The organism is Bradyrhizobium ingae (genome assembly GCF_055791185.1).
Genome location: NZ_JBVUBB010000045.1, coordinates 1 through 57,059 on the forward strand (window position 1 = coordinate 1; position 57,059 = coordinate 57,059).

The 57,059-nt window shown below is 58.8% G+C and carries 42 protein-coding genes and 23 pseudogenes (1 of these 65 running past the window's edge); 31 read left to right on the top strand and 34 right to left on the bottom strand.

Annotation, left to right across the window (positions count from 1 at the left end; genetic code table 11):
- Positions 1-71: 71 nt before the first annotated feature.
- Together ACV1FX_RS36670 and ACV1FX_RS36675 are read right to left on the bottom strand one after the other, a co-directional pair.
- Complete coding sequence (locus ACV1FX_RS36670; RefSeq protein WP_473122407.1) at positions 72-296, bottom strand: transposase; 225 nt, start codon at positions 294-296, stop codon at positions 72-74.
- 231 nt (positions 297-527) lie between these two features.
- A complete protein-coding gene (locus ACV1FX_RS36675) occupies positions 528-1,019 on the bottom strand; it encodes a GNAT family N-acetyltransferase (RefSeq protein WP_473122408.1) in 492 nt (163 codons plus the stop codon).
- Positions 1,020-1,358: 339 nt separating this feature from the next.
- On the opposite strand from ACV1FX_RS36675, the gene ACV1FX_RS36680 reads away from it, so the two are divergent.
- From ACV1FX_RS36680 to ACV1FX_RS36710, 7 genes and pseudogenes are all read left to right on the top strand, one after another.
- Positions 1,359-1,859, top strand: a complete 501-nt coding sequence (locus ACV1FX_RS36680) for a GNAT family N-acetyltransferase (protein ID WP_473122409.1) — start codon at positions 1,359-1,361, stop codon at positions 1,857-1,859.
- A gap of 564 nt (positions 1,860-2,423) precedes the next feature.
- Entirely contained in the window at positions 2,424-3,602 is a 1,179-nt protein-coding gene (locus ACV1FX_RS36685; RefSeq protein ID WP_473122410.1) for a CaiB/BaiF CoA transferase family protein, read from the top strand.
- Between the two features lie 285 nt (positions 3,603-3,887).
- A complete protein-coding gene (gene tnpA / locus ACV1FX_RS36690; protein WP_473122411.1) occupies positions 3,888-4,283 on the top strand; it encodes an IS66-like element accessory protein TnpA in 396 nt (131 codons plus the stop codon).
- Positions 4,280-4,627: an IS66 family insertion sequence element accessory protein TnpB gene (tnpB, locus tag ACV1FX_RS36695; RefSeq protein WP_473122412.1), complete on the top strand. Its 348-nt coding sequence runs from the start codon at positions 4,280-4,282 to the stop codon at positions 4,625-4,627. The genes tnpA (ACV1FX_RS36690) and tnpB (ACV1FX_RS36695) overlap by 4 nt, the downstream gene beginning before the upstream one ends.
- A gap of 47 nt (positions 4,628-4,674) precedes the next feature.
- Positions 4,675-5,688: pseudogene (gene tnpC / locus ACV1FX_RS36700) on the top strand (IS66 family transposase); the annotation flags it as partial.
- Positions 5,689-6,515: 827 nt separating this feature from the next.
- A pseudogene (locus ACV1FX_RS36705) lies at positions 6,516-7,675 on the top strand (IS3 family transposase); the annotation flags it as partial.
- A gap of 487 nt (positions 7,676-8,162) precedes the next feature.
- A pseudogene (locus tag ACV1FX_RS36710) lies at positions 8,163-9,341 on the top strand (2-isopropylmalate synthase); the annotation flags it as partial.
- Positions 9,342-9,390: 49 nt separating this feature from the next.
- On the opposite strand, the gene ACV1FX_RS36715 reads toward ACV1FX_RS36710, so the two are convergent.
- Both ACV1FX_RS36715 and ACV1FX_RS36720 read right to left on the bottom strand, forming a co-directional pair.
- A complete protein-coding gene (locus tag ACV1FX_RS36715; protein ID WP_473122445.1) occupies positions 9,391-9,534 on the bottom strand; it encodes a transposase domain-containing protein in 144 nt (47 codons plus the stop codon).
- Positions 9,514-9,970, bottom strand: a pseudogene (locus tag ACV1FX_RS36720) (transposase domain-containing protein); the annotation flags it as partial. The pseudogene ACV1FX_RS36720 and the gene ACV1FX_RS36715, both read right to left, overlap by 21 nt.
- Positions 9,971-10,020: 50 nt before the next feature.
- Here ACV1FX_RS36720 and ACV1FX_RS36725 point away from each other — a divergent pair.
- Positions 10,021-11,057: pseudogene (locus tag ACV1FX_RS36725) on the top strand (IS3 family transposase); the annotation flags it as partial.
- Positions 11,058-11,068: 11 nt separating this feature from the next.
- Here the strand turns inward: ACV1FX_RS36725 and ACV1FX_RS36730 are convergent.
- A pseudogene (locus tag ACV1FX_RS36730) lies at positions 11,069-11,149 on the bottom strand (transposase); the annotation flags it as partial.
- An 860-nt stretch (positions 11,150-12,009) separates the two neighbouring features.
- On the opposite strand from ACV1FX_RS36730, the gene ectB reads away from it, so the two are divergent.
- Positions 12,010-13,269 (top strand): diaminobutyrate--2-oxoglutarate transaminase, encoded by a 1,260-nt coding sequence (gene ectB, locus ACV1FX_RS36735; RefSeq protein ID WP_473122446.1) that lies wholly within the window; start codon positions 12,010-12,012, stop codon positions 13,267-13,269.
- Positions 13,270-13,514: 245 nt separating this feature from the next.
- Here the strand turns inward: ectB and ACV1FX_RS36740 are convergent, their stop codons facing one another.
- From ACV1FX_RS36740 to ACV1FX_RS36750, 3 genes and pseudogenes are all read right to left on the bottom strand, one after another.
- Positions 13,515-13,937 carry a hypothetical protein gene (locus ACV1FX_RS36740; RefSeq protein ID WP_473122448.1) on the bottom strand — a complete coding sequence of 141 codons (423 nt, stop codon included), beginning with the start codon at positions 13,935-13,937 and terminating at the stop codon, positions 13,515-13,517.
- Positions 13,938-13,996: 59 nt separating this feature from the next.
- Positions 13,997-14,479: pseudogene (locus ACV1FX_RS36745) on the bottom strand (IS5/IS1182 family transposase); the annotation flags it as partial.
- Between the two features lie 583 nt (positions 14,480-15,062).
- Positions 15,063-16,331, bottom strand: a complete 1,269-nt coding sequence (locus tag ACV1FX_RS36750; protein ID WP_473122413.1) for an aminotransferase class I/II-fold pyridoxal phosphate-dependent enzyme — start codon at positions 16,329-16,331, stop codon at positions 15,063-15,065.
- Positions 16,332-17,285: 954 nt separating this feature from the next.
- On the opposite strand from ACV1FX_RS36750, the gene ACV1FX_RS36755 reads away from it, so the two are divergent.
- The gene (locus ACV1FX_RS36755) at positions 17,286-18,773 is read left to right on the top strand and encodes a CoA-binding protein (RefSeq protein WP_473122414.1); all 1,488 of its coding nucleotides are present in this window, start codon (positions 17,286-17,288) and stop codon (positions 18,771-18,773) included.
- Positions 18,774-18,800: 27 nt separating this feature from the next.
- On the opposite strand, the pseudogene ACV1FX_RS36760 reads toward ACV1FX_RS36755, so the two are convergent.
- Both ACV1FX_RS36760 and ACV1FX_RS36765 read right to left on the bottom strand, forming a co-directional pair.
- Positions 18,801-19,101: pseudogene (locus ACV1FX_RS36760) on the bottom strand (transposase); the annotation flags it as partial.
- 195 nt (positions 19,102-19,296) lie between these two features.
- Complete coding sequence (locus ACV1FX_RS36765) at positions 19,297-20,349, bottom strand: KamA family radical SAM protein (protein WP_473122415.1); 1,053 nt, start codon at positions 20,347-20,349, stop codon at positions 19,297-19,299.
- A gap of 199 nt (positions 20,350-20,548) precedes the next feature.
- On the opposite strand from ACV1FX_RS36765, the gene tnpA (ACV1FX_RS36770) reads away from it, so the two are divergent.
- The 5 genes and pseudogenes from tnpA (ACV1FX_RS36770) (at position 20,549) to ACV1FX_RS36790 (ending at position 22,518) form a co-directional block, all read left to right on the top strand.
- Positions 20,549-21,064, top strand: coding sequence for an IS66-like element accessory protein TnpA (gene tnpA, locus ACV1FX_RS36770; protein ID WP_473122416.1), 516 nt, complete (start codon positions 20,549-20,551; stop codon positions 21,062-21,064).
- Complete coding sequence (gene tnpB, locus ACV1FX_RS36775; protein WP_473122417.1) at positions 20,970-21,293, top strand: IS66 family insertion sequence element accessory protein TnpB; 324 nt, start codon at positions 20,970-20,972, stop codon at positions 21,291-21,293. Before tnpA (ACV1FX_RS36770) ends, tnpB (ACV1FX_RS36775) begins: the two co-directional genes overlap by 95 nt.
- A gap of 50 nt (positions 21,294-21,343) precedes the next feature.
- Positions 21,344-21,877, top strand: a complete 534-nt coding sequence (locus tag ACV1FX_RS36780) for a transposase domain-containing protein (RefSeq protein ID WP_473122418.1) — start codon at positions 21,344-21,346, stop codon at positions 21,875-21,877.
- Positions 21,838-22,089: an IS66 family transposase gene (locus tag ACV1FX_RS36785; protein ID WP_473122419.1), complete on the top strand. Its 252-nt coding sequence runs from the start codon at positions 21,838-21,840 to the stop codon at positions 22,087-22,089. Before ACV1FX_RS36780 ends, ACV1FX_RS36785 begins: the two co-directional genes overlap by 40 nt.
- Positions 22,031-22,518 (top strand): annotated as a pseudogene (locus tag ACV1FX_RS36790) (IS66 family transposase). Before ACV1FX_RS36785 ends, ACV1FX_RS36790 begins: the two are co-directional and overlap by 59 nt.
- Here the strand turns inward: ACV1FX_RS36790 and ACV1FX_RS36795 are convergent.
- Positions 22,511-22,834, bottom strand: a pseudogene (locus ACV1FX_RS36795) (recombinase family protein); the annotation flags it as partial. The pseudogenes ACV1FX_RS36790 and ACV1FX_RS36795 overlap by 8 nt on opposite strands.
- Before the next feature lie 2 nt (positions 22,835-22,836).
- Between ACV1FX_RS36795 and ACV1FX_RS36800 the strand changes: the two are divergent.
- A pseudogene (locus tag ACV1FX_RS36800) lies at positions 22,837-23,013 on the top strand (transposase domain-containing protein); the annotation flags it as partial.
- Between the two features lie 20 nt (positions 23,014-23,033).
- On the opposite strand, the gene ACV1FX_RS36805 reads toward ACV1FX_RS36800, so the two are convergent.
- The 4 genes from ACV1FX_RS36805 to ACV1FX_RS36820 form a co-directional block, all read right to left on the bottom strand.
- A complete protein-coding gene (locus ACV1FX_RS36805) occupies positions 23,034-23,234 on the bottom strand; it encodes a hypothetical protein (protein ID WP_473122420.1) in 201 nt (66 codons plus the stop codon).
- Between the two features lie 1,605 nt (positions 23,235-24,839).
- Entirely contained in the window at positions 24,840-25,625 is a 786-nt protein-coding gene (locus ACV1FX_RS36810; protein ID WP_473122421.1) for an SDR family NAD(P)-dependent oxidoreductase, read from the bottom strand.
- Between the two features lie 144 nt (positions 25,626-25,769).
- Complete coding sequence (locus ACV1FX_RS36815; protein WP_473122422.1) at positions 25,770-25,970, bottom strand: 3-keto-5-aminohexanoate cleavage protein; 201 nt, start codon at positions 25,968-25,970, stop codon at positions 25,770-25,772.
- Complete coding sequence (locus ACV1FX_RS36820; protein ID WP_473122423.1) at positions 25,886-26,107, bottom strand: 3-keto-5-aminohexanoate cleavage protein; 222 nt, start codon at positions 26,105-26,107, stop codon at positions 25,886-25,888. Before ACV1FX_RS36820 ends, ACV1FX_RS36815 begins: the two co-directional genes overlap by 85 nt.
- A gap of 618 nt (positions 26,108-26,725) precedes the next feature.
- Here ACV1FX_RS36820 and ACV1FX_RS36825 point away from each other — a divergent pair.
- A complete protein-coding gene (locus ACV1FX_RS36825) occupies positions 26,726-26,911 on the top strand; it encodes a hypothetical protein (protein ID WP_473122424.1) in 186 nt (61 codons plus the stop codon).
- Positions 26,912-27,817: 906 nt separating this feature from the next.
- Positions 27,818-28,262: pseudogene (locus ACV1FX_RS36830) on the top strand (IS66 family transposase); the annotation flags it as partial.
- A 139-nt stretch (positions 28,263-28,401) separates the two neighbouring features.
- Here the strand turns inward: ACV1FX_RS36830 and ACV1FX_RS36835 are convergent.
- The 5 genes and pseudogenes from ACV1FX_RS36835 to ACV1FX_RS36855 all read right to left on the bottom strand — a co-directional run bounded on the left by ACV1FX_RS36835 (position 28,402) and on the right by ACV1FX_RS36855 (position 31,256).
- Entirely contained in the window at positions 28,402-28,662 is a 261-nt protein-coding gene (locus ACV1FX_RS36835; RefSeq protein WP_473122449.1) for a hypothetical protein, read from the bottom strand.
- Positions 28,569-29,065, bottom strand: a pseudogene (locus tag ACV1FX_RS36840) (tyrosine-type recombinase/integrase). Before ACV1FX_RS36840 ends, ACV1FX_RS36835 begins: the two are co-directional and overlap by 94 nt.
- Positions 29,066-29,083: 18 nt before the next feature.
- Complete coding sequence (locus ACV1FX_RS36845; protein WP_473122425.1) at positions 29,084-29,404, bottom strand: site-specific integrase; 321 nt, start codon at positions 29,402-29,404, stop codon at positions 29,084-29,086.
- Positions 29,401-30,288, bottom strand: a complete 888-nt coding sequence (locus tag ACV1FX_RS36850) for a tyrosine-type recombinase/integrase (RefSeq protein ID WP_473122426.1) — start codon at positions 30,286-30,288, stop codon at positions 29,401-29,403. Before ACV1FX_RS36850 ends, ACV1FX_RS36845 begins: the two co-directional genes overlap by 4 nt.
- Positions 30,289-30,290: 2 nt before the next feature.
- Entirely contained in the window at positions 30,291-31,256 is a 966-nt protein-coding gene (locus ACV1FX_RS36855) for a site-specific integrase (RefSeq protein ID WP_473122427.1), read from the bottom strand.
- Positions 31,257-31,696: 440 nt separating this feature from the next.
- On the opposite strand from ACV1FX_RS36855, the gene ACV1FX_RS36860 reads away from it, so the two are divergent.
- On the top strand, positions 31,697-31,864 hold the full coding sequence (locus ACV1FX_RS36860) for a hypothetical protein (RefSeq protein WP_473122428.1): 168 nt from the start codon (positions 31,697-31,699) through the stop codon (positions 31,862-31,864).
- Between the two features lie 304 nt (positions 31,865-32,168).
- Here the strand turns inward: ACV1FX_RS36860 and ACV1FX_RS36865 are convergent, their stop codons facing one another.
- The gene (locus ACV1FX_RS36865; RefSeq protein WP_473122429.1) at positions 32,169-33,200 is read right to left on the bottom strand and encodes a 3-hydroxyacyl-CoA dehydrogenase NAD-binding domain-containing protein; all 1,032 of its coding nucleotides are present in this window, start codon (positions 33,198-33,200) and stop codon (positions 32,169-32,171) included.
- Positions 33,193-34,086 carry a beta-keto acid cleavage family enzyme gene (locus ACV1FX_RS36870; RefSeq protein WP_473122430.1) on the bottom strand — a complete coding sequence of 298 codons (894 nt, stop codon included), beginning with the start codon at positions 34,084-34,086 and terminating at the stop codon, positions 33,193-33,195. Before ACV1FX_RS36870 ends, ACV1FX_RS36865 begins: the two co-directional genes overlap by 8 nt.
- 1,360 nt (positions 34,087-35,446) lie before the next feature.
- Between ACV1FX_RS36870 and ACV1FX_RS36875 the strand changes: the two are divergent.
- The 3 genes and pseudogenes from ACV1FX_RS36875 to ACV1FX_RS36885 form a co-directional block, all read left to right on the top strand.
- Positions 35,447-35,702: pseudogene (locus ACV1FX_RS36875) on the top strand (IS5/IS1182 family transposase); the annotation flags it as partial.
- A gap of 208 nt (positions 35,703-35,910) precedes the next feature.
- Complete coding sequence (locus ACV1FX_RS36880; RefSeq protein WP_473122431.1) at positions 35,911-36,744, top strand: hypothetical protein; 834 nt, start codon at positions 35,911-35,913, stop codon at positions 36,742-36,744.
- Positions 36,744-37,919 (top strand): acyl-CoA dehydrogenase family protein, encoded by a 1,176-nt coding sequence (locus tag ACV1FX_RS36885; RefSeq protein ID WP_473122432.1) that lies wholly within the window; start codon positions 36,744-36,746, stop codon positions 37,917-37,919. The genes ACV1FX_RS36880 and ACV1FX_RS36885 overlap by 1 nt, the downstream gene beginning before the upstream one ends.
- 333 nt (positions 37,920-38,252) lie before the next feature.
- Here the strand turns inward: ACV1FX_RS36885 and ACV1FX_RS36890 are convergent.
- Positions 38,253-38,557 (bottom strand): annotated as a pseudogene (locus tag ACV1FX_RS36890) (IS481 family transposase); the annotation flags it as partial.
- Positions 38,558-38,683: 126 nt separating this feature from the next.
- On the opposite strand from ACV1FX_RS36890, the gene ACV1FX_RS36895 reads away from it, so the two are divergent.
- Positions 38,684-39,019, top strand: a complete 336-nt coding sequence (locus ACV1FX_RS36895) for a hypothetical protein (protein ID WP_473122433.1) — start codon at positions 38,684-38,686, stop codon at positions 39,017-39,019.
- Positions 39,020-39,255: 236 nt separating this feature from the next.
- Positions 39,256-40,161, top strand: a complete 906-nt coding sequence (locus ACV1FX_RS36900) for an NAD(P)H-dependent flavin oxidoreductase (RefSeq protein WP_473122447.1) — start codon at positions 39,256-39,258, stop codon at positions 40,159-40,161.
- 461 nt (positions 40,162-40,622) lie between these two features.
- Here ACV1FX_RS36900 and ACV1FX_RS36905 read toward each other — a convergent pair.
- From ACV1FX_RS36905 to istA, 3 pseudogenes are all read right to left on the bottom strand, one after another.
- A pseudogene (locus tag ACV1FX_RS36905) lies at positions 40,623-41,257 on the bottom strand (transposase family protein); the annotation flags it as partial.
- Between the two features lie 181 nt (positions 41,258-41,438).
- Positions 41,439-42,662 (bottom strand): annotated as a pseudogene (locus ACV1FX_RS36910) (ISL3 family transposase).
- Between the two features lie 201 nt (positions 42,663-42,863).
- Positions 42,864-43,740 (bottom strand): annotated as a pseudogene (gene istA, locus ACV1FX_RS36915) (IS21 family transposase); the annotation flags it as partial.
- Positions 43,741-44,907: 1,167 nt separating this feature from the next.
- Between istA and ACV1FX_RS36920 the strand changes: the two are divergent.
- Both ACV1FX_RS36920 and ACV1FX_RS36925 read left to right on the top strand, forming a co-directional pair.
- On the top strand, positions 44,908-45,849 hold the full coding sequence (locus ACV1FX_RS36920; RefSeq protein WP_473122434.1) for a TauD/TfdA dioxygenase family protein: 942 nt from the start codon (positions 44,908-44,910) through the stop codon (positions 45,847-45,849).
- Between the two features lie 334 nt (positions 45,850-46,183).
- On the top strand, positions 46,184-47,068 hold the full coding sequence (locus ACV1FX_RS36925) for a MaoC/PaaZ C-terminal domain-containing protein (protein WP_473122435.1): 885 nt from the start codon (positions 46,184-46,186) through the stop codon (positions 47,066-47,068).
- Positions 47,069-47,659: 591 nt separating this feature from the next.
- On the opposite strand, the gene ACV1FX_RS36930 is transcribed toward ACV1FX_RS36925, so the two are convergent.
- The 5 genes and pseudogenes from ACV1FX_RS36930 to ACV1FX_RS36950 all read right to left on the bottom strand — a co-directional run.
- The gene (locus ACV1FX_RS36930; RefSeq protein WP_473122436.1) at positions 47,660-48,283 is read right to left on the bottom strand and encodes a gamma-glutamyltransferase; all 624 of its coding nucleotides are present in this window, start codon (positions 48,281-48,283) and stop codon (positions 47,660-47,662) included.
- Positions 48,284-48,313: 30 nt separating this feature from the next.
- The gene (locus ACV1FX_RS36935; RefSeq protein ID WP_473122437.1) at positions 48,314-48,688 is read right to left on the bottom strand and encodes a hypothetical protein; all 375 of its coding nucleotides are present in this window, start codon (positions 48,686-48,688) and stop codon (positions 48,314-48,316) included.
- A gap of 520 nt (positions 48,689-49,208) precedes the next feature.
- Positions 49,209-49,842, bottom strand: a pseudogene (locus ACV1FX_RS36940) (ABC transporter substrate-binding protein).
- 79 nt (positions 49,843-49,921) lie between these two features.
- Positions 49,922-50,131 (bottom strand): annotated as a pseudogene (locus tag ACV1FX_RS36945) (transposase zinc-binding domain-containing protein); the annotation flags it as partial.
- Between the two features lie 10 nt (positions 50,132-50,141).
- Positions 50,142-50,444: pseudogene (locus ACV1FX_RS36950) on the bottom strand (tyrosine-type recombinase/integrase); the annotation flags it as partial.
- A gap of 1,747 nt (positions 50,445-52,191) precedes the next feature.
- Between ACV1FX_RS36950 and ACV1FX_RS36955 the strand changes: the two are divergent.
- Positions 52,192-52,549: pseudogene (locus tag ACV1FX_RS36955) on the top strand (transposase family protein); the annotation flags it as partial.
- Positions 52,550-52,612: 63 nt separating this feature from the next.
- On the opposite strand, the pseudogene ACV1FX_RS36960 reads toward ACV1FX_RS36955, so the two are convergent.
- From ACV1FX_RS36960 to ACV1FX_RS36970, 3 genes and pseudogenes are all read right to left on the bottom strand, one after another.
- Positions 52,613-53,073, bottom strand: a pseudogene (locus tag ACV1FX_RS36960) (pantoate--beta-alanine ligase); the annotation flags it as partial.
- Between the two features lie 278 nt (positions 53,074-53,351).
- A complete protein-coding gene (gene istB / locus ACV1FX_RS36965; RefSeq protein WP_473122438.1) occupies positions 53,352-54,095 on the bottom strand; it encodes an IS21-like element helper ATPase IstB in 744 nt (247 codons plus the stop codon).
- A 13-nt stretch (positions 54,096-54,108) separates the two neighbouring features.
- Positions 54,109-54,867 (bottom strand): Mu transposase domain-containing protein, encoded by a 759-nt coding sequence (locus ACV1FX_RS36970; protein ID WP_473122439.1) that lies wholly within the window; start codon positions 54,865-54,867, stop codon positions 54,109-54,111.
- Positions 54,868-54,890: 23 nt separating this feature from the next.
- On the opposite strand from ACV1FX_RS36970, the gene ACV1FX_RS36975 reads away from it, so the two are divergent.
- The 4 genes from ACV1FX_RS36975 to ACV1FX_RS36990 all read left to right on the top strand — a co-directional run.
- Positions 54,891-55,196, top strand: coding sequence for a DUF5372 family protein (locus ACV1FX_RS36975; RefSeq protein WP_473122440.1), 306 nt, complete (start codon positions 54,891-54,893; stop codon positions 55,194-55,196).
- 164 nt (positions 55,197-55,360) lie between these two features.
- The gene (locus ACV1FX_RS36980; protein WP_473122441.1) at positions 55,361-55,834 is read left to right on the top strand and encodes a helix-turn-helix domain-containing protein; all 474 of its coding nucleotides are present in this window, start codon (positions 55,361-55,363) and stop codon (positions 55,832-55,834) included.
- Positions 55,831-56,112 carry a hypothetical protein gene (locus ACV1FX_RS36985; protein ID WP_473122442.1) on the top strand — a complete coding sequence of 94 codons (282 nt, stop codon included), beginning with the start codon at positions 55,831-55,833 and terminating at the stop codon, positions 56,110-56,112. The genes ACV1FX_RS36980 and ACV1FX_RS36985 overlap by 4 nt, the downstream gene beginning before the upstream one ends.
- Positions 56,105-57,059: the 5' portion of a recombinase family protein gene (locus tag ACV1FX_RS36990; RefSeq protein ID WP_473122443.1), read on the top strand. Its footprint extends 1,112 nt past the window's final position; 955 of the gene's 2,067 nt are visible here — the first part of the coding sequence; its start codon is at positions 56,105-56,107; its stop codon lies beyond the right edge, outside the window. Before ACV1FX_RS36985 ends, ACV1FX_RS36990 begins: the two co-directional genes overlap by 8 nt.

Genomic DNA, 57,059 nt, shown 5'->3' on the forward strand with positions numbered 1-57,059 from the left:
GGCGCCGCCGCTCGACCGATGTGATTACCTCCGCCCTCGAAATCGTCATAGCGCTTCTCCTAGGATTACCCCTAGGACCTGCAGCGATCCCGCTCATCAGGCAAGGCGGCCCTCAATGGAGGGATACCCGCCTTGCGCCAGGTCAACAAATGCTGCGGCGAAAGACCGTTGCGCCGCGCGACGTCCGAGACAATCGAGCCCGGAACAAAGGATTCCGCAACGATGCGTCCCTTAACCTCGTCACTCAAGCGCCGCCGGACCCGCAGCTGCGATGCGTCGACAACACGCTCGATCATCTATGCACACCGTCCTCTTCAAGACGGAGCGCATTTTGCCGATCAGTTCATCAGCAACAAGGTGGAAGTAAATCGCCGCTTACCTCGCACCGAGGGTCGTTTAGGGGAGATCGAGCGAGTCGGTCGTACGCATAGGGCGAAGAACGACGAAGACCGCGTGGTTGAGGCGTGCGCGCAGGCACGGCGAGCTCTATGTTGGCGTTGCGTGAAGGTCAGGCGGCAAGATTTTCATCAGCGAAGTCTCTTCCATAAAAATACATCGTTGTGCCACTCATCGTGAATCCGCGCTGCTTCGTGTAGCACCGCAACGGGTCGAAATCCGAACGGAACGGTACTTTTTATGGTTCGAGTGTTCCGTTCATACGCGCGCGACAACAGTAGTCTCAATCCTAAGCTGGCCGCTGTTTCAATCAAGTACTCAAACATTTGCCTTCCAACGCCCTTCCCTCGATGATTCTCATCAATGTAGCGGGACGTTTCGGCTATATCTGTATATTCTGGACGCACGGAAAACCGGCTCAACGCGCACCAACCAATCACCGTGCCGTTTTCGATCTGGTAAACGAACGCAGGGAAAGGATCTTGATGTTCCTCAAGCCAGGCGATGCGTCTTTCATCAGTGTCTGGGAGGTCTTGGCTCACGGCAAACACACCTGGCTTCAACGACTGGTTATAGATCTTTGCCATTACATTGGCGTCAGCATGAGTTGCGCGTCGAAACATTACTATCACCTGTCACCTGTGTCGGCTTGAGCGCTAGTGACTTACGAGACGCCATACGCTCTAGCTGGAAGGTTATGCGTGTATCGGTAACTCATCGTCCGCTTCTTGCACTGAAGCTCACTTGTTGCCTCCGCGGGAGTGGGTTCCTTCATGGCAGTGAACAAAGCATATCAGATTTGTCCAAACAAGCTATCGGCCTTGGTAGGTTGCAGCAAGCTTCCGAGCCTGACACGCTCGTACCCGTCTAATCGACCTCACCTGCATTGCGTTGCTCTCTTCAACGTACCTCAGCCTAACTGTCCAGATGCCACGCCGGGCAAGAGAATTGGAGCATTTTTGATGTCCTACGAAGTGCGTCCTTTGCGATTAGATGACATACCCAGTGTGATAGACATCTATAACGCAGCGTGCTGTGCAAGGGAATCGACGCAAGGGATGCGCCCTTGGACTATCGAAGAAATGAAGGAATTCTTATTCGAGACGGTACCGTCATTTGAGTCCTACGTCTGCGTAGATAGGACTGTCGTGGTTGGCTGGGCGGCACTCACTCGCTACCGAGTCAAGGAAGACGTTAAGCAAACAGCCGAGATGTCGCTTTACGTTCGGGATACATTTCGTCGTAAGGGCATCGGCACCGCCCTTGGGCAGACGATTCTAGGTCGATCGAGTAAGCTCAATCTACACTGCATTTTTGCGCTGCTTTTCAAGGATGCGCCCGAAGTTGTTTCGTTCGCAGAAAGGAGATGTGGATTTTCGACCGCCGGGTGCCTTCCAGAAGTCTTCTGCCATCGGGGAAAGCACCACGACATCCTGCTTTTTGAAAGGCTTATAATGGCGTGAAGTTAATCACACTACGCGGAAGAACAATTACGACGCATGGCCAATCCAGAGGACGGTAACCGATCGTCCTGCGACAGGTCACAAATCACAAAGTGATCACCTCGACGCGACGATAGGAGTCCCCTTCTTGCCTAGCATCAACTATGGCATTTGCCATCCCTTCAGCTCCACCGATCAGCTCATGGCAGGCATGTATCGCAAGTCAACCGAAGGACGGCAGGAGGGTTACTCCCGATTGCGCACTGTTAAGCGTCGTTCGCCGAAATCATGGGACACTTGCGCAACAAGCACGCGTTAATTCGGCGGCAATTGGACCGGTCTCTCTCGCGGTGGACTGGTTGATAATCGTAGATGAAGGACCGCCAGTACAGCTAGCAAAATTGATAGTAGTCGCCCCAACCCTGACGTTGTAGCTTCATTTGCAGGAGAATGCGCTGTGCACGTCGCGGAGGGGATGGCGCGGATAAACCCCGTTCGGAATCTCGCGAGAGCGCCGTTAATGAACGGGACGTCGTTCCGGTGCTACAACGGTGAACAACGGCCGGTATCTACGCAGAGGACATAATGCATAAACTCCCGCTACGCGGCATTAAGATAGTAGAAATGAGTCACATGATCATGGGGCCTTCCTGTGGCATGATACTTTCTCAACTCGGTGCGGACGTCATTAAAGTTGAACCGCCGGCCGGTGACAAAACGCGTGCGCTGAAGGGCATGGGGACCAGCTTTTTCCCGCTTTTCAATCGCGGAAAGAGAAGCCTCGTTCTGGACGTGGGCACAAAACTGGGAAAAGACGCACTATTCCGTCTTCTCGAACGCTCGGATGTTTTCATCGAGAACTTCAAGGACGAGACGATGGCGAACAATGGATTGGACGCGGCCAGCCTTACGGAGCTCTTTCCAAAGCTGATCGTCGCAGCTCACAAGGGTTTCCTAAGTGGCCCCTATGAACATCGACCTGCGCTCGATGAGGTCGTACAGATGATGGCTGGTCTCGCGTATATGACGGGGTCACGCGACGTTCCGCTTCGAGTCGGCACTTCTGTGAATGATATCATGGGTGGGATGTTCGGAGTAATAGGGATCCTCGCCGCACTTCGAGAGCGTGAAACGAGCGGGAAGGGTTCCGAAATCCGCATCGGTCTTTTCGAAAATTGTCTCTTCAGTGTGGCGCAACATATTGTTCAGTATCAGATGACTGGCGCACCTGTGCCGCCAATGCAGCAGCGAATCCTATGCTGGCCTGTCTACGACATCTTCACCACCCGTGACAATAAGCGACTCTTCATCGCGGTGACTACCGAAAGTCAATGGAAAGCCCTATGTCGCACATTCGGCCTGGAAGCGCTCCTGAGTGATCCGGACCTGATGACGTTTCAGCAACGCATCGACAATCGGCCCCGGCTGTTGCCGCTTATCGCGGAACGACTGCGACAGCACGACCTAGAATACCTTACGACAGAGCTCGACCATGTGAGCATACCCTTCGCTCCCATCAACGCGCCGGAAGAACTGCTCGACGATCCACACGTCCGCCGCCCAGGTCGGCTGGTTGCGATGATCGATGAGGCGGGTCATACAATTGATATTCCTACGCTGCCGCTTGAGTTCGATAGAGAGAGCGTCGGGCGAGTTTCCATTGTCTCTTCGCTCGGCGGCGACACTGCTTCGATTCTCAAGACGCTCGGCTATTCAGAAATCGAGATCCGAGAATTGGCCCGAGTTAGGGAACTTGCGGCCTGATTTCTCAACGACTTGAGCACGATCACGGGACAAACTTTTGACCTGGCTGATCAGAGCTAGTGATGGCGCACAACGCGCCTCTATCAAGACATTTCGTTTTGGAAAAAATCGGGACCGGACCGTCTGGGTCGCCGAACGGCAGGCTAAGCCCCTCAGCGGCAAAGCTCTCCCAGATAATAGTGGGGATGAATGCTGGCCCGTTCAGGATACGTCCTGTCTGGGCGATCGTACGCATCCGAGCAACGCCGCCTTGTGAAAAGTTCGGCTGTGTAGCTGACTGTCGTTATGGACGTGCATAAGGACAGTGCGGTGCTGAGCCGCATAGAGGTGGTTGAGACCGGTCGGCGGCGACGCTGGACGCGTGCGGAGAAGCTCAGGATCGTAGAGGAGAGCTTGGCGGGACCACGACTGGTTTCGGCGACCGCTCGCCGGTACAGGATCTCACGTCAGCTTCTGCTGAATTGGCGCAAGGCTTTGGCGTCCCCTCATCGGGCTGGCGAGGGTTCGATCGGCCCGACATTCGTCCCTGCGATAGTTGTGCCGGGCACGCCGCCAGCGACGGAAGCTGTCGAGGCGGGCCAGATCGAAATCGTGAGCCCGAAAGGGTTGCGCGTGGTCTTCGGTCCCGGCGCGGACGTCGAGGCGGTGGTTCGAATTGCTCGTGGACTGGAACGCCGATGATCCCGATCCCGACGGGCGTGCGAGTGTGGCTGGCGACGGGCCACACGGATATGCGCACAGGATTTCCCTCCTTGGCGTTGCAGGTTCAGGAAGTGCTTGGCAAGGACCCGCTGGGCGGCCATTTATTCTGCTTCCGCGGTCGCAGAGGTGATCTGCTGAAGGTGATCTGGCACGACTCGCAGGGTGCCTGCCTATTTACGAAACGTTTGGAACGGGGGCGATTCATTTGGCCGTCGGCGGCGGATGGCGCGGTATCGATCTCGCCGGCGCAGTTGTCTTACTTGCTGTCTGGCATCGACTGGAGGCACCCACAAGAAACCCACCGTCCGACGCGGGTCGGATAGCCGCTTTTACGGTTTGAATCTGCTGCTTGATCTGATTCAATGGCTCCATGATATCGGAGCCGGACGATCTTCCATCGGACCTCGTGAGTGCCCTGGCGGCGCTGCAAGCCGAGCGTGAGGCGCGGCTGCGAGCCGAGGCGGTGGCTGCCAGTGCGCGGGCGGAGCTGTCGGACAACGAGGCGCTGATCGCGCATCTCGAGCTGCGGATCGAGAAGCTCAAACGCGAACTGTACGGGCAGCGCTCCGAGCGCACGGCACGGTTGCTCGAGCAGCTGGAGTTGGAGCTCGAAGAACTCGTCACCACGGCGAGCGAGGATGAGCTTGCCGCGCAGGCCGCAGCGGCGAAGACGCAGAACGTCCGCCCCTTCATGCGCAAGCGGCCGGTGCGCAAGCCATGGCCGGATGACATCGAACGCGAGCGCGTCATCATTGAGGCTCCAACGACCTGCGCCTGCTGCGGTGGATCGCGGCTGGCGAAGATTGGTGAGGATGTGACCAAGACGCTGGAGGAGATCCCGCGCCGCTTCAAGCTGATCGAGACGGTACGCGAGAAGTTTACCTGCCGCGATTGCGAGAAGATCAGCCAGCCGCCCGCGCCGTTCCATGCCACGCCGCGCGGCTTTATCGGCCCACAATTGCTGGCGACGATCCTGTTCGACAAGTTCGGCATGCATATCCCACTCAACCGCCAGAGTGCGCGCTTCAAATGCGAGGGGATCGACCTGCCGTTGTCGACGCTGGCCGACCAGGTCGGCCACGGGACCTTCGCCGTCATGCCGCTCTTCCACTTGATCGAACGCCATCTGCTCGCGGCCGAGCGCCTTCATGGCGATGACACCACCATCCGTATTCTGGCGAAGGGCAAGTGCACGACCGGGCGGATCTGGACTTATGTGCGGGATGACCGGCCCTTCGCCGGGCCTGCGCCGCCGGCGGCGGTCTATTACGCCTCGAGCGACCGACGAGGCGAGCATCCCCAGAAACATCTGGCCGCCTTCGCCGGTATCCTGCAAGCCGATTGCTACAACGGCTTCGAGCCGCTGTTCGACCCGCAGAAGAAGCTGCATGATGGCGGCACGGTCGGCGCCACGCTGACTGCCGGCGAAGGTCCTGGCTCGCCGACGTCCTCGCCCGTATCGCCGATCTTCCGGCATCGCGTCTGCACGAACTATTGCCCTGGGAATGGAAGCTCCTGCGCGAAGGCGGCGGGCCCGCCGATCACCAGGCCGCCTGACCTCCACGCAACACCATCATAGCGTTCGCCGTCCCCGCGCGCATGCGTCAATCAGGCGGTCTTCGTCGTATGCGTACGGGCGATCCTCTCGATCGCGAGGCGATGGCGTGGCACGGTTGGCTCCATAGGAGGCTCCCAGTACGGCGCCAGAGAGAGCGGCCGACTGACAGACGCCTCTCAAGGCGTCGAACGACCGCACCACATCGCAAGGGTTGACGAACTCTCCTCTCCGATTTCGTGCGGCTACCCCATCATCAGTGAGACCTCTACGTGCAAGAGAAGCTGTAGTACTCGGCGGCATTTTTCTTCGGGCAAGTGCGGTCACGCCTCACCGCTTCAGTTCCCGATCCGGCTGGATCCGGTCGAGCAAGCCCGCGCTGAATCCTCATCGGGAGCTGGTGGCCTGACGGCAGCGCTATACGCCGTCGCGCCCCTTGCTCCGGCGCATCGATGCCGATCATCGCAGCCAGTACCCCGACCTCTGTACTTCGCTCTTGCTCCCCCATCGAGAGCTTCTTGCTATGATGGAGAGCCTGAAAGGTGCCAATTTACTCCCTTATTCTCGCAAGAGCTTTGCCGTGGTGAACTGCTCCCTGTCTTGACCGAACACCGGCGTTAGCCGGAGGAACCAGGCATAGTCCTAGGCATACGCCTATGTCCAAGGCCTTTTCGAAGGTGGAAGTCATCACGGCGTTGCCCGCCGGCGACGGTTTACGACGGAGCAGAAGCTCTTGGTCGCCAATGAGACGCTGCAACCGGGCATGTCGATCAGCTATGTTGCCCGTCGCCATGGGCTCTCCACGAGCCTGGTCTACCGATGGAGACGGCTAATGAGCGAAAGGGGGCAAGGAAGCGGTGCGGGCGGATGAGGATGTGGTCGCAGCATCCAGGGTGTCCGGCGGCTGGAGGAACGAGTTCGAGACCCGAACGCATGCTCGGCCGCAAGACCCCGGCGGTCGAGATCCTCAAGGCTCTTGAGGTTGCGCGGGAAAAAAAGCCGACCTTGCTGTCGCGATCGCCAGCACTGGAGGATACCCCGTGAAACGGATCGCAGAGACTCTCGGCTGGTCCGTTCCAACCTGGTTGAGCGAGTTGACGGCGAGCATCCAAAGCGCTGTCCCGAGACCCGCGCCGGGGATGCGGAGCTCACATCTGATATCCGGCGCCTAGCGGATAGCCGGCCGAGCTATACCGGCGGCTCGCCGCGCTGCGCAAGCGCGCGCGGCGATCCGCCGGCCACGATCCCGTCGATGCCGGCGTCTACCGGCTGATGAAAAAGGGCGGCTTCGCATCCCGCGGGCTCATGATGGAACGAACATGACAAGCCGTTCCAATGTTCGTTGGTGTCCGAACGCGCTCGAGTTCACCTGTTGAAATGGCGAGATCGTGCGGGTTGCCTTTGCCCTGGACAGCCATGACCGAGAATCATCAGCTGGGTGGCCACAACGGCTGGGATCTCCGGCGAGATGATCCGGGACATGATGGTCCGCTGCGTCGAATGGCGGTTCGGCGACATCCGGGCTCCTCGCAAGGTGCAATGGCTGACCCAGAATGCTCGATCTTCGCTGCCTATCGCATCCTTGAGAGCCGCGGCCCTGAACGTTAAGCCTTGCTTCACGTCCGTCGAAAGCCCTGAGAGCAACGGTAAGGCCGAGGCCTTCGTGAAAGCATTCAAGCGCGACTATTTTCGTGTGAACCCGATCCCTGACGCGCGCACCGCGCTGCTGCGGATCGGAGACTGGATGGAGGATTACAACTCAGTACACCCGCATTACCGGCTGGGCTACCGCTCGCCGCGGGAGTACATTGCATCACTCAAACCAGCCGAGTGTCCGGTCCAATGGGGGGGGGCAACTCCAAGTGGACTGAGTAACGCTCATCCACGAGCGAAACGTCAGACAGAACTATCAAACTAGACAGTATGCGATCGCTGGGCGACCTTGTAGCTTAGTTGCCGTGCGAGTGGCGTGAGCGCCTAGCAACAGGTTCAAACTATTAGAAGCACCCTCTTTATGGAGGTCGAGTGGATGTGGTGGCTACGGATCGCCCATCTTTGGTGGCTTCCGCAAGGAACTGATCGGCGCATGAGAACTGCAGCACCAGCTCCTCAGCCATCGGTTACGAAAGACGATTTCCGGTGGTGATCGCGGATGAGAGCAATTCGAGGGAGTTTGGGGGCTTTCCCAAGAAAGTGTTACTAGAACGTGTAGAATAGAGGAGGCACAGTTCGCGATCTCGCTCCAGCGCGGATTGGGGAAACGGTTTCCCATGATCTTCAGTAACAAAAGAAGGGACAGTTGTATGAGTTCTGTAAACCATACCTCCGAAAAACAGCAAATCATCGTCTTCGATACGACCTTGCGTGATGGGGAGCAGTCGCCAGGTGCGACAATGACACATGACGAAAAGCTTCAGATTGCAGAGATACTCGACGAAATGAGGGTCGATGTCATCGAGGCAGGCTATCCAGCCGCATCGGCGGCAGACTATACGGCAGTCCATGCGATTGCAAAACGGACAACGAACGCTGTGGTCTGTGGACTTTCCCGTGCTACGCGAGAAGACATCGATCGTTGCGCCGAGGCGATCAGGCCTGCCAAGCACGGTCGTATCAATACGTTCATTTCCACTTCACCAATCCATATGAAGTGGAAGCTTCAAATGGAAGCCCATCAGGTTTACGAGTTGGTGATCGCCCAAGTAGAAAGGGCAAAACTTTATACTGACAATGTCGAGTGGACTGCTGAAGACGCCACTCGCAGCGATCCTGAGTTCCTATGCCGTTGCATTGAGGCAGCGATCAAGGCTGGCGCAACCACCATCAACTTGGCAGATACGGTCGGCTATTCTATGCCGGAAGAATACGCGGGAATGGTTAGGATGGCCCAGCAACGCGTACCCAACTCTAGTAAGGTACGATTTTCGGTCCATTGTCACAACGACCTTGGGGTGGCAGTTTCGAACTCGCTCGCCGGAATCTGCGCTGGCGCCCGACAGGTTGAGTGCACGATCAATGGAATTGGTGAGCGCGCGGGAAACGCGTCGATGGAAGAAATCGTCATGGCCATCCAGGTCCGCGGCGATGTGCTGCCTTACTGGACCAATATTCAGGCCAAGATGTTCGCTCGCGCATCCAGACTAGTGAGCGAGGCGACTTCATTTCCCGTGCAGTACAATAAGGCGATCGTTGGTCGAAATGCGTTCGCGCACGAGGCGGGCATCCATCAAGATGGCATGTTGAAGAATGCACAGACATACGAAATTATGAAACCGGAGAGCGTTGGCGCGGATCAAATGTCTTTGGTGATAGGAAGGAACTCTGGCCGACATGCGTTCGCCCGGAAGGTGCAGGACCTCGGCTACCGGCATTCCGAGATCTGCTTAGAGCAAGCGTTCGTGCAATTTAAGGCTTTGGCAGATCAAAAGAAGCACATTTCTGATGACGATATCAGAGCTTTGGTTGCTGCCGAGCTAGCCAAGTATTGACTCCGAACAAAGACACGAACATGCCGGAGGAGCGCGTGGGCGATCAACGCATGTTGGCACGAGCAAAAGTAAGCGCGGCGTCGATTCGGCTACTCGGCCAATCGTTGGCGATACGCTGAAGCGTTAGGGTGAGCCAGGCGAACGGATCGGCGTGGTTCATCTTCCACATCGAGACGCTCTCCGACATGTCCTCGGCGATCAGCGCCTTCTGCTTGCCCCGTGCTCAGCCAGCTCTTCCGGCTCAATGACGGTTTCGACGCGTTCCAGATGGGGCGCAAAGCCCTTGCGCCGACGAGGTGCACGCTTGTCGTCCGCTTGCGCCGGCCCTTGCTGACCTGGGCGTTGATCTCTACGATGCCGGTCTCGATCTCCTCGAAGATGAAGGGCTGCTGTTTATCGTCGTTGGAGCCGAGCTTTCCGATCACCGGCCGAACCGGGCACGGTCGAATGCCTTCAGGATCTGCGTCAGCCACTCGATGCGGCATCGGCATCGGCGTTGCGGTCTTGAGATCGGCGACCTCGCTCTCCAGAGCGTCGGCGCGGGCCGCCTTCCCATCCATGGCAAGCACCATGGCGTTCAGCGTCTCTAAGTCATTCGGGAGTTCGAGATCGGGCGGCGTCATTGGCCCCGAGACTCTACCCGCTGCTGGATGAAAGTTCAGTGGCAGGTCACTCCGAGGCCAAGCGACTGAAGGCCTTGGAAGAGGAGAACGCGAAGTTGAAGAAGCTTCTGGCTGAGCAGATGCTCGATGTGGCCGCCCTTCGCGAGCTTCTTTCAAAAAAATGGTAGGGCCCGCCGCCAAGCGCGCTGCTGTCGCGCATCTGCAGGCTGTCATGAGCCTGTCGGAACGGCGGGCCTGCTCGATCGTCGGCGCGGATCGGAAGATGATCCGCTATTGCTCGAGCCGCCCTCCAGAGGCAGAACTGCGGGGCCGGCTGCGCGATCTCGCCAACGAGCGGCGGCGCTTCGGCTACCGCCGGCTGTTCGTCCTGCTGCGGCGGGAGGGCGAGCCATCGGGGATCAACCGGATCTACAGGCTTTATCGGGAGGAAGGACTCGTCGTCCGCAAGCGGCGAGCCCGCCGCAAGGCTGTAGGGACCCGGGCCCCGATCCTAATGGAGGCCAAGCCCAACGCGCGCTGGTCACTGGACTTTGTCCACGACCAGTTTGCCAACGGCCGGCGCTTCCGGATCCTCAACATCATCGATGACGTGACCAAGGAATGTCTGGGGGCGATTCCCGATACGTCAATCTCCGGACGGCGCGTCGCCCGCGAACTCACAGCAATCGTCGAACAACGCGGCAAGCCGGGAATGATCGTGTCCGATCATGGCACAGAGTTCACCTGCAATGCCATGCTCGCCTGGTGCAAGGATGCCGCTATCGATTGGCACTTTATCGCGCCTGGCAAGCCGATGCAGAACGGCTTCATCGAAAGCCTTAATGGGCGCATGCGCGATGAGCTGCTCAACGAGACCCTGTTCTTCGACCTCGACGACGCCCGCGGCAAGATCGCTAACTGGATCGCCGACTACAATCTCCGACGCCCTCACTCATCGTTGAAATACCTGACCCCCGCGGCCTATGCCGCCCACCTCACCGCAACGGACGATCGGCTACGCAACCCCGACCAGCTCCGCCGATCGTCCGTTGCTCCACCCGCGCCACTTGGCGTACAAAACCCCGAGACTCTAACCGTCGCTGGATGAAAACTCAGTGGCAGCTCAGCAACTGAAACGCCAGCCTCGCGCTCCTTCAAAATCCCGATGATCTGCTCTTCCGAAAAGCGGCTGCGCTTCATGCTCTGGTCCTCGCGTGGGGCCAGAACGAACTTCAACCTGGATTAAGCCCGTGGGGCAAGGTCAAGAGCTCCAGCGATTGGTCAGCGCGAACACATCTTCGTGCCGATGGTCGCCCACGGGGCCGCGGATCGTCTCTATGGATGAATGGCATCGCACGTCTCGATAGGTTGCCAAGACGCCAGCTTCCGCCCGCCCGCAACAATGGCTCGGAAAATCCGCGTGCCAGTCGCGCCGTAATACCCGAGACCACATGATGCAGCTCCCGCAAATGCATCTCATCATAACTTTCCGCATATACTATGAACGGCGAGACCAACCGCTCCCGTTGGCGCGCAGCATCAGGTCGGAAGCTACCGCAACAAGCGAGTGGATTCTTCCGCGACGCTCGTCACGCCGCGAGCTCTGAATCAGAGGCCATCGAGTTGGGGCCACGCCTCAATGCTTGTGAATCCTTGCCTCGGACGCGCAGCACGCGACCCCAGTGGGGCTCCGAAAACCTTCCCGGCGAGCGACACAGGAGCACACGCACGCAGTCATCCGGATTTAATCGAGCCCGACCTTGAAAGTGGAAACACAGCACCTTCTCCCTGGACTTCAGAATTATATCAGTTGAGGGGCATAGACCTCAAGCACAGGAGACTAATAGAGTTAGTAGGTGTCCTATTACGCGGTTTCCGGATAAGCCAGCCGAGGCACATCGGCTCCTAGGCGTAGTGCACGGCAGTTCTAGCGACAAGCGCGGCGAATTCCCGATCTCTCTGTTCACTGGAGCACAACCCGTCAGACGCGCAACCGTCCATTTCAATCCGTTGCTAGGGAGGACATAAGCATGGGTGAAGCCATTGGCGAGGCTCGCGGCATGAGGGTAGTCGAACAACTAGAATCAAACGTCAGAACATACTCACGTTCGTTTCCAGCTATTTTCAATCGAGCCCACGGATCGATTATGCTGACGGAGGAGGCGGAAACGTTCATTGATTTCTTTTCTGGCGCTGGGGCGTTGAATTACGGCCACAACAATCCTTCAATTGGAGCTGCTATTACCGAGTATCTAGAATCGGACGCCGTAGTCCACGGGCTTGACATCGCTACTCCTGCAAAGATCGAGTTCATGGAGACTTTCAACTCTGTCATACTTCACGAACGAGGCATGCGATATCGTTTCCAATTCACAGGGCCAACTGGTGCTAACGCCATTGAGGCGGCTTTAAAGCTCGCGCGTAAGCTCACGGGACGTCAAAATGTCATTTCATTCACACATGGATATCATGGTATGAGCTTAGGAGCGATTGCCGCGAGCGGCAATCGCCTTTATCGCGCAAGCAGCGGGGTTCCTTTATGCGGCGCCACTTTCATGCCCTATGATGGCTATCTTGGCCCCGATCTTAATACGGCTGACTATCTGCGAAAAGCACTGCAGGACGAGAGCAGTGGCATCGATTCGCCGGCTGCCATTCTCGTGGAAACTATTCAAGGAGAAGGAGGGATAAACGTTGCCCGCAAGGAATGGCTGCAATCTATACAGGCCATAGCTAAAGAAGCCGGGGCCGTTTTTATAGTCGACGACATCCAGATGGGCTGCGGTCGCACGGGCGATTTCTTTAGCTTTGAGTTCGCGGCGTTGTCGCCGGATCTTGTCGTGCTCTCGAAAGCACTAAGCGGATATGGTTTGCCACTATCAATGCTGTTGATCAAAGAGGGTCTCGATACGTGGGGACCTGGAGAACACACAGGCACCTTTCGAGGCAACAACCTCGCACTCGTATCTGCAACCGCAGCTATAAATCTTTATTGGCGGTGCCAGACACTCTCGCGTGAAGTTCACCGCATGGGAGCACTTATGCGGCAACGACTCGATTCTATTGCGTCACGCCACGGAAATACTTTCGATGTTCGAGGACGAGGCATGGTGTTGGGATTCGATTGCCAAACGTCCGAAGTCGCGAAGGCTACGGCGGTTAGGGCCTTTGAGAAGGGACTGATGATTGAGCGATGCGGCCCGGCCGATCAAGTTGTAAAATTTTTGCCAGCACTAACGATCGATCTTGAGACACTAGATCGCGGGCTTGATATCTTCGAAGAAGCGCTGGCTGAAGCACTGAAAGGTTGTAGCGACTGATGCCGGGCCGAAAAAATGGCCAACTGATTCACGAGCAGATCGACGCGTCGCCATCGCGCGGTCGCACTAAATTAGCCATCTTTAGGTTTGGGCCTATCAGTACAATTTGTTGCGACCACACGCCAGCCATGTCGTGTGAAGGAAAAAAAGCAAATCGGTGTTTCCGACTGGCAGCGTTCGCAGCGGGTGCGTTTCTCTGAATCCATTCGGCGTAGCCGCAGGGTTAGCGCTTGGGTAGCCCTGGGCTAATCTTTGTAGAATCTGATCAGCTCGATGAGGCATTCGATTCCGACGTCGGTGAACGCCAGGAGGCCGTCTTTTCCGACGCCATAGATCCACATGACGACGTCCTCAGCCAACCTTCGTCTTCGCCGAGATATTTCGCGAGCTGGGTGATGACGTGATGGACGGAATTGACGTGCCTCGTGATGCCGCTCGAGCGGACAGTGCTGATGCTGGCGTTCAATTCCAGGGCAGAACCTCGTCCAGCCGATGAGCCGGATGGCCGCGATGCGGGCGAGGAGCAGAAGCGCTGATCCATGCGAGGACGAGGCGGTGATTGTGGCCACATAGGCGCGCTCGATCTCGGAACGGGTAAGCTTCCCGTTGACCTCGCCGAACGTTTGGCCGTCATACGCGTTGCCCGGCCGCGCCTTGGCGTGCAGCACAAAATGGCTGCCTGGGACGCTGGCGTTTTGATCGCGGCTTTGCGCCGAAATCGTAAGGCGCCGATGCATTCGTCGGGCCCGTGAAGGTAATCGAGCTTCCATCCGCTCTGACGCTGCACTGGGAGAGGATCTGCGCGCCGCGTGAAACCAGCCGTCGAACGCACCTCAGCCCCCGGCTGCCCGACGATCTTGCGGCGGACGTCGCTGGTGAGACGGCCGAGCCACGTCCGCAAGCTGCGCAACTGTCGGCGCCATCATTGCCGCTCGCTTGGAGACGCGCAGATACGATTGCCGCAGCTTAAGGCCGTACTTGCAGGCCAGACGATTGAACCCATGATCGCCGCATGCACCAGCTTGGCGTTGGTCGGGAGGTTGTTGATCTTGGCTGCACAGCGTGTCCACCGTTACCAGCTTAAGATCGCGCGTGCGCAGCGCGCCGGCCTCGTGTGTGACCCTTACACTGTCGGCCAGCAAAAGCTCCAGCTTGTCGCCGAGTCGCTTGCCCAATGGTTGAGGTCGCTTCGCTCGAATGCGGGCTGAAAAATGGGCATGTGCGAACGATCACTATCGTGCACAAGAGTTTTCCCGCTACTCGTAGCCCCTAAAACAGATCTCAGCTCTTCGATTTTATCCAATCAGACGTCGAGTCGCGTACTGCCCGTTTAGAAAACATCAAGTTCGATCTCGGACGGTACGTTGACAATGCGCTCTAGATCATGCCCATTCTTGGATAATGCGTATTTCAGAGCGTACGCTCGGTTTACGAACAAGCCGCCAAAACTCCCGCTCTGTTCGCGGGCGCCCCAGTAGCCGTGACGAGTTATCCCAATGAACACGATTGATGCTCCAGAGGTGCACGAACGAGGTTTGATCAGATTCATGATCACAGTCCACTATGAGCCTTTAGTCGTGTGCTCCTCAACTGATGAATCTAGGTCAGTCGGAGCTGTTTCGGTGCCGTCCTCGCGTGGGTCACGCAGTGAAGAATACAGCGAGAAGGAAAGCTGACGTCAGTACTTCGAGCCGCCATGCTCAGTATGCTTCATTATCGCCAGAGCAGTCCCATTCCAGCAATTGCGTGACTCCGACAGGGCGGCTCTGCTGATCCGTTCGTTTTAAATTTGATCACCGCAGAGGATAAGGCTTTCCGGTCGTTTCGCCAACATTTTCCAAAATGCTATCACAAAGTCGCTCTACGTCGCGGAGCTCATGCCGCGCTGTAATGCACATGCGAATCGCCGCCCCCCTTCTTCTTCCGACCATTGGGAAGAATGTGACCGACGTATAAAAGCCTCCATCCAGAAGCCGTCTTGCGATTTCAATCGCGTGGGCCTCTGATCCGATGGCGATCATTCTGATTGGGAGCGAATTTCCTTGTTGGGCTGTAATGACACGGCGATCAAAGAGGGCAATACGTTGCGCCAATTTCTCTTGGCGCTCGCCGAGTTCTGATGAGCGGTGAATTTCGCACGACCCAAGGGCTGCACCGACCGCAGCCAGAGTGGGGATCTCGAAAAACACCTGGGGAATAGAGTATCGTCGAAACAGCGCCTCCTGACCGGCCGCTCCAAGCATCAACAATCCGCCCGAGGCGCCGAATCCATTGGCTAGGGAGCCTGCTATGATCGTTCGTTCACCAAACACTCGCGGAAGCTGAGCGCGAGCAAATCCTTCACCGTGGCTTCCGAAGATTGATATGCCGTGAGCATCGTCGATATAAAGAAAGAGACCATAACGATCCTGGAGCTGTCGCAGTTCCTTGATCAGCAAATAGCATCCCAGAGAAGAAACACCATCGCATACATAGGCAACCGCTTGATTTTCACGGCACAAACGTTCGATAGCGTCGATGTCGTTATGGGCGATCGTTTCCACGCGTGTATTGCTAGCCAGGACCGGCTTGTGATAAGCGAGCGAGATGTGTGCATAGGGATCGAACACGACCACCGGCTTCCTTCCGCCCGTCAATGCGCCCGAAGCTAGTATCGCCATCCCGCCAAGATTGGCGAGCATCGCACTGGAAAAAGCGAGCACGCGGGCGGAGAACATCTCAGACAAGGCTTCTTCAAGCTGCCCCAGGAGTTCTAAATAGAGCTGCGTTGGAGCGCAGAAGCGCTGCGCCTCAAGCGCCTTAATCGCCTCAGAGACAATCACCGGATGATTGTCGAGGCCAAGGTAGGAACTTCGTGCGAAATCAATGGCCCTCGGACGACTCTCAAACGAAGCGTCGCCCCACGCGATGGTGCGTCCCCTAAGGGATCGTGCCTGGACCGGCATGAGCCCAGCCGGGTCGACTGCATCGAAGTAGAGCCAACTTTCGCTAATCGGGTCAGTGGTGTTTCGCCAGTGCTCGGTCGGGCCCCCATCATCCGGGACAGCCATCCATGCTTGCATCCAATTCTCCATTCCGATTTACGAGAATATGCGGCCGCTCAGCTTGTCCGCCCGATAGCGAAGTTACCTGACTCTGGAGTTTTGGTGAAATCTTACGGGCAGATCGATCGGTCCTCTTGTTCAAAGAACTGAACCACCGGCTAGCTCGCTTGGGCAGCTACCAAATCATACAGGGCAATAGATAGACATTCCTAAGAAACATCCCGACCGGGTCGCCTGGAATTATCTGCAACAAGAATCCCAGAGATTTGGCTGGGCGCTACAGGTTAGGGAGGGTACGGCCGCGATTCGAGCTTACATTTATCCACGCGGGGGCCTCTGCGGTGCATGCCGCGGTGGAGGTTGTTGTAGATTAACACTGCGATCTTGCGGCAGTCGCATCGTCACCGACTTACCCGCACGTTACGAGTCGGCGATAGCATGCAACGATCGGGCTATCCCTCTACCCGACGTCGTCGCGCGGCGGCCTACTCGCATCGATGACAATGGTCGGCCAGGGCCTCAGTGTTGGCATTCGGTGATTCTTGTACCGCTTCTGACGACAATCCGACAGTGCTCGGGTTAGAAACACGGGCCTCCGTTTGCGGAGATGTAGACTTTTCAAACCAAATCAGACGCTTAATGCTCTTGAGCGCTATCTGGCACGGCCGTTGCTAACTGAACGTCGCAAGCTTGCTATTTCGACGCGACAACACTGAGGGGAGAGCTGAATGCATTCAGACGCGAAGGACGGGCCATGCTTTACTTCATTTAGAGGGCGGCAAAGCTTGCTCCGACAAGTCGCGCGGATCGCTGAACACGTTAGTGGCTTTGTCCCAGATGGATCACGAGGTCCTGCCCATGCGCGGAGAGGAGATATAAAGTCCGGTTCGATGCTCGCGTCGCTTGAAGGACATCGGAAAATCTAGCTCATCCTTCGCCCCTCCCCCACTCTCGTCTATACGAGGAAATTTCATGTCTAGGATTAGCGAAGACACAACCGTGCAAGCAGCGAGTGATGCGACGCAGTTTTATCGATCTGATTTAGGCAAATCAGTGATGACCGCCGCCGGACGTAACCTTCGATCTCTCTTCGAACCTCACGGAGTTGTCGTGGTGGGAGCTACGCCAAAGCCTAGCATCGCGAAAAGTATCCTCAACAATATTGTGGAGTCCGGTTTCGATGGAAATATCGCAGCCATAAACCCGAACTACAGTAGAGTTGACGGTGTGGACTGCTACAGGAGCATCTCAGACGTCCCATTCCAGGTAGATCTGGCCATACTATGCGTTCGGGCTGAGAACATTTTGCCAGTTCTGGATGAATGCAAGCGAAAGTTGGTAGGCGCCGCACAGATCATCTCGAGCGGCTTCGCAGAACTTGATTCAGACGAAGGCCGCGCAAGGCAAGAGCGAATCCGGGGCTGGGCAGAAAACTCGACGACAACAGTCGTTGGCCCCAATACCATCGGAGTTATCAATCTGCACCGACCGATCATCGCCGTCTGGGAAAGCAGGATACCGAAGATAGTTGCGGGATCTGTCAGTGGCGTCTTCCAGAGCGGGCAGATGGTTGCAACGATGCATCCGTTAATTGTCAGGGGCGTGGGCATCAGCAAAATCGCGACGACGGGCAACGAAGTCAGCATCACGACCGCTGATGTAATAAAGTTTCTCGCCCACGATCCACAAACAGAGGTCATCCTTAGTTATTCCGAGGGAATCAGGGATCCCGGACGCTTCGCGGTCGCCTGCAAGGAAGCCCGGGAAAAGGGCAAGCCGATCATCATGTTGCGGGTCGGCGCTCATCAGGAGGTACGAAATGCCGTCAATCGACATACGGCAACGCAAGCTGCGAACAGCTATGAAAACGACATGCGGCTCCTGGAAGAATTGGGAGTGATCACAGTTTATTCGGTCGAGGACTTGATCGAAACTGTTGTGGCTTTCAGGGCATCCCGCAAACCGCGGGGCAATCGCGTGGCCTTTATAAGCTTTTCAGGTGGTATGGGAAACATCATGGCCGACTTGATTTTGTCGACACCGAGCCTCAAGCTCGCTTCGTTCTCGGACCAATTGCGCAACCGACTGGCCACCGCCCTTCCGAGATTCGCGAACGGATTGAACCCCCTGGATCTGAGTGCCCAAACCTCCTTCGATTCCGAGGTCCTGAGCGGCTGTTTGGAGATACTCGGGCAAAGCGGTGAGTTTGACATTCTTCTCTGGGGCATGGATTTGCCAATGAGCATCGATAACGAATCACCGATCGGCCTCGTTCTTAATGAACTGGTCGCCCGATATCCCGAAATTGTTCCTATCCCAGTCTCGCAAATCAGTGGGGTCTCTCGGAATCAGAAAGCTGATGGCAGCCCGCCCATGTATGCGGGCCGACCTATCCTGCAAGGCACAGGGGTCTCGGTTCGAGCACTGGGCAAAGTGATCAAGTGGCATGCCTCGACCTAGGTCTGCGTTTTCGTGGTTCGAATCATATCAGGCAGCCTGGGCGAACTTGTAGGACCACGTGTCGATGACGGGGTAGCGATTGACGTCGTCGATGCCGGCCATTATGCGCTCGTTAAGTTCGTGTTTTGAGGTCACCCGGATGTGACGCAGGACGGAGCGGACGAATTTGGAGAAGGAGCCCTCGATGAGGTTGAGCCAGGAACCGTGCTTGGGCGTGAAGGTAAATTCGAAGCGGCCTACGGGTCGTGTGTCGAGCCAGGCTTTGGTTTCTCGCGACATGTGTTTCTCGCGACATGTGTGCGGAATGATTGTCGAGGATCAGCTTGATCGCCGTGCTACGGGCTTCGTCGACCGGCTTGCGCTGCGGTCAGCTTCATAGATTTCAGCGAATCACGTCCTGCAGGACGGTATTCCGACGTTCTTGGCGAGGGAAACCGGATCGAACTCGTCCGGATGTAGAAAGAAGTCCGCGATTGCCCAAGCGCTGGCCATCCGAATAAACGATAGTGCGAAGCAGCACTTGTTATCCTTCGGGCAAATCGTCCAACCAACAGGCAGTCTCGACGTACGGCCGGGAGAAGATCTTTCCGATCTTTTCGGGAGCCTTGTTTTGATGATATCGCATATACACGCGGCCATCGTCTGCCAAATCCAGGATCTCGATCTTTCCTGTGGAATGGGACATAATGTATTTGAATGTTTTGTGAATACCGCTGAGACGTTGATTGACCCCGCGCGCGATCTCTAGTCCGCGGCGCAATGAAACCTGAAAGTGCGACGCGCCTTTCACTGGCCTGCCCTGAAAAAGATAATAAGGGCGCACCCCGATTTGGTGACATTTGGCGAACGTCGCCGCCAAAATCTCAGGATCATCGTTGACTTTCGAGAGGAGCACGGACTGATTAAGGAACTGCACGTCATGCGCTCGCAGAGAACGAATTCTCAGCTCCGCATCCGCCGAGATCTCACCGATGTGATCGAAATGTGTGACGATTGTTGCTGCCTTGCCTGCTTGATTGATTCTTTGGAACATAGCCGGTAGAGCTGAATCCTCAAACCGCTTGGGCTCATAGGCGACCATTTTGGTGCCGAATCGAATGGAATCCAAATGTGCGATCGGCAAAAAATGATCAAGAATCTCATTGAGCCTCGCCGTGCTGAGCACGAACGGATCGCCTCCAGATAGCAGCACATTCGTCATCTCAGGATGCTGGCGAATATAATCTGCGATCTGAGCGAAATCCGGCGCAATTTCATCAGACGTCTTACCCACCATGCGCTTTCGAAAGCAGTAGCGGCAATACGAAGCGCAACGGTCTGTTACCAGCAATAACCCCGTCTGGGCATACTTGTGCTGGAGACCTGGCACGACCGTGTTGGCGTGCTCGCCGCTCGTATCTAAGCTACCAGGACTCTCGAACTCCTCGACTGACGGCTCCACAATGTGTCTAAGCTGCTCATAATAACCACTGTTGGTGATCTGTTCGCGATAGAATCTTGTGACTTGATGACGAGTGATGTTATTGGACCGCAGTTCACCCTCAGTAACGACGCGCGTCCCTTCAATAAATTCCATGACCTGTCTTCTAAGATGCAGCGAATTAGCTACGCTTGTCATTGCTGCACCTCGTTCCATCTTATGAGCCGACGTTCCGCCCGCACGGCGAGCTACTTACCAATAGTACAGCATCAATAGTGTACGGAAACCTACCTACTCTAGTGAGGAATATCGGACTAATATTTGAGAGAGCGGTGTAGGACGGCCGCACGTCGAGGTGATCACTGGGAAGCGCCGACGGCGACGGTGGACGGGCGAGGAGGCCCGGATCGTGGCGGAGAGCTTTGAGGCGGGTGCGAACATCTCCGAGGTGGCGCGGCGCAATGACGTTTCCCGCGGGCTGCTCACGGTGTGGCGACGCCAAGTTGCGGCGGCGGTGGCCGGCAAGGCGCCGAACTTCGTGCCGATTCAAATTGGCGCCGGAAGCGGTGGCGAGACAGCTGGCGAGTCCGAGCGTGCTTCGTCGGCAAAGGCTTTGGAGATCGCCGCGCCCTCGGCCAAGGTCTGCGGGGTGATCGAGATCGAAGTGAGCGGAGTGCGCATCCGCGTCGAGCCGGGCGTGGAGTTGGCGACGCTGTCGACGGTGCTGGCGGCGCTCCGGGTTGCCGGTGATTGCGTTACGGTCCGACTTCAAGGTTGTGTTAGCGACACAGCCGATCGATTTCCGCAAGTCGGTGCACACGCTGTCGGCGCTGGTGAGCGAAGCGTTGCGTTCGAACCCGTATTGCGGTGACGTCTTCGTGTTCCGCAGCAAGCGCATGGACAGAGTGAAGCTTCTGGCGTGGGACGGCAGCGGCATGGTGCTGGTGACGAAGTGGTTGCACGAGGGACGCTTCACCTGGCCGCCGATCCGCGACGGCGTGCTACATCTGAGTGCGACGCAGCTCGCGATGCTGCTCGATGGCCTCGAGTGGACGCGTGTCTCACCCAAGCCTGTGAGGCAACCGGCCGTTGTCGGCTGAGAGGCGGGGATTTCGCTGGAGCCTGTGGCGCGCGGATGTATCGTCTGGTCATGGCGATTCGCCCCGATGCTCTCCCGACCAATCCGTCAGCTCTGACCGAGATGGTGCTCGCGCTTGACGCAGAGATCGAGAAGCTGCGTGTGGCGATGCAGACGCTCAAGGAGATGATCTTCGGGAAGCGCTCGGAGCGACTTGCGGTGCTCGTGGACGAGCAACTCGCGCTTGAGCTGGGCGATCTCGAGACCGACGCCATGTTGCCTGTGCAGGTCAACGACGATGCGCCTGCGGCGAAGCCGCCCGGCAAGGTGCGCAAGAAGGCGCGCCGCAACATCGGCGCACTCCCAAAGCACCTGCCGCGCTGCGAGCAGGTGCTGGAGCCGGAGGCGACGGCGTGCCCGTGCTGCCAGGGTCAGCTCCACAAGATCGGCGAGAACGTCAGCGAGGTGCTGGACATCATCCCGGCGATCCTGCGGGTGCTGCGCACGATCTGTCCCAAATATGGCTGCCGCAGCTGCACCGAAGGTGCAAATTCTGGCCGGCCAGGGTGTTCCATCTCGACCGGGCGACGCTGGCCGGCTGGGTGAAGCGTGCGGCCTGGTGGCTCAGGAGCCTCTATGAGCTTCAGCTGCGCACGATCCAGGCCTCGCCGCGCGTGTTCTGCGATGAGACGCCAATGCCGGTGCTCGATCCTGGACGACATCGACCCCGCATCTGCCAGTTCTGGGCACATGCCATGGATGACCGGCCATGGGGCCGCCCCTCGCCGCCGGCGGTTGCCAGATCGCCGGACAGCTGAAGGGCTTTTCCGGCATTCTGCAGGTGGATGGTTATGCTGCCTACAAGGCGCTTGCCCGCGGCATGGCGGCGCGATCCAGCTGGCTTTCTGTCTCGCCCATGCCCGACGCAAATTCGTCGAGGTCTACAAGACGATGCAGTCGCCATTCGCGCGTGAGGTGATCGAACGCCTGCAGGCAGTCTATACGATCGAGGCGGAGATCCGCGGCAGCAGTGCCGAGCAGCGACTTGCCGCCTGCTGGCGGCGCTCAAGGCGCAACTGACCGAGATGGTCGACCAGCTCTTCTCGCAGTCGAAGCTGGCGGAGGCGATCAACTATGCGCTCAATCACTGGGACGGGTTGACGCTGTTTCTCAGCGGCAGCCGCGTCGAGGTCGACAGCAATACAGTCGAGCGTTCCATGCACCCGATTGCCATGGGAAGACGCTGAGCTCCAGCTCGCTCATCGTTCCCTTCATCCCCAAGAGCAATCGATCGTTGATCGACCGAGAATCATAGACGCCATCTTCATCGACAATGAGCGTGCCAACCAAGCCGCAAAACTCCAACAACGTGTGCCAGTCTCGACCGTTTCGAGCGAGGCGGGAAGCCTCGATCGAAAACACCGCGCCGACACGGCCCTCGCAGATTAACGCCAACAACCGCTCAAATCCACGTCTTGCAACGCCGCCACCAGACTTGCCGAGGTCATCATCAATAACCTCGACTTCGCTCCAACCGAGAGCACGGGCGCGAGCCTCAAGGCCGGGCGATCCTGGCGTCGATCGTGAACACGGCAAAACTCCACGAGCTCGATCCGCAGGCCTACCTGGCCGACGTGCTGGAACGCATCGTCTCCGGGCGAACCAAGAGCCATCAGCTCCACGAGCTGCTGGCCTGGAACTGGAAGGCGGCGCGCCAGCGCATCGCACAGGCTGCAGCATGAGCCCACGTCACCCTAAAGCTTCATCGTCGATGGCAGCCGCCGCGATGCCGCTTGTGGAGCTCGAGCGATGGATCCAGGCTCGCGTCGATCAGCATCCTGCCGCCACCAGTCTCCCCATGCTCGACGGCTACGTCGCCGCGGTCGTGGCCGGACCGGTGTCGATGAGCCCGCTCGACCGGATCTGCCCACTGCTCGCCATTGATGCCGATGCTTTCAACCACGGCGGCACCCCGGAGTTCGCCGCGATCTCCGCCGTTGCGCTGCGTCAGAACGAGATAGCCAGATCCTTTCCACCACGCCTAACCAGTTCGCCCCGATGCACCGGCGTCAACCCAATGGCGACGTCGATCCGCGACCATGGTGTCAGGGATTCTACGCCGCGATGCGGCTCAGGCTGTGGGCGTGGGCGCCATTGCTGGACGCCAGCAACGTCAATCACCGTCTGCTTCTGCCTATTCTGCTGCACTGTCGCGACGATCAGGGCGGTCCGCTGCTCGGACCGCCACGGACCGGCCGCCAGACCCGAGACTTTCTGCGCAACGCCCACCTCGATATTCCAACGGCCGTCGAAGCCTTTGCGCCAACACTGGATGCCGATCCGCTACGCGCGCCCGCTAATCACCACAGACGTGGGACCTCATGCCGGTTACGGTTCTCCGACGCGTTGCCCGCAAGTCATTCACCAACACAGATGGTGTGCAATATGGGTCGGCAACGTGCGCTAGGGGCGAGTTGAGGATGCAAGAGCCATATCAGATCTGCCAGACGCTGATCCCCCTTTTTGCAACTCGATTGAGGATCTTCTCAAACACGGCCATTTTCCGTGTCCAAGCGTACCATTCGATCCTGTTAAAATGGGTCGGTGATCACCCTTCTGATCGGGTTTCTTTCTATTTTCTCAGCATCTGGCGCTTTGGCGTGGATGATCGTCAAAGACGATCCGAATGGTTGATGCTGTTGACAAGGCTAATGCACGATAATTCAAAGCCGTTGGGCGACATCGGTTCTAGTTCAAAATAAGAAGCTTTCGACGCGGCCAGCATGATTAGTGTTACCGACCGTCATTAGAGGAGAAGCGGTAGGCGACCTGGGAATTTCTCCTTATCGGTTGACCACACGACCGGACTCTAATTATCCAATACTCAGTGGTCCCGTCATGAAGGCTAGCCAGGGGCCTAAACTCATGATCACAAGACCACGCACGCGGTCTGATCGAAAAACATTGTTATGCGCTGTGGTTCGTGGCGCGTGGCGCGACCACACAACCAACGCACTTTTGATTACACTACCGGCTTTGAGTACCATTTCCGCTGCTCTGAGAAGGTCGGTTTATTCCTCGCTCACCGCACTTGAACGGATGCATCGCCCCAAAACTCCGAGTCTCTAACCGCCCGGATGAAACACAGTAGCAGGTCACGGAGTGAGAAGTCGGTCTCAGAGCCGGCTCTCCCAGGTAGGCGGCGATAAACGACCTGCTTGATGTAGCTCGGAGCAGTAGTCGCCCGGCAAATGTGTTTGGCGCATGCAACCTTCGTGGAGACTCACCCGAGAGCGAGGCACAGCTCTTAAAATCTGCCTGATCGCGCTTGATCAAGCGCCTCGGAATAAGGGTGGCGGGGCGGATCGGCTATATTCACGCGTGTTCGCTCCGTAAGCAAGCTTGCAAATGCCGATCTCCTTACGACGCCTCGGTAGTGAGTGAAAACCGGATCACCAACTCAAAATAAGCCTCGATGTTTTCGAACGCGCTATCTCGAAATAAAAAAGCCGACTACATGGTCCAGGATACGCGATCTACCTGCCGCCTGTGCTAGTCTTCCGCCTTGTCACAAGTTCAGATGCAGGCCCGCGTCCATCCGCACGCATTCGCCGGTCATGTTGCTCGATGCTGGGCTTGCGAGGAAGCAGACGAGCTGTGCGATGTCCTCGGCACTCGAGGCGACCTTGAGCGGCACGCGCGCCAACACGGCTTCGCGCACCTGCCGGGCGTCGGCCTCGCCACGTCCCTTGACAAACCAGCGCGTATCTATATAGCCAGGACAAACGGAATTTAGGCGTATAGACGGTGCTAGTGCCCGGGCCAATGACAGCGTCACAGAATTCAGCGCGGCCTTGCTGGCCGCGTAGGCGATCGATGAGCCGTTACCGTTGATGCCCGCGATCGAGGAGACGTTCACCACCGCGGCCGGCCGTCCGCTTACTTTCGCGCCGACCTCGAGGAGCGAGCGCGCAGCACGGATCATCTGGTACGGCCCGATGGTATTGACGGCATAGATGCGCTGAAAATCCTCGGCCGAGAGGCCATGCAGATCGTGATGCGGCACATGTCTCGTGATGCCGGCATTGTTGACGAGCACGTCGAGCCGTCCCCAGGGCGCGGCAGCCGCGACGATCTTTCTGCAATCCTCATCCCCAGAGACGTCCCCTTGTACTACGACGACCTCGGAAGCGCCGGCTAAACGGCAAGTCTCGGCCGTTGCCTCGGCTTGCTTTTGGCTGTTGGAATAGTTGACCACCACTCTCGCCCCGCGTTTGGCCAAAAGGCCCGCCGTGGCCGCTCCTAGACCCGTTGCTGAGCCCGTCACGATCGCGCACAGTTCATTCTTCGACATCGTCCCTCTCTTTCTCGCATTCAAGCGTCACTTACGGCCGGCAGACATATCGCGCGGCGAACTGGGCGCAAGCGCGCCCACAATTCAACGTGCAGATCTCTGGCTGCAGTTCCTCCACATGCACCAGTCGCTCCATCGCACCCATCATATCGTTTCCTCAGGTCCAACGGCAGAGGACTCCGCCCCGGCCAGTTCAATGTCGCCGCCTATTGTCGTAATTAGGTTGAGCACTGGATTCACATCGAACGCCCGAATGCGGCCTACGACTTCACGAAACAGCACCGGATCGCGCGAGCCCCGCCCGGTCTCGGGATTCTGCACATAAATGTGTACAACCGCCGCCACCGCGCGCGTCGCCTCGTCGCCTCAATGGCCGAGTTTGCGATCTGCTCCGGCGTGACCGGTCCATGTGGGCTACGATCTACCAAACTCCCGCTCCCCGTGATAGCGCAGCTGACGAACAACTCAGAGATCATTCTCATGTCTCATTTCACTCAAGGCTGCACGTATGCTGGGCCAGCTTGGTGAAAGCTGCATCCAATGATGTTCATCAATTTTGGAAGCCAAAATAGTATCAGCGCATTGGCTAGACCGATCGACCTGCGTTTCATCTGAATTTCCGGCGATAGGGTCGCTTCGAACGGCTTAGTGCGGCAGTCCTCATCCTAGCAATCGTCATACCACTTGCGGAATCGCACGCGCGGCTTGCCTACGAGAGAAAAACACGCCCCTTTGCAGTCACGTCTTCTCTCGGCCCGGCGGGTCGTCAGATTTACGACATCCCCGCAGGCAACGAACCACGGCTTGAATGACAAAGGGAGGCTCATGTAACCGGTTGTCTTCCATGCCACATCGAAAACTGCCTGACGATGATCTGAAGTGGCAACCTTACGGCAACATGCTGGAGGTTGGTGTATTCTCCTTCACGATCGCCCTCTCTCCGGAGCGAGACCGAGTACTCAACTTAGAGTCATTCCGAAGTCTCGCACTGAATCGAGCGGGGTGCGCCACGCGCGGCCCAACGTTCCTGTCGAGTGGCAGGGCCGACGATGACATCGGAGTTGCGAGGACGCGAGACAATCGGTGCGGCGAGGGGCTCGATGAGTTTTAGCGTCGACGAGCGACAGACCGGTGTCGTGCGCCGAGCCTACGAGCTTTACACCGAAAACAACGCAGCATCGGTACTATCACGCGCCTACTCAATGAGCGCCGATTCCGGCAGCCAAAGAAACTGGCTGCTGGGAGCGCTCGACGGTTTGGCCGATGCTGCGCAATCCCACGTATAAAGAACGGCTTGCCTTGGCAAGACGCGGATCGCGCCGCGCATGCGTGTGACGCGGCCTTTGCGATTGCGCGGCGGGACCGCGCCTCGCAACAACGCCAATCATGAGCTTCCTCGCACTGAGTGGATCAAAATCCCTGTGCCGACCATCATCAGCGAAGAGACTTTCGCACTGCGAACGAACTCTTGGAAGCCAACAAGAAGCATGCCGCGCGACGCACGATCGTGCCGAGCGCCTTAGCGCGTGACGGCTCCCTTCACTCGAGAGGGTCCGGTGATCCAGCGAGGTCGGTACCCGCTCGGGATGTTGCCTCACCAGATCGGCTAGCCATTGTCGTTTTGCGGACAGGTTTGCGGGACACAGCATTCCCTCCCGTGTTTCTAGTCAATGGGCAGCCCAGTTCCCGCCTTCCTCGATGCCGCTACGACTTCCCGCGCGCATCTCCGTCAACTTACCTTCTCGCCTCGGGATTCCGCGTGCTTTGGTGTTTCGTGTTCGCATACGCGCTGCAGATGCTCGCCAAAGTCGAGGCGTCGGGCCTGGAGCGTTGTTGAGGCCAGTGCTCCGCGCCGGCTTTCCATATGGACCAGATGGATCTCTCAGGTTTCCTCGTGACCCGCCCCGTACCTCAGCCCTGCTCTGAGACCCGGGCCGAACGGGTGAACCTCACCATTGCGGCTGTCCCGACGCAGCCCCCGGACCCGACACGGCGAAGCTCAGCAATCACATGACTTCGAGGCTGCCGCAGGGCTTAGGTACCTGCTCTCTGCGCTTCACGAGCGACGTTGCCGCCCCTCATGCAAGACTCGCTTCCGGCTGGCGGACTCCGCCTATGCCTGGACAGCGCCGAACCCTCTAGGTCAAAGGTTTCACATCACATTCATCCTACTTTCCAAGACTTGTCTTGACGCAAGTTGGGCACATGCCCGGCGGCCGTTCTTTCCCATGGCCGATCTTGAGAATGTGTGCCGCAAGTCCGCTGGCAAAGAGAAATCCCGCTCTCTCCGATCGCCGACGAAGTGGATCGATGCGCTCTTCGCGATCGAGCGCTCCATCAACGGCAAGAACGCCGAGGAACGCGTTCGGGTGCGGCAGACGCTGCGCCGGCCCTCTGGTCGATGACCTTTAGGTCTACATGCGAGAGCAGCTCGCCAAGCTCTCCGGGGGACATGACCTGGCGCGTTAACTTCCTGAAGCGCTGAGCGAGCTTCAGCCTGTTCCTGGTGTGTTGCCTCTCCAACAATGCCGCCGAAGGGAGGCTAAGAAGCATCGCTCTGCCGAACATGGTAGTTCTGCGGATCCGATCGCGGAAGACGGCGCGTCTGCAACCATGTACAGCCTGATCGCCACGGCGTAGTGCCGCGCGCGGCATAAGGCCGTTTATGCCAACTGCCGAACTATGCCGAATGGTTTTGGGAAGAATCGTCGTTTGCGCGTACTTGCGGCTGGTCGAGCGGTCGTCGTCCCGCTTCCATTTGGCATAGTCTGGCGTCTTACAGCGCCTCAAGGAAGGCGAGCAAGCGGTCACTTGGCTTGAAGCGGGTTCGCTTGCGGTGCTCGTACGGCTTGAGCTTTGCGAGGGCTGCTTCCTTGAGTGCGAGATGGGCATGCAGGTAGGTCTGCGTTGTTTCGATCGACTCATGACCGAGCCACAGCGAAATTACCGGCAATCGACGCCGGCTTGCAGCAGCTCCATCGCAGCGCTGTGCCTGAGCACGTGCGGCGACACCCGCTTGGACGCCAATGACGGACATCTCTCGCTGGCGATACGCACATGCTTGGCGAGAAGCGACTGAACGCTGTCGGCGCTAAGCCGTCCACCGTGCATATTGGGAAACAACGCGTTTTGCGCCATGGCGGGCAGGTTCTTTGAGCCATAGCTGGAGGGCGCCCAAGCGCGTGCGCGGTTAGCGGCGTGCATCGTTCCTTTCGACCTTTTCCGACGCACCGCACATGCGCGCCGGTGCCGAGGTGGACGGCACCCCTGTCGAGGTTGATCAGCTCGGACAGGCGCAAGCCGGTCTGGGCCGCGAGCAGCAACAAGGCATAATCGCGACGTCCGAGCCACATCGAGCGATCTGGGGTAGCGAGAATCGCTTCGATCTCGGGCCGCGTCAGGAAATGCACCTGACGCTTGTCGTGACGCTTGCTTGGCATCGCCAAGACGCGCTGGATCTAGGCGCTGTGAGCCGGCTCCTCGAAAGACACGAACCGGAAGAAGGAGCGAATGGCCGTCAGGCGCAAGTTGCGCGTCTTGACGCTGGCGCCCCGCTTCGTCTCAAGATCAGCAAGGAACGCGCTGACAAAGGGCGCATCGAGATCGTCGAGGGTCAGGGCCGACGGCGGTTTGCGGAGCTGCGCCTGTGCAAACGTGAACAGAAGCCGGAACGTGTCTCGGTAGGATGCGATCGTGTTGGCGCTGACATTGCGCTGGCGTATCAGCCGCACGGTGAAGTAACGCTCGATGAGCGCGGCGAGGCCGCTAGCCGGCTTCATGGCTTGGCCTCCCAGCGCCGGTCGAGACGACGGGCGGCCTCTTCCATCAGTTCCGGACAGGCCGAGAGATACCAATAGGTATCGCGTACGCAGGCGTGACCGAGGTAGGTAGAAAGCGCCGGAAGTTGCTGCTCGACATCGATCCCCTCGCGATACCAGCCGAGAAGCGTGCGGATGGCGAAACGATGCCGGAAATCGTGAACGCGCGGCCCGCTATGGTCGCCGGGGCGCCGTAGGCCGGTCTCGCGCGACAAGCGCCAGAAAACACGATGAACATACTGGTGCAGCAATCGGCCGCCGCGCTCGGCCACGAAGAAGTGCGCACCGCAGCGCGACCTGAGGTGAGCATCCCGCCGTTTGGCGTAGCTGCGGAGAGCCGATCGGGTCGTCGGATGCAACGGCACGAGGCGCGATTTGCCGAACTTGCTCTCTCGGACTGTGAGCACGCCTCCCTCGAGATCGACATCGGCACGCTCAAGCCCGATCGCCTCGGACAGACGCATGCCCGTCACTGCGATCAGCCCGAACAGATGGTGATAAGTCCAGCGCCGCAGTCCGTTTGCGGGAGGCAAGGCAAGTGCCGCCTTCAATAGCGCCTTGATCTCCGCATCGCTGTAGATATAGGGCTTGGCACGCTTCAGGGGTGGCAAGATGCCGGCGCGTGGCACCTCCGTCTCGGGATCGATGTGCGCGACATGGCGCGCGAAACCCCGCACGTCGGTTAGTCGTAAGACCCAGGATGAGTGCCGATCGGGTGGCAGAGTCGCCCAGGCGACGGCGAGCTTTGTGGTGATGGTCGTGGCCTTGCGCTTCTCCATGAAGGAGACGAACTCGGCGAGTCGCCGGGCCTGATGCTGGTACTTGTATCCAAGCCCTTGGCGCATGCTCAGATACTGCTCGAGTGCGGATCGCAGACGGGTCGTTGCACGCCTCCCGGCCACGGCAGGCTCAATGCGCGAAGTCTCTGGATATCCACTTTCGCATAGATGCGCGTGGTGTCATGGCTCTCGTGTCGCAGCAATTGGCCGATCTCTGACAAGGTCGCGCCAGATCGGAGAAGCTCGGTGGCAAGGCTGTGTCGGAAGATATGAGCCCCGTGGTGGGCGTAGCCACGGACGCCGGCGCGCTCCAGAGCGGCCTTGGCGATCATCGTAATCGCGCAACCGGATGCAAAGCCGACGTGAGGCGCCAGCGTGCGCAGAAACAGCCGACGATACGACGATGTCGGGCGGCCGCCACGCAGGTAGGCAACGACAGCCGCGCCGACGTCTGGAGGTAGCGGCATCCGCGCTCGCTGCCGACCCTTGGCGCGAATGAGCATCTCGCCGGATCGCCAGTCGATATCATCCAGCATGAGGGTCGCGACCTCGCTAGCCCGTAAGCCGAGCTTGGCCAGCAGCATCAGGATGGCGTAATCCCGCCGTCCTATCACGGTGGCTCGATCGCAACCATCGAGAACCTTCTGGACCTGCGCGGCGGACAGATAGGTCGGCAGGCTTGCGAGCTTCCATCGCCTGATGGAGGGGACGCCATCCGCCAGGGCGAGCGGGATTAACCCTTTATGATGGAGGTATCGGAGAAATGCACGCAGCGACCAACACATAGCCTTCCCGGATCCCGCGCTCCAATCCCGGGCGTGGCGCGCGATGTAGCGGGTGACGTCCTCTCGGCTGATCTTGCCAAGGTCGCTGGCGCCGGCAGGGCACACCTCGCGCAGGAAGCGGCGAATGATTGGCAGGTGGCGAATGATGGTCCTCGGCGCCAACCCGCGTTCCCTTTGCAGAAACTCGGCGAACTCCCCGAATATCTGGTCTTGCGGCGAGATCGGCCGCAGCGCCGCCGGCGCGATCATGCCCACTTCGCGCAACACCGACAGCAACCGCTTCAGCGCCGCCTAGTCGCCCGGCTGGATGCACTGCTTCCCCGCTCGGTGCTTAAGGTACCGTTCGGCCACGCGCTCATTGAAATCGGCTAGCCTCAAGCCACATCTTTTGATCCAGCTGATGAGGTCGCTGACCAAGTTCAGGCATCGCCACGTACTGTGGCCAGCGAGTTCGTCCCTGACGAGGCGCGCCGCGTAGAGCTCGACGAGCTGTCTGTGGGGTCCACTCTTCAGGCGCCGGAATAGTCGGCTCCTGCCCAAATACTCTTCTGCAATCATATCCTGGCCTCCGCTGTTCAAAGCGGAGGTACAAGACAAACTATGCCGAGCCGATTACACGCCGCTCACCGCGAATCTCGAGGAAAACAAGCTCATTCGGCATAGTTCGGCAGTCGGCATAAACAGCCAAAATGAACGGCGTCGATCCGCAAGCCCGGTTGGCCGACGTCCTCGCCGCATCGGCGCCCACGGCTAGACGAATCGCTGCTCTGGACTTGGACGTCGGCATCAGGGAATCTCTGCTCGAGCGCATGATCACCCACGTCAACGAGGTCCGGCACGTCACTACCATCTCGTAGATCGCGAAGGCGCTCGTTGAGGATGACAATTGGCTGCGCGAAATCGCCATCGAAATGGAGATCTAGATCTATGGCGTGGGACAAGACGGTGTTCAGGCGTTCACCGACTCGGCATCGAAAAACTGATCGAGCTCATCCAGTTCTACGACGCGGTGCTCAGACGCTGATCGCTCACCGGTAACCTATATGGATACCCCGAATCAGCATCTGTCGTGCCTTTCCGTCGCCCGGTGGGCAGTGCATGTGAGAACTTTTGCCGCCGCCCCGAGGACCTGTGTGCGCACGTGAACTGGATCTCCGGCGTCTAGCTCCGGGGGGCATTTCGGAGCCGGAGAGAACGGCCGCGCAGATCTCGCTCCCAGCGTGCAAGCGTTTCGCCGGCGCCATAGTTCTGTGAGCGCAATCCCTGCAGCACGGCCACGAGGCAGTCGTCGCGCTTCTGCTCCAGCTCTGGACCTGTCGAGTTCTCGCCTCGTGCGTCGGTTTGCTTGACGAGTTTATCAACAAACGCATCAGTTAGTTCGGGCACGTCGGTGAGCTTCGACCACGGCCACTTCAGTCCGGGCCCCCATTTCTCTAGGAACTGACGCATGCCAGTCCCACCCCCGCCAACGCGGAAAGGTCCTATGACCGCCCGGCGCAGCCCGAACGAATATCTGATCGCATCATCGACCTCTTGCACGGTGGCAATGTCGTCGTGCACCAGCCAAAGCGCCTCGCGCCACATGGCCTCCTGCAATCGGTTGGCGATGAAACCGTCCATCTCTTTGCGCACCACGATAGGATGCATTCCCACCGCCCGATAGATCTCCGCCGCCCGCGCCAGCGACTCGGTCGCCGCGCCTTGACTGGCGCATAGTTCAACCAGTGGCAGAAGGTATACTGGGTTGAATGGATGCGCAACGAGCAGGCGATCGCGATGCTGCATCTGCGCCTGCAGCAAGGATGGCCGCAAGCCCGATGTCGAGGAGCAGATCAGGGTCTCAGGCGCCGTCTCCCGATCGGCAGCCGCGAGCAACTCCTGCTTGAGCTCCAGACGCTCCGGCGCCGACTCCTGCACAAGCTCCACGCCACGCACCGCTTCCGCAACCGTCTGCACCGCGGTCAGCGTCCCTTCGGGCGGCAGCGGTAACGGCGTCAGCCGCCGATACGCTCGGCGCGCATTGGCCAGCATCTTCTGCACGCGCTCGACCGCACTCGGCGACGCGCCATACAGCCGGACGTTCACCCCGTTGAGGAGAAACCGAGCAGCCCAGCCGCCCCCGATCACTCCGCCCCCAAGCAATCCAACTGCTCTCGGCATCTTTTGAGACATGAACTTTGAAACCTCACCCATGAGCTCGAAGCGCGAGCTTCTCGCGCACCTCATCCGGGCTCATCAACCGAACCCCGATCCGTTCAAGAATTTGCGCCGCCCGCTCAACGAGTTCGGCGTTGGTCGCCAGTCGCCCACGGGAAAGGTACAGATTGTCTTCCAACCCTACCCGCACATTCGCCCCCACCAGCGGCGCCAAAGCCACGTACGGAAGCTGCATCCGACCGATCGAAAAGGCCGAGTAGATAGCGCGCGGCGGCAGTCGGTGCACCAGCGCCATTAGCGTAGTCGGATCGTCCGGCGCACCGTAGCGAATCCCCATACACAGCTGAATCAGCGGCGGATCCTTGATGAGCCCCGCCTCGATCAGATCGTGGACCATCACCAGATGACCGGCGTCAAACACCTCGAGCTCAGGACGAACGCCGAGATCCTTCACGCGCGCAGCCATCGCACGTAGAGTCCCAGGGGTATTGGCCATGAGGTACTCGTTGCGGGTGGCGAAGTTCATCGATCCACAATCCAAGGTGCAGATCTCTGGCCTCAGCTCCTCCACGTGCACGAGGCGCTCGGTCGCACCTACCATATCGGTGCTCGGGTCCAACGGCAGGGGGGACTCCGGCCCGCCCAGCACAATGTCGCCGCCCATTCCCGCAGTTAGGTTGATCACTGGTTTCACGTCGGACGCCCGAATGCGGCGCACCACTTCACGAAACAGCGCTGGATCACGCGAGCCCCGCCCGGTCTCGGGATTACGCACATGAATGTGCACAACAGCGGCCCCAGCACGCGTCGCCTCAATGGCCGAGTTTGCGATCTGCTCCGGCGTGACCGGTACATGTGGGCTACGGTCGACCGAACTCCCGCTCCCTGTGATAGCGCAGGTGACGAACAACTCAGAGATCATTCTCATGTCTCCTTTCAGGATGCACGTATGCTGGGCCAGGTTGGCGAAAGCTGTATCCAATGATGTTCATCGTTTTTGAACCCAAATAGTATCAGCGCATTGGCTAGGACGATCGAGCTGCGCTTCATCTGAATCTCCGGCGATAGGGCCGCTGCGAATAGCTTGGTGCGGCAATTCTCATCCAAGCAATCGGCATGCCACTTGCGGAATTGCACGCGCGGCTTGCCTACGAGAGAAAACGCGCGCCCTTAGCAATCACGTCTCTCTCGGCCCGGCGGGTCGTCAGATTTCCGACATCCCGGAGCTAATGAGCCACGAGTGGAATGACAAAATGGAGGCTCATGTTACTAGTTGCCTCCCATAACACTCGAAGACTGCCTGACGATGACCGAAGTGCCGACCTTACGGCGACATGTTGAGTCGATTGCCACTAGCGCAGCTAGCGGCAATAGCTGTAGCGTTCCGAAACAGCGAACAGCTTCGAGAGCACGAATTCGCTGACAAAGTCGGGCGAGTTTCCGTAAGTATCGGCTGTAACCGTCCACATGAAGCCGCTGTGCATGTGGGTTGTGAGGGGGCCAAAAGGGACGATTGTCTTGACAAGTTCGGTGCTGGATCGAAAGAGCGCGACGAATGGCGCGTTGGTGATAGGAGAAGAAGCGTTCGACTCTGGTTGAGCAGGCGTAGATTGGCGTGAAATCAATGTGACAACGCGGATGGGGAGCGGGTGGCGTTTTGGAGGTCCAGTTGGGCCGGCCGTTGGTTTCGATGTGACGCAAAAAGGCGAAGGAACTCTCGGTGGCAATGGCGGGTCTTCGTTGAGCACAATCGAGTACGTCGAGGGCGGCGAACAGGTGATCGTGCCATGACAGTGGTAGTCGTGAGTGACGCTCTTGATGTAGCCGTAGGAAGAGCAATTTGGTCTTCTCATCGATGCAAAGCACCATGGGCCAGGCGTAATTAAGATGGAGCTCAACTACATAGCGCAGCTTCTCGGCAAGTAAGGGAGCCTTCGCCGTCAGCCCATGACCGCCAAGCAGATCGGCAAAGAGGCCTGCGTATCGCCGGCTACCGTTAGGCGGGTGTTACAGCGCCTCGGTCTCAACAACCTGAAAGGCTTGGAGCCCGCCGAGGCGGTGAAGAATCTGGTCCACATACATCACTAGCCCAATCTGGCTTCTGATTTAGCCTCCCTCCGAAGCCGATGCGCTCTTTCCTCCAGTAAGAAGTAGCGGATGGGAAACGCCGTCGGCTGAGTCTGGGTATGCCCTTACAGCGAATGTTCTCGCGCAGCTTGCGGACGTAGCTCGGACTTGAGATTGCAAATTTTTGCGAGTGAGGGCTCGGAAGCTGGCAGGCTGAGGTTGCATTCGAACGGCCGGTTTCACGCGCCGCGCAGATCCTCTCCCAAGAGCAGCGTTAGCGCGGATGGAAGCTCTATTCCTTCCACACGCCCGATGTCGAATGCATCGGCAAGGCTAAGGCCTCGGCGCCTTACGAGTTCGGCGCCAAAGCCTCGATCGTCGCTACAAACGCCCGCACCCCAGGCGGCCAGTTTGTGCTGCACGCTAAGTTTTGTGCAGGCTAGGACGCTGCCGGCCAACCCTTATGATGGACAACGTCCTGAAAGCTAACATCTAGTTACCCTATTGGATTTGGTAGCAGCCCGAGCAGATATCCAGTGATTTAGTTCGCTTGAATAGGGACCGATCGAGCCGCCCGTAGGTTGTACAGGCTTGCAAGTTTGGCCACCAAGCGTCGCGGTCGATGGCGTACAGCCGAGCTGCCGGCTCCACATCTTCGGTAGAGCGAATGGAGAATGAGATGGAACAGCGGAGCGCTTCTTCGGATGCTGCTCATCCGACTGAACGTTTTCGGACCACCGATACGTATCTCGATGAAACCCATATGGGACGCGTCACTGCTCGGCGCAATGGTTCGCTTGGCACCCGTCGGCAGGTAGTTGACTTCGTGCGATCGCCTACGCTTTCTGCGTCCGAAATCGATCGCCGTTTTTTGCTGTGCGGCAGGCGACCGGTGTCGTCGCGCACTCGATCAAGCTGGGCTTCGCCGGCAGAAATTCGCCGACACACCCCCGACAACGAAGTTGCGGGCTGCAACGCCCGCCGTTCAGTGGCCGATCTGCCCGTTGTGCCTGACATCGCTTGGCTCGGCATCAACCGGTACCTGACGATCGAGCAGGTCAAGGCGCGGCCCAAGCGCGGTGACGGCGACACCTCGTGCTATCAGCCGGTTTCCCTCAAACCGCAGACCATGCACGCGATGGCCTTGGGTAGCTTCGAACTCAACATGCTGCTGCTCGATTCCGCGTTCGGACCCCTACTTGAGCACCGACCGTTGCCGAACGGTCGTGCGTTCCTACCTGCGCTCAACACCGAGAAGGTGCAGGCTGCAATCGTGTTCTCGTTGTCCGAGGAAGACATGCCGGTGGTGTACTCAACGGACCTGATGGCGCGGTCCGTCCAGGACACGTACAGGCGCCACCGGGGTCGTGATGGGACCACGACGCAGATTCCCGCGGATCACACGCACTTCGGAACCAGCAGATCATCGAAGTCACGGAAGGGCCCGGCACTGATACCCAGTCGCCGCACAACCATTCACCATAAAGATATCCATCCACAGGAGCTAAGATAATGCTTGATTTTTCACTCACCGACGAACAGCAGATGATCCGGAGCTCCGTCCGCGCGTTCATCGACAAAGAAATCATTCCCCTCGAGACGCAAGTTCTCCGCAACGAGCTCGAGGGCCGTCCCGACCTCGAACCGGGCCAGCTGCGAGACCTACAGCTGAAAGCGAAGAGCGTAGGCTTTTGGGGCTTCACCACACCGAAAGAGCACGGCGGAGCCGGACTGGGAGCGATCATGAACTCGCTCATCTGTATCGAAAGCGGACGCACCTTCGTCCCGTTCAAATTCGGCGGGCACGCCGATAACATCCTATTCTCCGGCACGGAGAGCCAGAAGCGGGAATATCTCATCCCGACGATCGCAGGCGAACGGGTCAGCTGCTTCGCGGTCACCGAGCCTGGCGCCGGCTCGGACGCCGCCGCAATTCGCACCCGTGCTGTGCGCGACGGCGACGACTGGATCATCAACGGCGAGAAGACCTTGATCTCCGGCGGAAACGAGGCCGACTTCGCGATAGTGTTTGCCGTCACCGATCCGAACAAGGGTGCTTCGGGCGGCATCACCTGCTTCCTCGTCGACCGTAAGATGGGATGGCGCTCTCGACCCATCCCGACAATGGTGGGGGAATGGAGCCCGGCATCGCTCGTTTTCGAGGATGTCCGGGTCCCGAGTTGCAACATTCTCGGCGAACAGGGGTGGGGCTTCAGGCTGGCGATGGAATGGATTGGCGCCGCTCGCTACGAGACCCCCTCGGCGGCAGTGGGCGCGTCGGAGCGCCTGCTCGAGATAGCGATCGAATACTCAAAGAACCGAGTATCCATGGGCTACCCCATCGCGGAATACCAAGCCATCCAGTGGCAGATCGCTGATTCACATGTCGAAATCGAGGCTGCAAAGTACCTGACCCTCCTCGCCGCATGGCGAGCAGAGAGCGGACATGACGCGAGGCACACATCGTCCATCGCGAAACTAACCGGTTCGATCACGGCTAACAAGGTCGTTGATCGTGTCATGCAGATCCACGGCGGGGTGGGCTACACCAAGGAGCTGCCGATCGAGCGGTGGTACCGTAAATTGCGATCATACCGCATCTACGACGGCACTGACGAGATCCAGAAACGCACGATCGCGCGAAACCTTTTCAAGGGTCACGCCAAGCTCGGCGTGATCGGCGCCTAGGGTGCTTAGTCTCGACCCACGCGCAAATCTGTAGAGCTGCGAAATTGTTAAGACAACCTGAGAGCGGCTCGCCAAGCGCGACGGGATCACCTAGATGTCGCTGGAGTAAGCAGCGCGAAATGGTCGCTGATCTGTCGCGAGGCCCCAAGGAATACAAGTCGATCACCGTTAAAGAAGGGGATATAGAGGCGATCGTCTCGCTTTCGCGGCACACGCTGCTTCCGCTCAACGGCTTACGAACACATCTCCCAAACGCTGGACTTCCCAGTCAGAACGATTCAAGCTCAACCCGCTTCAGAATTTGCCCGGGACTAGACGTCTGCCATGCAGGCAGCGATGCAGGGATGATCGTGTCGGATGGCTGGCTGCAACGCATAGAGGCAATCGTCGAGTGGCAGCAGCGCATGTCGCCGGAAAACGCCAATGATCGCCCTATGGAAAGCACTGTCAACTTGGTTTCCTTCGGGCCTGTCGAACAATCGGCGACGGTCTAGCTCTGCTTTCCAATTCGCGACAGTCTTTTGGTTAATCCCCTAAACTAATGCTTGGCGAGCCACTCTCCGGCTCTCTTGACTATTTGTATTGCTCACTGGATTGCCTCCATCGGAGGTGGCACGGCCATGTAAAGCTTGTCGCATAGTCCTTCGAATCGAGCGCCGCGCCTGCGCAGGAGCTCAAGTGCAAGGGCGCGACACTGACACTGCTACGACAGGAACACCGCAAGACGGCTATATCTGTACCTAATTGAGCGAGAAGTTTGCCGCGTGCTGGACGAAACGATTGACGAAGGCAACCCTCGACGTGCTCGCCCTTACGGCAATAGCGTCGGAGAGGTTAATTCCGGCTTCGCACATGTGCAAGCGTATCGATTCGATCTTGCATGGAAAAATGATCTTACCGTCGAACTTCAGCTAGGATCGACCTCGTGGAATCTACGCGGCCGCGACCACATCGGCCGCTTCATCAGGCGGCTGGCTTTGAAGCGGATCGCAATGCGCGCCTTCGCGAACAGTAGCCGCAATCTTCCGGGCAGGGGGCTAGCCGCAAGGCTGAGCAGGCTTGCAGTTTCGATGCGGATTGGATCGAATTTTTCGGGATGAACGCTCTGCGTCGGCGCGGCGGAGCTGGCGAGTGACGTACAGTCTGCGCTTCAGTCAACTGCCAACGTTAGTAATTGAAGTGATCGCAGGAGCATGCCACGGATTGGCTGGCAAGCGTGAGAAAGTTTGCTGCTAAGCGGGCGCAAAGGAACATATCTGTGACTGCAATTTTCGCGAATGGCAGGTTGCCGGACGCTCTCTTTTCCAGGCTGGCTTTACCCCTCATTATCGCGCCCATGGCCGACGTCTCAGGGGTTGAGCTTGTCACTACCGTCTGCCGGTCAGGAGCGATTGGCGCGTTTCCTACAACGAACGCCCGATCCGTGGAGGAACTCGATCATTGGCTAGTCCGGATTGAGCATGATCTCGCAAGCCTGTATCACCCTGTCGCGCCGCACTGCCCAACGCTCATGATCCGTCACGGACGGTTCAAGGATGATCTTGCCTGTCTTGTGCGTCATAAAGTGGAGATTGTCATTACCAGCGTGGGATCGCCGGCTGCAGCTGTCGATGCCTTACACGAAATCGGTTGTCTCGTGTTTGCCGACATCGCTTCGTTGCACCACGCGGAAAAAGCCCTCGAAGCGGGTGCGGACGGCTTGATTTTGCTCGCCGCCGGTGCGGGAGGCCATACTGGGTGGGCCAATCCGTTTGCTTTTGTTCGATCGGTCCGCGCCATGTTTGATGGTCCAATTGTACTCGCGGGCGGCATCACAGACGGCATCTCAATCGCCGCAGCGCGCATTCTTGGATGCGAGCTCGCTTGTATGGGCACGCGCTTCATTGCCACCTGGGAAAGCATGGCAAGTGACACCTATCGTAAGATGTTGGTCGATAGCACGCTTGATGACATTGTCTTGACCAGTGCTTTTTGGGGACTACGTGCAAACGTGCTGCGGAAGTCAATCGTGGCGGCCGGTCTCGACCCCTCAAAACTTGAGGATTCGATTTCCGAGGCGCGCACAAATCAGAAAGGTGCCAGTAAGAATTCTAGCGAAGGGCCGCCGCGCTGGACGAATATCTGGTGTGCTGGTCACTCAGTTTCAGGCGTACGCTCTATCATCAGCGCTGCCGAGCTTTTGAGGGAACTCGCTGAACAATATGAGGCGGCGTTAGCGAACGCCGTTTGCACACGTAGGTGACCAGGACCACCGCATAAAGGCTAGCGAAATCCGTCGGGAGCCGAGTGAACCCGCCGATCTCGTTTAGCAGACAGAAACAAAATTCTCCGGACCAACAATATCATTCTCATGTTCTGGGGAGATCTTATCCCGACAGCATTTCGATCGCACTCTGCCTGTTGCTACTTGCAAATGAAAGCGAAGCTTCACTATCTTTTTCACCTCCCTGTTGGTCTTTTCTTGCCGCTCGCAATGAAATGCGAAAGTTAACGCGGGAGGGACCGAAAGCCTGGGGAGGTTTGCGCGTTCTCCACAACCGCATCGAGCAATCTCAACTTCCAGGCATGAGCCGATTGCCGAGTCGTGCCCTGCCATTCTCACCAGCGAACAAGCTGCGGCATGGCGCCCTGGTTACCCAGTCAGAAAGTCGCGGGTTCATTTAAGGATTAATCGTCGTCCGTTAAGGGATTGAGCTGGGTTGGTCAGGCAAGCGTCTGCCCTTGCAGTCCAAGGAACCGGCCCAAGAGTTCTCTGAGCCAAGGGTGGGTACGGCGGAGGTTGTAGCCCTCGGCTGAGAGGACGACGTTGGCGCATCTCCTACGCGGCCTTTGAGGTAGCAGCGGCCGAGGTGACCTACGGTCTTCATGTGCCTGATGGCGGAGCGACGGCGCAGTTCGCGCTTGATGGCGCCGAAGACGCCGCGCTTCTGGCCGGAGATGAAGATGCGACGTGGATTTTGCGCGTTATGGCCGCGATATGCTTGTCGACATAGGCCTGTTCGATCGGACAACCGTGAGCGTCTCGGTACGGTCGACGACGTCCCGCAAGGTGTGACCATCGTACGGATTATCGGGCAGCGCCCTGGCGTGCAGCACGAACAAACCGCGGGAGCCCGGTTGTTGGTGAGCCTTCACGCCGAACCCGTAAGGGGCGGCGGCCTCGCCCTTGCCGATCCACTCGACCTTCGGGCATGGAGGGAATAGAGCTTCCAGCCACGATGGCGCTGCTGCTGTGAGCGGATCTGCGAGGCTCGGCCAAGCGGGCGTGCGAACGCCTCCTCCAGGGCTGGCTGACTTTCGATCTTGCGGCGGATGTCGCGGATGATCCGGCCGAGCCGCGGCACAGGCTAAAGCAGACTTCAGTTCTTGCGCGTCGCCATACTCAATCGCCTCATCGTTGCCCTTGTGCTCCCTTGCCATTGGGGAGCAATTTACGTGAGGCAACAACTCAGCGTTCAGGAACACTTGTGGCGACGCAATGCGGCAAGTGTCTTGTGGCTCTTTTGAACTTCGAGTGGGCTACACGGCATGGGGGTTGATCGGAGTGAAGTTGAAGTTTTCCGGCGATGAGGAAGAGGACGGTACGCATCGTTGTGAAACGGGTGTAGCCGCGGGCCTTGCGTTGCGGCTTGGAATAGGCCGTTGAGGGCTTCGATGTAGCCGTTGGTCTGGCGGGTTTGCGTCCAGGCGACGATGCCATCGAAGGCTTGCGGATCATTCTGGCGACCTCCTTCATCGGCTCGGCCCTGGAGCCAGGACGTTGGTGCACCACTGTTTGAGCATGGCGGAGACGACGTTGATCTGCTTGCGATCGAGGATGGCGCGCAGATGCTCGCGATAGAGCCAGGCCCGCGCCGTGCGTTTGGTTGCGGCCGGAGCAATCAAGGTGTCGAGATCGGCGCGACTTTCGTCCGACAGCCGGCCGCGGTCATTGAGCGACCTCCAGCGCAGCCCTTTGAGGCTTGGATCTGTGCGCTGTTCGAGGCGCCGCATCTTGTCAACGGCAGTGGAAGCGTGGGCGACGACATGGAACTTGCCGAAGGTGATGCGGGCATTGGGCAGATGATCTGCGACGCCCTTGATGAAGGCCGGCGACATGTCGATGCTGACCAAACGGACTGCTCGGCGGTACCTTTGTGTGCGGCCAGATCGGCGGCGAAATCGGCAACCGTCTTGGTGTCCTTGCTTTCGGTGACGAACACGACCTTTTGTTTATCGGTGTCGGCGGCGATGGTCAGATAATTGTAGCCGCGCCGGCAGGACGTCTCGTCGATCGCCACGGCGGTCACGGCCGAGAGGTCCGCCTCGGCCAAGGCGAGATTGACATAGCACGAGCAGATCGCGTGGATCCTATGCCAGGATTCGTCGACCAACCCGGCGACTGCCGAAAAGGTCATCTGCTGGGCCATGGCCAACACCAGCGCTTCGAACAGCAGGGTGAAGCCAGCGAGCTTGCCGAACCAAGCTGGCTCGGCCAAAACGACCTTCCCATCGGGCAGCTTCACCCGCGGCGTCCGAACCACCAGGAAGCATTCGTGCTGGAAGAAGTTGGATGTCGCAGCCGCTTGATCTGGGTGTCATGAACCGGGTGGACGCCCGCGACACCGGCGACCGCAAATCGCGTCCCGGCTAGAAATCGACAGTGACCGTCAAAACCTTCTTGGCAGCGTCGAAGTCGACGCCCCGAGCGTACCACGGTTGGTAATCCCAAGCGCCCCGCGCGCTGGTAAGTTCGAACAGCACACTGGTCTCGGCCTGGTCCTTGGTCACATAGGCCCCAGATCGTTAAGGACGAGAAGATCAAAGCGATCGAGACGATTGATGGCGGCCTCGACGTTGAGCTCGCGCCGCGTCACCTAGAGCTGCAAATGCCGATCTAAGTTTCCCCAGCAGCGCCGAAGTAAAATTCCCCAGTCTGGCGGGATGTGGGGATCAGCGGTCAAGCGGCAAGGGCTTGAGGACGTTCCTTTCCTCGGCGAAGGCTTCATTGACGACGCGCCGGCGTCGTCGCGTGCACAGGCGGATTGGCGACAGTGTCGAGCCAATGCCGCAACTGACCATTCAGATCCTCGAGGTCGCGGAAGGAGCCGGCGAGGAAGAAGTCCTCCCGGATATAGCGGAACGGCCGCTCAATCATGCCTTTCGTCTTCGCCCGATAGGGCCGGCAGGCGCGCGGCTGGAACCCGTAATGGCGGGCGAGATCGAGAAGAGCGCGATTGTAAATCACGAGTCCGACCTATCCTCGCCGAGGACGGCTGTCTTCATCCGGTCGCACAGGGAGCTCGCGCGGCGCGCCGCCGATCGCCTCCAGCGCGGCGACGTGGCAGCGCAGGACCGTCGGCAAATCCTGGTGGAGGACAGAGCGCGCCCAGATCAGCCGGAGTGACCCAGCACATCGAGAACAGCCAGACGATGCGCTTATCCCGGGTTCATCGGCAAATTCGACGACGAGCTGGGCAAAATCGAGCTGCGCCTGCTCGCCGGGCGGCGTCTCAAAACGGACCTCAAAGCCGGTCCGCGGCGGTCGAAGCTGACGCGGCAGATCCGTGATCGCTGTCTCCACCCTGATATCCGCGCTCCTTGAGTTCTTGCGATAGGCGGCGGCGTGTCAGGGGCTGGCGGCGAGCCGTTCGCGCAAAACGGTACGAATGGCTCAATCCGACGCACGCGCGGCCGCCTCGGCGTGTAAGCCGGCACCGTCAGGCCCTTGGCGATGTGCGTGCGCACCGTCTAGCGCTCCAAGTTGGCGGGCGATGGCCGTCGCCGAAACGCCCTGCCGATGCAATTCCAGAATCATCACAAGATTCCCGAGTATGATCACGCGCCCTCCCTCCCGCCAGCAGGGCGAAGCATCGGTGAGTCGGTTAGCCGCCCGGCCTGCCAAGGCAGGCCCTGGAAGGGCGGGTAGCACGAACTTTTCAAGCGGCACTTTTGGAGAGTTTACGTCCGGCACTCACAGCTGTACGTGTTGGGGATTGGATTGGGCCGCGATCCCATGAATGAGCGCGCGCTCTTGTTCGTCTCCGAGAAGGATCTCAAGGTTATGCCGACAGTTGCCACGGTGCTAGCTTCGGCTACGGGAATGCCCGTCAGGCCAGCGGTGAACCAGAAGTCAGGCCTCCGCATCAGCGAACTGATCTCCTGATGCTAACGACGGGCAGCGAGCGATGAGCAATCGTCTTTTCAATGGCTTCGACGGCAAGGTTGTACCCTGCGCGACAGCGACATGGTCGCTAGGATCGCTCTGAACAAGGATGCTGCTGGCGGCCGCAGCACAAGTTATTCGACGAGCGATGACGACGAACCGAGAAGCCTTGACTGCGGATCAGGATGGGCCTTTTCACGCCAATCATCGTTCACGTATCATCGCACCACGTTTTCGCAGCCGACCAAAATGCATACAATTGTGATGTCTTGAACGACGCGCGCGGATAGCTGATACCACGATGGCACGTTCGTTGATGATCAGAGAACGTTCAACGCATATTTTTGGGCTAGCCCTCGTCTGGGCCAAACAAGCTTCAGTGTGGACTATCAAAGTAAGAACACCTTCTATCGAGTTTGTCGCGTCCGCGACATAGGCTTGTTTGGTGGATCGCTTTTTTGAACGGTTGCTTTCACAGACTAGCATTACTTGGCAGCCAAAGTAGTCCTAGCGCAACAACAAAATGTTTTCGGATTGAGATCATGCGGGTCGCTTCTAGAAGAGAAGCCTATCTTAACAATACACCCCACGATTAGAAGGGCAGAGGTTGGCAGCCTGAGGCGTTCCCTTGGTCGGCTCGAGGCGCTCCCGACTGGTACGCCCCTTGCTTCGATCACCCGGCCGCCCCGAAGCCTCCCATGAAGGCCAGCAACGTCTCACAATCCAGTCAACCGCGAGTTTGTAGTCGATCTTGCCCGGTACCGGCCCTCGCAGCTTTCCTGAGCCCACCGTATGCCGGCTGAATGGTTTCATCTGGTGTAAAAACGCAACGGAGAATATAACATGATTGAAACGGCTTCGATCGATAACGTCATCCCGTACGCAGATGTCGTCAAGTGCGCGGCGCGCATCGGCGTCGAAATCAGGCATATCAAGCTGTCGCACGATTTGCCGGACCAGACCGTCGCCGCAATCAACAGGTTGCTGCTTGAGCACAAGGTCATCTTCTTCCGCAACCAGGTTCATCTCGATGACGCCGAGCAAGAGCGCTTTGCTCTTCGTTTCGGGAAGCTTGTGCCGCCGGTGCTAGGTCCTGCCGAGGGAACGATGGCAATCCTCGACCTTGATTCGGCGCGCGGAGGTATTCGGGCCGACAGTTGGCACATCGACATGTCCTGTACGCATGCTTATCCGAAGATTTCGCTGCTGCGAGGCGTTGTGATCCCAGCGGTCGGCGGCGACACGGTGTGGTCAAACACCGCAGCGGCATATCTCGACTTGCCGCCGCCACTGCAACGGCTTGCGGACGACTTATGGGCTGTTCACAGCAGCGCGTACGACTTCGCCGTAACCGTCCACCCCAGCGAAGCCGATAACGAGGGCTACAATGAGTTCGTTACCAAAACGAGGTTTGAGACCGAGCACCCTGTAGTGCGTGTCCACCCCGAAACCGGCGAGCGCACGCTGGTCCTCGGTAGCTATGTGACGCGTTTCGTTGACATTCCCAAATCTGACGGGCACAGGTTGTTCGATCTATTCGAGTCTCATATCACCGCGCCAGAAAACACCGTCCGCTGGAACTGGAAGCAGGGTGACGTCGCTATCTGGGACAATCGCGCCACGATGCATTATGCGGTCAAGGATTATGGCGACCAGCATCGCATCGTTCGTCGCGTGATCATCGATGGCGAGGTGCCCATCAGCGTCGATGGTCGGCGCAGCGTGGCGCGTCAAGCCTACCAAGCAGCCGCGGGACGGCCGATGGAGACTGCCGCGACGAGGTGATTGCCCAGACCGTGAGTGTTAGCCTCTCCACCGTCGGCCGGACCAGGCGCCCTTTCGTGGAAGGCAATCCGGAGCGGGCCGTGAGCGAGGAGCCGCACAGGCGCCAAATTGTAATGATGGCGAGCTGCGAAGCATCAGCCGGGTCAATGATCGCGTTGTAGGCATCAAGGCGGTGGCACCAAGTCAGACCAGAAACGCCGTATTGGCTTCTTCGCTGACATGATCGAACGGCGGCTGACACCTGACGAGACGTGTCCCGAGAGATAGTCCAGAGCCACAGTTGATGGTGGATTAGAACACACCTTTGCTGAGCTCAAATCCTGGAGGATATTCCATGCCGATCTACTATCCCGACATCCTGGAGCAGAAGACCGAGCCGCGCATCTTTACCTACGGCGAGAAGGACGTAATGCTGTACGCGCTAGGGATTGGCATGGGCCGCGATCCAATGAATGAGCGCGAGCTGCCATTCGTGTACGAGAAGGATCTCAAGGTTACTCCGACCGTTGCAACGGTGCTGGCATCGGCTAGGGGACGGCCAGTTAGGCCCGCTGCGGACCAGAAGTCAGGCCTCCGGATCAGTGAACTGAATCTCCTGATGCTGGTCCATGGCGAGCAGAAAGTCGAGCTGCACAAGCCGCTGCCGTCGTCCGGCACGATCACGGCCATCAGCCGCACGATCGGCGCTTACGATAAGGACAAGGAGAGGGGCGCGGTCGTCGTCGACGAGACCGTGTGGACCGACGAAAAGGGCGAGAAGGTCGTCACTCTCACCGGCTCCACCTTCGCCCGCGGCAACGGAGGCTTCGGCGGGCCGGCACAGGGTGCGCCCGAGCCGCACCCTGTGCCGGAACGCAAGCCGGACCTGTCGGCCGTGTTTGATACCCGGGCAGACCAGGCGATGCTCTATCGGCTGAACGGCGACTTCAATCCGCTTCATTCTGATCCCGAAGTCGCCAAGCAGGCCGGCTTCTCGCGACCGATCCTGCATGGCCTGTGCACCTTCGGCATCACTTGCCGCGCGGTGCTGCAGGAGTTCTGTGATTACGATCCCAAAAGAATCCTGAGCCACCAAGCGCGCTTCTCGGCACCGGTGTTTCCTGGCGATGCTATCACTGTCGATCTTTGGCAAGACCTCAACGTGATTTCGTTCGAGGCCCGCGTAATCGATCGCGGTGTGACGGTGATCAAGAACGGTAAGACCGTGCTGCGCGCCTAGGCGCGCGGCTTCGCAGCGGCGGCTGATTTCCGTCTCCTATCACTCCCCAGCAGAGGTCGGCTGTCAGCTGCGCCATCGACAGGCGATACACCTTCTTGCTCCGCCGCTGGAAGTGACCGCCGCGCTCTACCGAGATTCGGCTAGTGTACCTCGCACCTAAAGACGAAGGAACATCCATCTCGTTGCGCACCGATATGATCAACAGGATTTTTCGAATGCGCGATGCGGCTATCCTTTCCATGGCCGCGCATCCCAATAGGCAACCATATAAGCTTGCCCTCGACATCACGTATCCTCCGAATCTCGCAGCGGAGACAATCCGAGAAGCAGTCGAAAAGTCAGCATCGGAACGAGCGGATGTTCCTAATGCGACGTCTCGATGAGATCGCTCTCCGCGACGGCCTGCGCCCCAATCGCTGAGGTTAGAGCGGATACGTTGCCAGGGCAAAGACTCGCCGTGGTAGTCCTGGGAAGCGCCGCAGGTATCCGATGTTAGCTCGGCAATCCTTCGGATGATGCCCCGCGCGCTATCTTCCGCGGAGATGGAGGCGGCGCGTGCGCCGGTCATGTCAATCCGCAGAAAGCCGGGGTTCAGAGTATTCGCACCAGCACGCCGTTGCGAGCCGGTGCATTCCGTTCTTGAGACCAGGCACGGCTTCGGAGCCTGGCTGGAGGCAGCATCGAAGCGGCTCCACTCGGTTGTCGCCTTGGTCGCAAAACTCGCGCGGATGGCCTGGAGCATGCTCGCAAAAGGCCGTGACTACGAAGCGAGCTTCCTGGACCACGCTGCGTAGGACGTCCGACCCGAGAAGGAGAGAAGATAGCTGAGACGTGTAGCGCAACGCCCACCTTGGCGAGCTCGATAGCTGGCTCTAGAACTTCTGCTAGTGAGCGAGTGCCGAACCGATCGAGTGCCTCCCCCCAAGCTGCAACGTCGCCAGGCACAGTGACGGGGAGTGGTCCGCGCCGCGGACCGCGTTTGCGCAGCGCGTCGACTGAGAGAGCGCATAGCGTGGCTCCCGAGCCATTGATCGCGGTGACATCGCCATCTGACGTACTATAAAGAGGGATAGCATCGCCTCCGAGACCGTTCATGAAGGCGATAGCAATGGCGAGCATCGGGGCGGCAGCAATCGCTGCATCCATCGTGTTACCGCCGCTGCGCAGGATAGCTGCTCCGGCTTCCACTGCCTTCGGATGACCGCCCACCACCATTCCGCAATCTCGACGACAGGGAGATGCGATCTAAAGAATTCGTTTTGGATTGCCACGACAGATTACTCCACGAATCCGAATGCATTCATCAATGCGCGTATGCGCTCGGAGGGCGCTATGGAATTCTGATTCCCGAAGAGACGAGAAATCCCGCGGCCTTGCCAGCTTGACCGCAATGATTTCCTGAATGCGCCTCGGCCTCGGCATCATTACCACGACGCGATCAGCCAACATAACGGCTTCCGTGATGCTATGCGTGATCAGAATGATTGTCTTGCCAGACTCCTTCCATATCCGCTGCAGCTCGAGATTCATCTGCTCACGCGTCCATGCGTCGAGAGCCCCGAACGGCTCGTCCATGAGGAGCACGCACGGATTCGTAACGAGTGCCCGGCAGAGCGCCACTCTCTGTTGTATACCACCGGATAGCTCGTACGGCCTGCTATATGCGAAACCCGCAGGCCAACCAGGGCAAGCAAATCCGCGGCTCGCTTTGACGCCTTGCCGGAACTTGAATGTCCAAGGGTAGCTGAGCGTTTTGCTGTACCGTACGCCATGGGAGAAGCACCGGCGCCTGAAACACGACTCCGATGCCTGGACTGCGCTCTGTAACCACTTTGCTACCAATCATGACTTGTCCGCCAGCCATAAGGCTCCCCGCGACGCAGCAATGTGGATTTTCCGTAGCCGAGGCGCCGACGATGGCAACGAACTCACCGGCACAGTTCAAGGTCAATATCCAGTAAAGCCTGAACGATGCCCTTGCCGACCCCGAAAACTTTCGAGACACCGCATATTGAACTCGGCCGAGCCATCACGCGGCTAGACCTCGACCAATTCGTTGGTATAGAGCTTGCTCAGCTCAACCGCTTTGGGAAGGCCTCCGTATTGTAGAAGCAAATCCTGCGTCTCACGCCAATCCTGCTCAGCCATAAAGCCAAGTGGCTTGCCCTTCGTGTTGCGCGTTTCGAGACACGGAAACGTCGACTCGAGTTGACAGCGTAGAACGCTCCTGTTGCGCGCCTGTTGTGGCACCCGTTTGATGAGGAAGTCGACGGCTTTGTCCGGGTCCTTTTTGGACGCCATAAACGCATTCACCTGGAGTTCGAATGAACGCCTTGGCCGCGTCGCGGTTCTGCTGAACCCAGTTGGCACTCGCGACGATTCCATTGTTCATCATTTCGACACCGAAATTGCTAAAAAGGAAATGGTGGAGCTTGGCGCCCTGCTCCTCCAATCGCGCGATCTGCACATTCACGTTGGCCGGGACGGCATCAGCACTCCCCTGCAGAAACATTGCGTTCTTTGCGCCAGTAGCAGGATTAAGTACGTTGATCTCCAGCATCGACATTGGATCGTTGGAATAGCGCGGGAAGCATCTGACCAGTGCTTTCGGCGGGTGCATAGGCAACGATCTTGCCTTCCAGCTCTTTAGGCGAGCGGATGGGCGCGTCTCGGCGACTAATGACGCACATACGTTTGGAATCACCCGTCCGACTGCGACCAGCGGGTGACGATGTGCCGGTGGCCACGGGCCGGAAAGCTGACGGTGGGATCATCGCTCAACGGCGCAATGGGAATGTCGGTGGCGACGCGGGTGGCCCCATGCAGCTTGCGCACGCAGCGGCAATTGCGTCAGTTGCGCGAGCGCCCGCTATTGTAGGAGATCCGCCGCTCTCCGCAGTGATCGCACGGCCCGACATGGCGACCGAGCGCGGCCGTTCGGCAGCGCTCGGTGGCCGTAATTGCCGCACGCCCTTCGGTCGATAGAGACTTCCAGTGCTGCTCGCGCCAGGCAGCACCAAAGCGGCGGAAGATATCCGCCACTTCCGGACCAGAGCGTCCCATGGGGCCGCCGTCAGAAATGTTCAGGCGGCGGCGATGGTGGTCCCTTGGGGATTGGGCGCGGCAGCAGCTCCAGCAGGCTGGTCGCCGCGTCGTGGCTATCCGGAGATATTACGGTTGTGGACAGGCTACGATGGCCAAGCAAGAGCTGGACGGTGCGAAGATCGGTTCCGGCCTCGAGTAGATGAACGGCGAAGACATGGCGCAGCGAATGCGGCGTCACGGGCTTGGCTAGGCCGGCTAACCGATGCGCCTTGCTGCAGGCGTCCTGCACCGCGTTGGTCGATATCGGCTCGTTGGGGATACCGCCTGGAAAACGCGGCCTCGCCACGTACAAGTTCTGGTCGCGATCGAGAGCCGACGGCCCTGAAGAGTACAGCAAAAGGAAAGCAAATCTTCCTGCCGATTCTGGTAGGAAGCGCAAGATCGCTGTCGCTTTAATATTTGTTAGATTATAGATCCTAGACATCATGAGAGTAAACATTCTATGAGAGTAAAGATTTTTGGGGAAGGAGGAGCACCTACTGTCACTGCCGTTTTTCCTTGCCAAGGAAATTGCTCGCGTCGCTTTCGCTGAGCACGATGGAACGGCACATCGAAGCCATGGGGTAGGTGGCCAGGCATGCATGTCTCTCCTCGAGTAGTCCGCCATTTTACTGCTTATTATGATAAACCGAAGAGAGCCCGAAGAAGCCGGCCTGTAGACGCCGCTCAACACTTCTCGCAACACACTTTGGACAATCTTGTCGTCTAGAAGCGCATCTTGCCACTACTGGCGGCGCGATGGATCGACTACAGCTCGTTATCGGCATCTACATATCGGCGCCGATATGAACGGCATGCAGATCCTTCTTCATCGAATACACATAGATCAGTGCGGCATATCGAGCTCGTCGTCCCCTCCCGCATTCATGACGATCGCGGCATACCCACCTGCAACGACATTTCAGCACGCAGTGCTGGGCCCTCGATTATGCCGCCAGGATTATCGCTCACCCCGCTGCATGAGCGATACGCCGAGATTTTCTATAAGCTGATCGAAAACGAATCCCGTGTGATGGTGAGGAATTTTCACCGGAGAGGATTTGATTCTGAGGCTCGGCACGCTTCTGGTCAAACCGAATAGCACGCGATCTTGTCCGCGATGACCGATGAAGAGCGAATCATGTCTTGACGGGACAATCCATTTTCTTCAATCTTGAGGCCGGAGGCATTGAGCGAGAGATCCTTTCCACTCCACCGTGATGCGCAACAGCTTTCGGTTGGAAACGCATCGCTGCTGCGCGAGGTAGTACGGGCGACGAAGCCCACTCTCGTTTGCACGTTGGGGGACGTAAAAATGCAACGAAGGTCATTCCGCTAAGTCGAAGATAAAGCGCAGACCACTTCACTGATCTATTTTGGCTGCGAGTGGTGCCATATGTTTCAGAAGTTCATCCAGCAACAACGTATCGCACATACGCGACGATTTGAGACGCACCGCCCATCAGCGCGCGCCCTTTGCCACCAACTACTTGAACCGCGCATGGAGAAGCAGAAAGCGTCAATCTTGGGGTGAGCCAACATTGAGAGATAATGCTTGCGGCGATCGCTCCGTCTCAAGTCAATCCGCGGCACCAATCGTCGCCCCCGCAGCTCTCAGCAACGAGCCGCTGCTTCTCCTCGAGGTCAATGGCGCTGAGCGCCCGTCAAGACAACTTCCTGCCAGAGATCTTCGGCATAGGCGCATGGTCGGTCAACTCCATCATACCGTGCAAGGGGGCTTACGCCGACTTTCAATTACCCACATCTTCGGATTGAACCGATAGCGACGCCGAAGGCAACATCTTGCAATTTGGTCAGACCACGCCAGACGACGATGTTTCCTTGGGGATGGTCGCGTGTGCGGGCGAGATAGCCGCCGAGCATGGCGATCTGCAGAAGGTAAGTTTCGAGCGTTCGGCGAACGCGGTCTGGATCGCGCCGCATCAATGCGGTCGAGTGTTTCTATCTCGGCACGGGTAACGACAGTCTCAGGTCTCGCATCCGGTTGAACGCGCGCGGACATGGTGATCCAAAACATGCGGTGGAAGCACCGCGAGACCGTCGCCGATCGTTCGACTGGCTCCAAGGAAGCCAAGTCAACTGTCCTTCCATCGAGGAGGAGGCGATAATCGTCGCTTTCCGGCGGCATACGCTGGTGCGATTGCCTCTATGCGCTGCAGCCGACCCTCCCGCAGCTGACGCGGTCATCCCTGCATCGCTGCCTCCAGCGCCACGGCATCAGTCGATTGCCGGAGGTCCAAGGTGGCAAGCCCTCGAAGAAGAAGTTCAAGGCTTATCCGATCGACTATTTCCACATCGACATCGCCGAGCTCCAGACCGCTAAAGGCAAGCTCCTCCCTCTACGTCGCAATCAATCGCACCAGCAAGTTTGCCTTCGTGATGTGCGGACACCGGCGCAAGAGTCTGGCTCAGACTGCGCCTCATTGGCTACGTGGCACGTCAGTCGGCGTGCGCCAGCTTGATCGAGGATTCTAACGACGTTTCAGTCTTGTTTGATGCAATGAGCCGGGTTGGACCGACATTGCCCGCGGTACAAATGGCGGCGCAACGGCTTAAGGGGCTCGACGCCTGCTTGAGCGTGTCGGCAGCAACAATTTCTACTGCAACTGATCGAGTTTATCCAGATGCCGCTTCGCAATGCTTACCAGCTTCTCAACGTCGCGCTCAGCTGCTCGAAATTCGGCCTCCGCCGCGAACAGGCCACGACTGATTGCAAGTGCACGCTCACGCTGCTCGGGGGTGAGATACCTGTTACGGCTGCTCATTGCGAGCCCGTCTTTTTCCCGAACTGTCGGCACGATGACGATCTCAACGGGCAAATTGAGATCGACTGCCATGCGACGCACGACCGCACATTGCTGAAAGTCTTTCTGGCCGAAGAAAGTGACATCCGGCTGCACATATTGAACAGCTTGCGTATTCCAGGGATGGTGATCAGCGATACCAAGCGATTGCGATCACGGATTCCAGTGATCGTGATCAAGCTTGGAGACGAGCACGACTGACGAGTTTATGTGCGCTGGAAATGGTCTCCTGGTCAAGGAGGGCGGAAGGCTGAGGAGATCGTCCCTGTGGTCCACAGGAGGGCCCGCGCGCGGCGCGGAGTGCCCCCACGAGCGACGCAGCGGCGCGCGCGGGAGGAGCCTGTGGGCCGGTGGGACGATTGTGAGCGAGGTGGTCACGCCGTTTTCTTTTCGTCAGCCCGCCGACGCAGACTATCGCCTTTGAGCTCGATGCGGTGCGCATTGTGAATGATGCGGTCTAATATCGCGTCGCCTAGCGTGGGGTCTGCTATTACGTCATGCCATTGTGACACGGGGACCTGGCTGGTGATCAGCAATGATCCTTTGTCGTAGCGATCATCGACGATCTCGAGCAGATCGCGACGCTGCTCGGCGGTGAGTGGTTCAGGTCCCCAGTCGTCCAGGATGAGCAAACTGACGCGCTCCAGCGCCGCGATCAAGCGAGAAAGACGGCCTTCGCCGCGCGCCTGAGCGAGATCGGCAAACAGGCGGGGAACGCGCTTGTAGAGGACGGAGAAGCCGTCGCGGCAAGCCTTGTTGCCGAGTGCGCAGGCAAGCCAGGACTTGCCGGTGCCGGTCGGACCGACAATGACCAGATGGTTGTGATCACGGATCCATTGACCGGTGGCGAGGTTCTGGAAGAGTGAGCGGTCGAGACCGCGAGCTGCGCGATAATCGACGTTCTCGATGGTGGCGGCCTGCCGGAGCTTGGCGCCGGTCAAGCGGCGCACGAGGCGACGATTGTCGCGGGCGGTGACCTCGCGATCGACGAGGAGACCGAGCCAATCGGGGTGCGGCATCTCGGCGGCCTCGGGATTGTTCTGCAGTTCGATGACGGTGTCTCCCATGGCAGTGAGGCCGCGTGCGCGCAGGCGCTCGACGGTCGGATGAATGAGCACGACGATCTCCTGATCAGTTGTAGTAACCGCGGCCGCGGATGTTGGCGTGGAAGAGGATGGGCGCCTCCTGGGCGGGAGGAGCGGTTTTGTCGGTGGCGTTCTTGAGGATGGCTGCTACCGACTTGTAGGAACGGGCATTGAGCAGCAGTGCACGGGCGCAGGCGGCATCGACGCGCTCCTGACCATAGCGCTTGACCAGCCCGAGGATGCCGATAGCGGAGCGGAAGCCCTGTTCCGGATGCGGCCGCGAGCGCAGGATGACATCGATCAGCGTCTCGACGTCGGGGCCCACCTTGGTGGCCTCGGAACGGATGCGTTCATGGGTCCAGTCGCGGTAGCGGCGATGCGAGCTCGGCATATGCTCGGCGATCGTTGTTGGACGATGTGGCAGGGTGCTGCGCAGATGCGAGGAGACGCGCTTGCCGCGCAGGAAAATCTCGACAGTCCTTAAGGTGATCCGCGCCTCGACCTCCTGATGCACGAGGTTTTGGGGGACGCTGTAATAATGCTTGGCGATCTCGACATGATAATCGAGGTTCACCCGGCAGCGCTTCCACTCCGCGTACTCGTACGGCTCGTCCGGCAAGGGGATGAGTGCCGGCCGATCGAGCTCCTCGAACAGGTCGCGCCGGCTTCGTCCCCAGCTCCGCAACGGTCGATTGTTCAAATCGACCAGAAGCGTATGGATTGCCTCGTTGAGGGCGGCGAGCGAGAAGAACCGGCGGTTGCGTAGGCGCGCCAGAATCCATCGCCCGACGATTTGGACGCCCACTTCGACCTTGGCCTTGGCAAAAGTTGTCGACTGCAGGTCATGCGGGTACGACCCAGCAAAAGGTGCGGATCACGCATCCCTTCCATCCGCTTTGCGGTCGCACGTTCGAGCTGATCTGTCGGCGCCGTCATTGGGGCGAAGACCGGGTGGTCTATGAGGGCCAGAACGGTCGACTTTGCACGATCGCGAGCGCCTGGACCGATATCGATCCACCCGATGGGTTCAGGCTGGTCGCTGCGGGTAGAGCAGCCTTTTGCGTGGTTGACCTGCTGGCACTTTGTGACGCGCTGGACCGGCTCGCGGAGAGCATGGGCGCCAGCGATGCGTAAAGATAAATATGCCGCATGTGTAAAGATAATAACGCCATGCCATGGACACGGTAGGGCGTATTACGGCGCTAATATGAGCAAAAAATCTTCATATGGCGTCGGCATCGCCATTGACACCCAACATATAGAGGCGTATTTATATTTACGTCACATTGAGGCCGAGCATGGCCAAGGCGAAGAAGCGGGATCCGAAGAGCGAGGCGCTAGCGCAAGACGGCGTCCTCAATCCAAATCCGGAAGCCGTCCGCGACCCCTCGTTCGTCAGCAACCCATTCTTCGATGCGAAGGACCTGGTGCAGGTGCGCTACGAGATGGTGCGACGTCACCAGGTCGACGGCGTTGCGATCAGCGAGGCCGCCGAGACATTCGGCGTCACGCGGCCGACCTTCTACAAGGCGCAGAGCGCCCTGCAGACCGCCGGGCTTGCCGGCCTGTTGCCGAACCGGCGAGGCCCCAAAGGCGGCCACAAGGTCTCCGCCGAGGTCGTTGCGTTCGTCGCCGCTCTCAAAGCAGCAAGACCCGAACTGACGACGTCGCACTGCCTCGATGCGATCGAGGCGCGGTTCGGCGTCAAGGTACACCGACGCAGCCTGGAGCGGGCGCTGGCGCGCAAAAAAAAACGACTCAGCCCAGCTTGATCGTCGCGCCTGCGGACGCAGCGGACAGCTACGAGAAGCTACGCGCCACCGCATTGCGTGCCGAGTTCACGGCCTGCCCTGGTCTCACCATTCTTCGCCGACGGGGATTGGCAGCGTGGATTCGAGCACGCGGACAGGACGTCGATACCGAGGCAGCCTGCTACGACCATCGGCTCGCGCACTCGGCCCCGGACAATCCGTCGCCCGCAACAAGCGACGTCACGCGCCTCATCGCCGGCATCCTCGTCGCCATCGCAATGGAGCCCTTCCATGCCTGAGCTTAAAGTCACTGCCGACCATCTCAAACGCGACGCTTACCTCTATGTCCGCCAATCGACCCTTCGCCAGGTCGCCGAGCACGGCGAGAGCACCGAGCGCCAATATGGGTTGCGGGATCGAGCAGTTGTGGCCGGTTGGCCGGTCGAGCGCGTTCACGTCATCGATCGCGATCTCGGCAAGTCCGGCTCAAGTACGACAGCACGCGACGGCTTCCAGCAACTGGTGAGCGAGGTGGCGCTCGGCAAGGCCGGTATGGTCATGGGGCTGGAGGTCTCGCGCCTTGCGCGCAACTCGGCCGACTGGCACCGGCTCATCGAGCTTTGCGCATTGACGGCGACGCTCATCCTTGACGAAGACGGTATCTACGATCCAGCCAGCTTCAACGATCGCCTCTTGCTCGGCCTCAAAGGGACGATGAGCGAGGCCGAGCTGCACATCCTCAAAGCACGCATGCGTGGTGGTCAGCTCAACAAGGCCCGTCGCGGCGAGCTCGAGATGTGCCCTCCGGTCGGGCTGGTTTACCGGAATGATCGGACGATCGGCCTCGATCCCGACCTCCAGGTGCAGAACGCAATCCGTCTCGTGTTCGATACCTTCGAGCAGACCGGAAGTGCGATGCAGACAGTCCGATTCTTCCGAGAGCAAGGTTTGCTGTTCCCGCGCCGACTCCGGACAGGACCGAACAAGGGTGATCTCCTGTGGGCGTCGCCGCACCATGCGCGCGTTCTGCAGGTGCTCCACAATCCGCGCTACGCCGGCGCCTTTGCGTATGGCCGAACACGCATACGGCACCGGCCCGACGGTGGCACCAGTGTCGTCAAGGTTGCCAGGGCCGATTGGCAGTTCGTTATGCCGGGGATGCACCAGGGCTACATCGACTGGGAGCGCTTCGAGGCCAACCAGCGGCGGCTCGCCGACAACGCTCGTGCCTTCGGTGGCGAGCGGC

What these genes read in the sequence shown, in the direction of transcription:
- ACV1FX_RS36820 (WP_473122423.1), bottom strand. Translation starts at nt 26,107, where the DNA reads ATGAGAATGATCTCTGAGTTGTTCGTCAGCTGCGCTATCACGGGGAGC.
- ACV1FX_RS36880 (WP_473122431.1), top strand. Translation starts at nt 35,911, where the DNA reads ATGGAACAGCGGAGCGCTTCTTCGGATGCTGCTCATCCGACTGAACGT.
- ACV1FX_RS36685 (WP_473122410.1), top strand. Translation starts at nt 2,424, where the DNA reads ATGCATAAACTCCCGCTACGCGGCATTAAGATAGTAGAAATGAGTCAC.
- ACV1FX_RS36750 (WP_473122413.1), bottom strand. Translation starts at nt 16,331, where the DNA reads ATGCAAGCATGGATGGCTGTCCCGGATGATGGGGGCCCGACCGAGCAC.
- ACV1FX_RS36850 (WP_473122426.1), bottom strand. Translation starts at nt 30,288, where the DNA reads ATGCGCCAAGGGCTTGGATACAAGTACCAGCATCAGGCCCGGCGACTC.
- ACV1FX_RS36860 (WP_473122428.1), top strand. Translation starts at nt 31,697, where the DNA reads ATGAACGGCGTCGATCCGCAAGCCCGGTTGGCCGACGTCCTCGCCGCA.
- ACV1FX_RS36755 (WP_473122414.1), top strand. Translation starts at nt 17,286, where the DNA reads ATGTCTAGGATTAGCGAAGACACAACCGTGCAAGCAGCGAGTGATGCG.
- ACV1FX_RS36930 (WP_473122436.1), bottom strand. Translation starts at nt 48,283, where the DNA reads ATGGTGGTGGGCGGTCATCCGAAGGCAGTGGAAGCCGGAGCAGCTATC.
- ACV1FX_RS36765 (WP_473122415.1), bottom strand. Translation starts at nt 20,349, where the DNA reads ATGGAATTTATTGAAGGGACGCGCGTCGTTACTGAGGGTGAACTGCGG.
- ACV1FX_RS36885 (WP_473122432.1), top strand. Translation starts at nt 36,744, where the DNA reads ATGCTTGATTTTTCACTCACCGACGAACAGCAGATGATCCGGAGCTCC.
- ACV1FX_RS36845 (WP_473122425.1), bottom strand. Translation starts at nt 29,404, where the DNA reads ATGAAGCCGGCTAGCGGCCTCGCCGCGCTCATCGAGCGTTACTTCACC.
- ACV1FX_RS36865 (WP_473122429.1), bottom strand. Translation starts at nt 33,200, where the DNA reads ATGGGTGAGGTTTCAAAGTTCATGTCTCAAAAGATGCCGAGAGCAGTT.
- ACV1FX_RS36980 (WP_473122441.1), top strand. Translation starts at nt 55,361, where the DNA reads ATGGCCAAGGCGAAGAAGCGGGATCCGAAGAGCGAGGCGCTAGCGCAA.
- ACV1FX_RS36825 (WP_473122424.1), top strand. Translation starts at nt 26,726, where the DNA reads ATGAGTTTTAGCGTCGACGAGCGACAGACCGGTGTCGTGCGCCGAGCC.
- ACV1FX_RS36670 (WP_473122407.1), bottom strand. Translation starts at nt 296, where the DNA reads ATGATCGAGCGTGTTGTCGACGCATCGCAGCTGCGGGTCCGGCGGCGC.
- tnpA (WP_473122411.1), top strand. Translation starts at nt 3,888, where the DNA reads ATGGACGTGCATAAGGACAGTGCGGTGCTGAGCCGCATAGAGGTGGTT.
- ACV1FX_RS36810 (WP_473122421.1), bottom strand. Translation starts at nt 25,625, where the DNA reads ATGTCGAAGAATGAACTGTGCGCGATCGTGACGGGCTCAGCAACGGGT.
- ACV1FX_RS36680 (WP_473122409.1), top strand. Translation starts at nt 1,359, where the DNA reads ATGTCCTACGAAGTGCGTCCTTTGCGATTAGATGACATACCCAGTGTG.
- ACV1FX_RS36855 (WP_473122427.1), bottom strand. Translation starts at nt 31,256, where the DNA reads ATGATCGCGCCGGCGGCGCTGCGGCCGATCTCGCCGCAAGACCAGATA.
- ACV1FX_RS36675 (WP_473122408.1), bottom strand. Translation starts at nt 1,019, where the DNA reads ATGTTTCGACGCGCAACTCATGCTGACGCCAATGTAATGGCAAAGATC.
- ACV1FX_RS36920 (WP_473122434.1), top strand. Translation starts at nt 44,908, where the DNA reads ATGATTGAAACGGCTTCGATCGATAACGTCATCCCGTACGCAGATGTC.
- ACV1FX_RS36925 (WP_473122435.1), top strand. Translation starts at nt 46,184, where the DNA reads ATGCCGATCTACTATCCCGACATCCTGGAGCAGAAGACCGAGCCGCGC.
- ACV1FX_RS36715 (WP_473122445.1), bottom strand. Translation starts at nt 9,534, where the DNA reads ATGTCGGAGAGCGTCTCGATGTGGAAGATGAACCACGCCGATCCGTTC.
- ACV1FX_RS36780 (WP_473122418.1), top strand. Translation starts at nt 21,344, where the DNA reads ATGGCGATTCGCCCCGATGCTCTCCCGACCAATCCGTCAGCTCTGACC.
- ACV1FX_RS36870 (WP_473122430.1), bottom strand. Translation starts at nt 34,086, where the DNA reads ATGATCTCTGAGTTGTTCGTCACCTGCGCTATCACAGGGAGCGGGAGT.
- ACV1FX_RS36900 (WP_473122447.1), top strand. Translation starts at nt 39,256, where the DNA reads ATGGCCGACGTCTCAGGGGTTGAGCTTGTCACTACCGTCTGCCGGTCA.
- ACV1FX_RS36835 (WP_473122449.1), bottom strand. Translation starts at nt 28,662, where the DNA reads ATGTCCGTCATTGGCGTCCAAGCGGGTGTCGCCGCACGTGCTCAGGCA.
- tnpB (WP_473122412.1), top strand. Translation starts at nt 4,280, where the DNA reads ATGATCCCGATCCCGACGGGCGTGCGAGTGTGGCTGGCGACGGGCCAC.
- ectB (WP_473122446.1), top strand. Translation starts at nt 12,010, where the DNA reads ATGAGGGTAGTCGAACAACTAGAATCAAACGTCAGAACATACTCACGT.